At 62.1% G+C, this 55,446-nt stretch carries 53 protein-coding genes and 4 pseudogenes (2 of these 57 cut by a window edge); 31 read left to right on the forward strand and 26 right to left on the reverse strand.

Annotation, left to right across the window (positions count from 1 at the left end):
• Positions 1-177: the 5' end (the start) of a 30S ribosome-binding factor RbfA gene (gene rbfA, locus ACERZ8_RS07345; protein ID WP_407591578.1), read on the reverse strand. The gene continues 219 nt to the left of window position 1, outside the view; only the first 177 of its 396 coding nucleotides appear in the window; its start codon is at positions 175-177; the stop codon falls past the left edge of the window.
• An 88-nt stretch (positions 178-265) separates the two neighbouring features.
• Between rbfA and dapB the strand changes: the two genes are divergently transcribed.
• On the forward strand, positions 266-1,081 hold the full coding sequence (gene dapB / locus ACERZ8_RS07350; RefSeq protein ID WP_407591580.1) for a 4-hydroxy-tetrahydrodipicolinate reductase: 816 nt from the start codon (positions 266-268) through the stop codon (positions 1,079-1,081).
• Between the two features lie 94 nt (positions 1,082-1,175).
• Entirely contained in the window at positions 1,176-1,529 is a 354-nt protein-coding gene (locus ACERZ8_RS07355; protein WP_407591582.1) for a dihydrodipicolinate reductase, read from the forward strand.
• A gap of 15 nt (positions 1,530-1,544) precedes the next feature.
• Here ACERZ8_RS07355 and ACERZ8_RS07360 read toward each other — a convergent pair whose 3' ends face one another.
• Together ACERZ8_RS07360 and ACERZ8_RS07365 are read right to left on the reverse strand one after the other, a co-directional pair.
• Positions 1,545-2,153: a DJ-1/PfpI family protein gene (locus ACERZ8_RS07360; RefSeq protein ID WP_407591584.1), complete on the reverse strand. Its 609-nt coding sequence runs from the start codon at positions 2,151-2,153 to the stop codon at positions 1,545-1,547.
• Positions 2,154-2,208: 55 nt separating this feature from the next.
• Positions 2,209-2,391 carry a DUF1674 domain-containing protein gene (locus tag ACERZ8_RS07365; protein ID WP_407591585.1) on the reverse strand — a complete coding sequence of 61 codons (183 nt, stop codon included), beginning with the start codon at positions 2,389-2,391 and terminating at the stop codon, positions 2,209-2,211.
• A gap of 82 nt (positions 2,392-2,473) precedes the next feature.
• Here ACERZ8_RS07365 and ACERZ8_RS07370 point away from each other — a divergent pair, with 82 nt between their 5' ends.
• The 7 genes from ACERZ8_RS07370 (at position 2,474) to ACERZ8_RS07400 (ending at position 11,009) form a co-directional block, all read left to right on the forward strand.
• A complete protein-coding gene (locus ACERZ8_RS07370) occupies positions 2,474-3,745 on the forward strand; it encodes an RsmB/NOP family class I SAM-dependent RNA methyltransferase (protein WP_407591587.1) in 1,272 nt (423 codons plus the stop codon).
• A gap of 74 nt (positions 3,746-3,819) precedes the next feature.
• Positions 3,820-5,565 (forward strand): heparinase II/III family protein, encoded by a 1,746-nt coding sequence (locus ACERZ8_RS07375; protein WP_407591589.1) that lies wholly within the window; start codon positions 3,820-3,822, stop codon positions 5,563-5,565.
• 25 nt (positions 5,566-5,590) lie between these two features.
• The gene (purH, locus tag ACERZ8_RS07380; protein WP_407594203.1) at positions 5,591-7,174 is read left to right on the forward strand and encodes a bifunctional phosphoribosylaminoimidazolecarboxamide formyltransferase/IMP cyclohydrolase; all 1,584 of its coding nucleotides are present in this window, start codon (positions 5,591-5,593) and stop codon (positions 7,172-7,174) included.
• Between the two features lie 7 nt (positions 7,175-7,181).
• On the forward strand, positions 7,182-7,673 hold the full coding sequence (gene lspA, locus ACERZ8_RS07385; RefSeq protein ID WP_407591590.1) for a signal peptidase II: 492 nt from the start codon (positions 7,182-7,184) through the stop codon (positions 7,671-7,673).
• A 51-nt stretch (positions 7,674-7,724) separates the two neighbouring features.
• Positions 7,725-8,237, forward strand: coding sequence for a DUF3035 domain-containing protein (locus tag ACERZ8_RS07390; protein ID WP_407591592.1), 513 nt, complete (start codon positions 7,725-7,727; stop codon positions 8,235-8,237).
• Positions 8,238-8,334: 97 nt separating this feature from the next.
• Complete coding sequence (locus ACERZ8_RS07395; RefSeq protein ID WP_407591593.1) at positions 8,335-9,693, forward strand: M16 family metallopeptidase; 1,359 nt, start codon at positions 8,335-8,337, stop codon at positions 9,691-9,693.
• A complete protein-coding gene (locus tag ACERZ8_RS07400; RefSeq protein WP_407591595.1) occupies positions 9,690-11,009 on the forward strand; it encodes a M16 family metallopeptidase in 1,320 nt (439 codons plus the stop codon). The genes ACERZ8_RS07395 and ACERZ8_RS07400 overlap by 4 nt, the downstream gene beginning before the upstream one ends.
• Positions 11,010-11,108: 99 nt before the next feature.
• Here the strand turns inward: ACERZ8_RS07400 and ACERZ8_RS07405 are convergent, their stop codons facing one another.
• Together ACERZ8_RS07405 and deoC are read right to left on the reverse strand one after the other, a co-directional pair.
• Positions 11,109-13,451, reverse strand: coding sequence for an aldehyde dehydrogenase family protein (locus ACERZ8_RS07405; RefSeq protein ID WP_407591597.1), 2,343 nt, complete (start codon positions 13,449-13,451; stop codon positions 11,109-11,111).
• Positions 13,452-13,476: 25 nt separating this feature from the next.
• On the reverse strand, positions 13,477-14,478 hold the full coding sequence (deoC, locus tag ACERZ8_RS07410; RefSeq protein ID WP_407591599.1) for a deoxyribose-phosphate aldolase: 1,002 nt from the start codon (positions 14,476-14,478) through the stop codon (positions 13,477-13,479).
• Between the two features lie 173 nt (positions 14,479-14,651).
• Between deoC and ACERZ8_RS07415 the strand changes: the two genes are divergently transcribed.
• From ACERZ8_RS07415 to ACERZ8_RS07445, 7 genes are all read left to right on the forward strand, one after another.
• On the forward strand, positions 14,652-16,145 hold the full coding sequence (locus tag ACERZ8_RS07415; RefSeq protein ID WP_407591601.1) for a DUF4153 domain-containing protein: 1,494 nt from the start codon (positions 14,652-14,654) through the stop codon (positions 16,143-16,145).
• Positions 16,145-16,837, forward strand: a complete 693-nt coding sequence (locus tag ACERZ8_RS07420; RefSeq protein ID WP_407591602.1) for a response regulator transcription factor — start codon at positions 16,145-16,147, stop codon at positions 16,835-16,837. The genes ACERZ8_RS07415 and ACERZ8_RS07420 overlap by 1 nt, the downstream gene beginning before the upstream one ends.
• On the forward strand, positions 16,834-17,778 hold the full coding sequence (locus ACERZ8_RS07425) for an ATP-binding protein (RefSeq protein ID WP_407591604.1): 945 nt from the start codon (positions 16,834-16,836) through the stop codon (positions 17,776-17,778). Before ACERZ8_RS07420 ends, ACERZ8_RS07425 begins: the two co-directional genes overlap by 4 nt.
• Positions 17,779-17,893: 115 nt before the next feature.
• Positions 17,894-18,847, forward strand: a complete 954-nt coding sequence (locus tag ACERZ8_RS07430; protein ID WP_407591606.1) for a metal ABC transporter solute-binding protein, Zn/Mn family — start codon at positions 17,894-17,896, stop codon at positions 18,845-18,847.
• The gene (locus ACERZ8_RS07435) at positions 18,844-19,647 is read left to right on the forward strand and encodes a metal ABC transporter ATP-binding protein (protein WP_407591608.1); all 804 of its coding nucleotides are present in this window, start codon (positions 18,844-18,846) and stop codon (positions 19,645-19,647) included. Before ACERZ8_RS07430 ends, ACERZ8_RS07435 begins: the two co-directional genes overlap by 4 nt.
• Before the next feature lie 3 nt (positions 19,648-19,650).
• Complete coding sequence (locus ACERZ8_RS07440) at positions 19,651-20,853, forward strand: metal ABC transporter permease (RefSeq protein WP_407591610.1); 1,203 nt, start codon at positions 19,651-19,653, stop codon at positions 20,851-20,853.
• Positions 20,850-21,764: a metal ABC transporter permease gene (locus ACERZ8_RS07445; RefSeq protein ID WP_407591613.1), complete on the forward strand. Its 915-nt coding sequence runs from the start codon at positions 20,850-20,852 to the stop codon at positions 21,762-21,764. Before ACERZ8_RS07440 ends, ACERZ8_RS07445 begins: the two co-directional genes overlap by 4 nt.
• Before the next feature lie 69 nt (positions 21,765-21,833).
• Here ACERZ8_RS07445 and map read toward each other — a convergent pair.
• Together map and sfsA are read right to left on the reverse strand one after the other, a co-directional pair.
• A pseudogene (gene map / locus ACERZ8_RS07450) lies at positions 21,834-22,657 on the reverse strand (type I methionyl aminopeptidase).
• A 55-nt stretch (positions 22,658-22,712) separates the two neighbouring features.
• Positions 22,713-23,417: a DNA/RNA nuclease SfsA gene (gene sfsA / locus ACERZ8_RS07455; RefSeq protein WP_407591615.1), complete on the reverse strand. Its 705-nt coding sequence runs from the start codon at positions 23,415-23,417 to the stop codon at positions 22,713-22,715.
• A 48-nt stretch (positions 23,418-23,465) separates the two neighbouring features.
• Between sfsA and ACERZ8_RS07460 the strand changes: the two genes are divergently transcribed.
• Genes ACERZ8_RS07460 through ACERZ8_RS07475 form a run of 4 tightly spaced genes read left to right on the forward strand, consistent with a single transcriptional unit; the run spans position 23,466 to position 26,420 of the window.
• The gene (locus tag ACERZ8_RS07460; protein WP_407591617.1) at positions 23,466-24,188 is read left to right on the forward strand and encodes a competence/damage-inducible protein A; all 723 of its coding nucleotides are present in this window, start codon (positions 23,466-23,468) and stop codon (positions 24,186-24,188) included.
• On the forward strand, positions 24,185-24,916 hold the full coding sequence (locus ACERZ8_RS07465; RefSeq protein ID WP_407591619.1) for a GNAT family N-acetyltransferase: 732 nt from the start codon (positions 24,185-24,187) through the stop codon (positions 24,914-24,916). Before ACERZ8_RS07460 ends, ACERZ8_RS07465 begins: the two co-directional genes overlap by 4 nt.
• A complete protein-coding gene (locus ACERZ8_RS07470; protein ID WP_407591621.1) occupies positions 24,913-25,479 on the forward strand; it encodes a peroxidase-related enzyme in 567 nt (188 codons plus the stop codon). Before ACERZ8_RS07465 ends, ACERZ8_RS07470 begins: the two co-directional genes overlap by 4 nt.
• 2 nt (positions 25,480-25,481) lie before the next feature.
• The gene (locus ACERZ8_RS07475) at positions 25,482-26,420 is read left to right on the forward strand and encodes an OmpA family protein (RefSeq protein ID WP_407591623.1); all 939 of its coding nucleotides are present in this window, start codon (positions 25,482-25,484) and stop codon (positions 26,418-26,420) included.
• 5 nt (positions 26,421-26,425) lie between these two features.
• On the opposite strand, the gene ACERZ8_RS07480 is transcribed toward ACERZ8_RS07475, so the two are convergent.
• The 4 genes and pseudogenes from ACERZ8_RS07480 to ACERZ8_RS07495 form a co-directional block, all read right to left on the reverse strand.
• A complete protein-coding gene (locus tag ACERZ8_RS07480; RefSeq protein WP_407591625.1) occupies positions 26,426-26,764 on the reverse strand; it encodes a hypothetical protein in 339 nt (112 codons plus the stop codon).
• A gap of 160 nt (positions 26,765-26,924) precedes the next feature.
• Positions 26,925-27,831, reverse strand: a pseudogene (locus tag ACERZ8_RS07485) (LysR family transcriptional regulator).
• A gap of 164 nt (positions 27,832-27,995) precedes the next feature.
• Positions 27,996-28,769 carry an anti-sigma factor family protein gene (locus ACERZ8_RS07490; protein WP_407591627.1) on the reverse strand — a complete coding sequence of 258 codons (774 nt, stop codon included), beginning with the start codon at positions 28,767-28,769 and terminating at the stop codon, positions 27,996-27,998.
• Entirely contained in the window at positions 28,766-29,245 is a 480-nt protein-coding gene (locus ACERZ8_RS07495; protein WP_407591629.1) for an RNA polymerase sigma factor, read from the reverse strand. The genes ACERZ8_RS07490 and ACERZ8_RS07495 overlap by 4 nt, the downstream gene beginning before the upstream one ends.
• Before the next feature lie 95 nt (positions 29,246-29,340).
• On the opposite strand from ACERZ8_RS07495, the gene ACERZ8_RS07500 reads away from it, so the two are divergent.
• Positions 29,341-29,781 (forward strand): DUF4399 domain-containing protein, encoded by a 441-nt coding sequence (locus ACERZ8_RS07500; RefSeq protein ID WP_407591630.1) that lies wholly within the window; start codon positions 29,341-29,343, stop codon positions 29,779-29,781.
• A 53-nt stretch (positions 29,782-29,834) separates the two neighbouring features.
• Here ACERZ8_RS07500 and ACERZ8_RS07505 read toward each other — a convergent pair.
• Positions 29,835-31,861: pseudogene (locus tag ACERZ8_RS07505) on the reverse strand (FAD-dependent oxidoreductase).
• A 211-nt stretch (positions 31,862-32,072) separates the two neighbouring features.
• Between ACERZ8_RS07505 and ACERZ8_RS07510 the strand changes: the two are divergent.
• A complete protein-coding gene (locus tag ACERZ8_RS07510; protein WP_407591631.1) occupies positions 32,073-32,573 on the forward strand; it encodes an RNA pyrophosphohydrolase in 501 nt (166 codons plus the stop codon).
• An 83-nt stretch (positions 32,574-32,656) separates the two neighbouring features.
• Positions 32,657-33,136, forward strand: a complete 480-nt coding sequence (locus ACERZ8_RS07515) for a hypothetical protein (protein ID WP_407591632.1) — start codon at positions 32,657-32,659, stop codon at positions 33,134-33,136.
• Here the strand turns inward: ACERZ8_RS07515 and ACERZ8_RS07520 are convergent.
• From ACERZ8_RS07520 to ACERZ8_RS07535, 4 genes are all read right to left on the reverse strand, one after another.
• Positions 33,133-33,723, reverse strand: a complete 591-nt coding sequence (locus ACERZ8_RS07520; protein WP_407591633.1) for a GNAT family N-acetyltransferase — start codon at positions 33,721-33,723, stop codon at positions 33,133-33,135. The genes ACERZ8_RS07515 and ACERZ8_RS07520 overlap by 4 nt on opposite strands.
• The gene (locus tag ACERZ8_RS07525; RefSeq protein WP_407591634.1) at positions 33,724-34,713 is read right to left on the reverse strand and encodes an adenosine kinase; all 990 of its coding nucleotides are present in this window, start codon (positions 34,711-34,713) and stop codon (positions 33,724-33,726) included.
• Positions 34,710-35,354 (reverse strand): endonuclease III, encoded by a 645-nt coding sequence (gene nth / locus ACERZ8_RS07530; RefSeq protein WP_407591635.1) that lies wholly within the window; start codon positions 35,352-35,354, stop codon positions 34,710-34,712. Before nth ends, ACERZ8_RS07525 begins: the two co-directional genes overlap by 4 nt.
• A gap of 304 nt (positions 35,355-35,658) precedes the next feature.
• Positions 35,659-36,720 carry an NAD(P)-dependent oxidoreductase gene (locus ACERZ8_RS07535; protein ID WP_407591636.1) on the reverse strand — a complete coding sequence of 354 codons (1,062 nt, stop codon included), beginning with the start codon at positions 36,718-36,720 and terminating at the stop codon, positions 35,659-35,661.
• Positions 36,721-37,047: 327 nt separating this feature from the next.
• Between ACERZ8_RS07535 and ACERZ8_RS07540 the strand changes: the two are divergent.
• From ACERZ8_RS07540 to ACERZ8_RS07550, 3 genes and pseudogenes are all read left to right on the forward strand, one after another.
• Positions 37,048-37,908, forward strand: a pseudogene (locus tag ACERZ8_RS07540) (methylated-DNA--[protein]-cysteine S-methyltransferase).
• 161 nt (positions 37,909-38,069) lie between these two features.
• A complete protein-coding gene (locus ACERZ8_RS07545; protein WP_407594204.1) occupies positions 38,070-38,717 on the forward strand; it encodes an OmpA family protein in 648 nt (215 codons plus the stop codon).
• 105 nt (positions 38,718-38,822) lie between these two features.
• On the forward strand, positions 38,823-39,365 hold the full coding sequence (locus tag ACERZ8_RS07550) for an NADPH-dependent FMN reductase (protein ID WP_407591637.1): 543 nt from the start codon (positions 38,823-38,825) through the stop codon (positions 39,363-39,365).
• On the opposite strand, the gene ACERZ8_RS07555 is transcribed toward ACERZ8_RS07550, so the two are convergent.
• Positions 39,355-39,789, reverse strand: coding sequence for a VOC family protein (locus ACERZ8_RS07555; protein ID WP_407591638.1), 435 nt, complete (start codon positions 39,787-39,789; stop codon positions 39,355-39,357). The two genes, ACERZ8_RS07550 and ACERZ8_RS07555, sit on opposite strands and share 11 nt — an antisense overlap.
• Here ACERZ8_RS07555 and ACERZ8_RS07560 point away from each other — a divergent pair.
• On the forward strand, positions 39,788-40,585 hold the full coding sequence (locus ACERZ8_RS07560) for an FAS1-like dehydratase domain-containing protein (RefSeq protein ID WP_407591639.1): 798 nt from the start codon (positions 39,788-39,790) through the stop codon (positions 40,583-40,585). The genes ACERZ8_RS07555 and ACERZ8_RS07560 overlap by 2 nt on opposite strands.
• On the opposite strand, the gene ACERZ8_RS07565 is transcribed toward ACERZ8_RS07560, so the two are convergent.
• Complete coding sequence (locus tag ACERZ8_RS07565; RefSeq protein WP_407591640.1) at positions 40,582-41,619, reverse strand: NAD(P)/FAD-dependent oxidoreductase; 1,038 nt, start codon at positions 41,617-41,619, stop codon at positions 40,582-40,584. The two genes, ACERZ8_RS07560 and ACERZ8_RS07565, sit on opposite strands and share 4 nt — an antisense overlap.
• A 59-nt stretch (positions 41,620-41,678) precedes the next feature.
• Between ACERZ8_RS07565 and mnmD the strand changes: the two genes are divergently transcribed.
• Complete coding sequence (mnmD, locus tag ACERZ8_RS07570; protein ID WP_407591641.1) at positions 41,679-42,347, forward strand: tRNA (5-methylaminomethyl-2-thiouridine)(34)-methyltransferase MnmD; 669 nt, start codon at positions 41,679-41,681, stop codon at positions 42,345-42,347.
• Positions 42,344-43,213 carry a DMT family transporter gene (locus tag ACERZ8_RS07575; RefSeq protein WP_407591642.1) on the forward strand — a complete coding sequence of 290 codons (870 nt, stop codon included), beginning with the start codon at positions 42,344-42,346 and terminating at the stop codon, positions 43,211-43,213. Before mnmD ends, ACERZ8_RS07575 begins: the two co-directional genes overlap by 4 nt.
• On the opposite strand, the gene ACERZ8_RS07580 is transcribed toward ACERZ8_RS07575, so the two are convergent.
• Positions 43,187-45,148, reverse strand: coding sequence for a lytic transglycosylase domain-containing protein (locus tag ACERZ8_RS07580; RefSeq protein ID WP_407591643.1), 1,962 nt, complete (start codon positions 45,146-45,148; stop codon positions 43,187-43,189). The genes ACERZ8_RS07575 and ACERZ8_RS07580 overlap by 27 nt on opposite strands.
• 138 nt (positions 45,149-45,286) lie before the next feature.
• Between ACERZ8_RS07580 and dapA the strand changes: the two genes are divergently transcribed.
• Complete coding sequence (gene dapA, locus ACERZ8_RS07585; RefSeq protein ID WP_407591644.1) at positions 45,287-46,159, forward strand: 4-hydroxy-tetrahydrodipicolinate synthase; 873 nt, start codon at positions 45,287-45,289, stop codon at positions 46,157-46,159.
• Between the two features lie 29 nt (positions 46,160-46,188).
• On the opposite strand, the gene ACERZ8_RS07590 is transcribed toward dapA, so the two are convergent.
• Together ACERZ8_RS07590 and ACERZ8_RS07595 are read right to left on the reverse strand one after the other, a co-directional pair.
• Positions 46,189-47,061, reverse strand: coding sequence for a dimethyl sulfoxide reductase anchor subunit family protein (locus ACERZ8_RS07590; protein WP_407591645.1), 873 nt, complete (start codon positions 47,059-47,061; stop codon positions 46,189-46,191).
• Positions 47,061-47,837, reverse strand: coding sequence for a 4Fe-4S dicluster domain-containing protein (locus ACERZ8_RS07595; RefSeq protein WP_407591646.1), 777 nt, complete (start codon positions 47,835-47,837; stop codon positions 47,061-47,063). Before ACERZ8_RS07595 ends, ACERZ8_RS07590 begins: the two co-directional genes overlap by 1 nt.
• An 86-nt stretch (positions 47,838-47,923) precedes the next feature.
• Here ACERZ8_RS07595 and ACERZ8_RS07600 point away from each other — a divergent pair, with 86 nt between their 5' ends.
• Positions 47,924-48,568: a VPLPA-CTERM sorting domain-containing protein gene (locus ACERZ8_RS07600; RefSeq protein WP_407591647.1), complete on the forward strand. Its 645-nt coding sequence runs from the start codon at positions 47,924-47,926 to the stop codon at positions 48,566-48,568.
• Positions 48,569-48,627: 59 nt separating this feature from the next.
• On the opposite strand, the gene ACERZ8_RS07605 is transcribed toward ACERZ8_RS07600, so the two are convergent.
• From ACERZ8_RS07605 to pdxR, 5 genes are all read right to left on the reverse strand, one after another.
• On the reverse strand, positions 48,628-48,843 hold the full coding sequence (locus ACERZ8_RS07605) for a hypothetical protein (protein WP_407591648.1): 216 nt from the start codon (positions 48,841-48,843) through the stop codon (positions 48,628-48,630).
• A complete protein-coding gene (locus ACERZ8_RS07610) occupies positions 48,840-51,656 on the reverse strand; it encodes a molybdopterin oxidoreductase family protein (RefSeq protein WP_407591649.1) in 2,817 nt (938 codons plus the stop codon). The genes ACERZ8_RS07605 and ACERZ8_RS07610 overlap by 4 nt, the downstream gene beginning before the upstream one ends.
• Positions 51,653-52,666, reverse strand: coding sequence for a phosphate acetyltransferase (gene pta, locus ACERZ8_RS07615; protein WP_407591650.1), 1,014 nt, complete (start codon positions 52,664-52,666; stop codon positions 51,653-51,655). Before pta ends, ACERZ8_RS07610 begins: the two co-directional genes overlap by 4 nt.
• A 37-nt stretch (positions 52,667-52,703) precedes the next feature.
• Positions 52,704-54,485 carry a sulfoacetaldehyde acetyltransferase gene (gene xsc, locus ACERZ8_RS07620; RefSeq protein WP_407591651.1) on the reverse strand — a complete coding sequence of 594 codons (1,782 nt, stop codon included), beginning with the start codon at positions 54,483-54,485 and terminating at the stop codon, positions 52,704-52,706.
• Positions 54,486-54,603: 118 nt separating this feature from the next.
• A protein-coding gene (gene pdxR, locus ACERZ8_RS07625; RefSeq protein WP_407591652.1) for a MocR-like pyridoxine biosynthesis transcription factor PdxR crosses the window boundary here: on the reverse strand, positions 54,604-55,446 show its 3' portion. The gene runs 615 nt beyond the window's last position; 843 of the gene's 1,458 nt are visible here — the last part of the coding sequence; its start codon lies off the right edge, out of view; its stop codon occupies positions 54,604-54,606.

A 55,446-nucleotide genomic window follows, 5' to 3' on the forward strand; every position in this document is an offset into this window, starting at 1 on the left:
GATCTTGAGGTCGGGCGAAGTGCGCACCTCGCCAACAGTGATCGACATAGTGTTCAACTCGGGGTCGTGCACATCGCCGCGCGCCAGCACTTCGGCCAGCGTGCGCCGGATCAGTTCTGCCACACGAAGCTGGCGCTGTGACGGGCCACCGCCCTCGTGAAATCTGTTCTTTCCCATATCACCCATCTAAGGGGGCCGCGCCCCTTTGCCAAGCGGCCTCGGGCGCGCTAGGACAGCGGGAAATCGCCAAGTGAGGGCCAAAGCCATGTCAGAATTGCCGGGGATCGTGATTGCGGGGGCGTCAGGCCGTATGGGCCAGATGCTGATCCGCTCTGTTCAGGACAGCGACAAGATGCGTCTGGTGGGTGTGCTTGAGCGTGAAGGGCACGACTGGATTGGACGCGATGTGGGCGAGGCGATGGGCGGACAGCCCATTGGCGCGCTGGTCTGGGATGATCCGCTTGAGCCGATGTCGCAGGCCCGCGCTGTGATCGATTTCACCGCGCCCGAGGCGACCATCGCACTCAGCCACACCGCCGCACAGGCGCGCGCCGCACACATTATCGGCACCACCGGCATGACGGATGAACAGATCGCGCAGCTTGAACCGGCATCGCGCCATTGCGCCATCGTGCGGGCGGGCAACATGAGCCTTGGCGTCAACCTGCTGGTTCAGCTTACAAAACAGGTGGCCGCCGCCTTGGACGAGGATTTCGACATCGAGGTGATCGAATCCCACCACCACCACAAGGTCGACGCGCCCTCGGGCACTGCCCTGATGCTGGGTGAGGCGGCGGCCGAGGCGCGCGGGGTGACCCTATCTGATGTGCGCGACGCGGGCCGCGACGGGATCACAGGCGCACGGCGCAAGGGTGACATCGGGTTCACAGCCATTCGCGGCGGCGACATCGTGGGTGAACATGACGTGTTGTTTGCAGGCCCGGGCGAGCGGATCGTCCTGCGCCACATGGCAACGGACCGGGCGCTTTTCGCCAAAGGAGCGTTGAAGGCCGCGCTTTGGGCAATGGACAAATCGCCCGGGCAATATGACATGCTGGACGTGCTGGGGCTGAAATCCTGAAACGGCGTGTAAAAAATTTCCACGCAAAGTGAACCGAACCCGCTGTTCGTGCGTAAGCCTTTCAAGAATTTTCGTAGCCACGGGAAAAATGTCCATGCGTATGATCTTTGCAGCTGCCGTTGCGGCATTTGCCGCTGGCCCCGTCTGGGCCGAACTGGTCAAGGTGGATGAACAGGCGGAATTCGTTGAGCTGGTCAAGGGCAAGACACTGACGCGCCCAATGGTCAAAATAATGGTCTCCAGCGACGGCCAGATCGACGGGCGCGGTTCCCTCTGGGACATCGAAGGCTCGTGGTCATGGCAAGACGGCTATTTCTGCCGCGACCTGTTCTGGGGCGGCGATGCGCTGGGGTACAACTGTCAGGAAGTGCAGGCGAGCGCGGACGGGCAGATCAAATTCACCTCTGATAGGGGTGCAGGCGACAGCGCGATGTTTCGGTTGCGGTAGACCGACACCGGTCGATCAAACTAGCCCTGCCAGCTTGGCAAATGGATCGCGGCTGGCGTCCTGATGCCATTCGTATTCGGATCCAAGGGCCAGTCGTTCCGCCATTTCAATGCCAAACAGATCAGCCATCACGGCAAGGGCCATGTCCATGCCAGCGGATACGCCTGAGGAGGTAAAGAATTTGCCATCCTCGACCCAACGCGCCTCTTTGATCCACTCGACGCCCGGTGCCAGATGCACAGTCTGATTGAAATCAATCTTGTTGGTGGTCGCCTTGCGCCCGTCAAGAATTCCGGTCATGCCCAAAAGCACCGTGCCCGTGCAAACTGCCATAACCCGTTCCGCATTGGCTGAGGCTCGCCGCAGCCAGTCGACCATCTCTGGATCGTCCGCCAGCTTCAGCGCGGAGTCTCCGCCGGGAATGAGCAGAAGATCGTAGTCGTCCTTTTCAGCGATTGTCCGGTCGATCACGATGCGCTGACCATGGCAGCTCGGCACAGGGTCAGGCCCTTTGGCGACAGTGATAATCTCTGTCTCTTTGCCGTAACCACCCAGCATTTCGATGGGGCCGAAATAGTCCAGCGTCTCAAACTCTGGGAAAACCAGTGCGCCAAGCGTTCTCATTAATGTGGTCCTTTGTTGATGACGTTGGCAGGCTATGGGTAGTCGGCTGAGCGCATCAGAAATCGATGGCGATGCCCTTCTTCTCCCAATCGCCATAGCGCACAGGCTCGGGTCCGTCGCGCCCGCCCAACTCCTTGGGCAGGTCCAGCGCTTTGGCGTCTTTACGCCGCGCCTCTGCTTCTGCCAACGCGCGCTGGGCGGCGGGGGGCAGGTCGGTGTGATCGGGATCGTCGCTCATGGGGTTCCTCTTGGGCTATAGCGTTGATATACGCCCGATCCTGATCCCGGCAAGGCGGGTGAGACATTTCAAGGATCCCTCCATGAGCGACATTGGCCTGCCCGCGCGGCGAAGTGCGATCTATCTGCTCGATCAGATCATGGGCGAGGGCAAGCTGATGTCCGAAGTCATTGGTGCCGGTGCACTCGACCGCCTTGACCCTGCCGACCGCGCCCGTGCGCAACGCCTTGCGACCGAAACACTGCGCAGCATGGAGCGCGTGGACCGCCTGCTGCAACGCCATCTGCAGAAATATCCCGCAACCACCGTCCGCAACGCGCTGCGCATCGGCACGTATGAGCTGTGTCAGGGTGAGGCGGCGCATGGGGTCGTCAATGCGATGGTCACCATCATCTCGAAACACAAGCGCTACGGTCACCTCAAGGGCCTCGTGAATGCCGTGCTGCGCAAAGTGGCCGACAAAGGGGTCGAGCAATGGCCGACCTTGCGCATCCCGCGCCTGCCATCCTGGCTGCGCAAGCCTTTGGTGCAGGCATGGGGGGCAGAGGCAGTCGTGGGGATGGAGACTGCGTTTTTTGCCACCAGCCCGCTGGATCTGACGCCGAAATCGGACGGAGTGGCGGTGGCGAATGCCACGGGCGGTGTGCTGCTGCCGACAGGTTCGGTGCGACTGGCTGAGGCCGGGCAGGTGTCGGCAATGCCGGGATTCACCAGTGGCGATTGGTGGGTGCAGGATGCCGCCGCGGCCATACCTGCCCGTGTGCTTGATGCGCAACAGGGTGAGACCGTGCTTGATCTGTGTGCCGCACCGGGTGGCAAAACGATGCAATTGGCCGCCAGCGGGGCAACCGTGACAGCGGTCGATATCTCGCCCGGACGGATGGAGCGTGTGGCGCAAAACCTGATCCGCACGGGGTTGAGCGCAGACACTCTTGTTGCGGATGTGTTCGATGTGACAGGCCAATACGATGCAATTCTGCTCGATGCACCCTGCTCGGCCACGGGAACGATTCGCCGCCACCCCGATCTGCCATTTGCCAAGGACGGGTCGGAATTTGGCGCGTTGATCGCGTTGCAGGAGCGGATGATCGATCACGCGCTGACCTTGCTGAGACCCGGCGGGCGCATGGTGTTTTGCACCTGTTCCCTGCTGCCGGACGAAGGTGAGGTGCAAGTGGAAGAAGCGCTGGAACGCCATCCCGACGTAAGCGTAGAGCGTGCAGCGCTTAACCGCCCCGGAAACGATGCGGCATGGATTACGGAAGAGGGTGGGCTGCGTCTGCGCCCGGACCTATGGGCGGAACATGGCCACATGGACGGATTTTACATTGCGGCCTTGCGCAAATCTCCCTGAGGTTGCGTGACTCGAGGCACGGCGCAAGCTATGGTGTGCCAAAACGCGCATAAAGACGCATCGAGGCAGTGACTATGACCGATCCCTACGGGTTTTCCGCAAGAAAGGCCCGGTTCCTGAACCGTTGGCACGCGGCCAGATCGACCCGAACGGGTGCGGTCACCGCCTTTGTCTCTGCCCCCGAACCGCGCACCATCGGCAGCTTTGCCAAGGGGCGACAGTTGGTGGCAGGCAATTACTTGTTTGCCGGTGCTTTGGTCGAGGCACCAAACACCGAACTGTGGGATGTCACGGCCCCTGACCGCGCCTTCGAGGATGCTTTGCACGGGTTTGCGTGGCTTGATGATCTGGCCGCCGTTGGCGACGCCAAATGCCGCACCTACGGGCAACGCTGGCTGTGGGGCTGGATATCTCGCTATGGACGCGGGCGCGGACCGGGCTGGACACCTGACCTGACGGGCCGCCGCCTGATCCGCTGGATCAACCACGCCTTGTTTCTGTTGCGCGGACTGGACGGGCAAGAACCGGATGCCTTCTTCCTCTCTCTCGCTCAACAGACCCGGTTTCTGTCACGCCGTTGGCACGCCGCCGCCCCGGGACTGCCCCGGTTCGAAGCGCTGACAGGTCTGATCTATGCCGGTCTGTCATTGGAAGGGATGGAGGATCTGGCCCCGCCCGCCATTGCAGCCCTCGCACGGGAATGCGATCAGAAGATCGACGCCGAAGGCGGCATTCCCACCCGCAACCCCGAAGAGTTGCTGGACGTCTACACGCTGCTGACATGGGCCGCGGCCGCTCTTGAAGACGCCAGCAAAGCCGTGCCCGACGCCCATATGGCCGCGATTGAGCGGATCACGCCGACTCTGCGCACCTTGCGCCATTCCGACGGTGGTCTTGCCCGCTTTCATGGCGGCGGGCGTGGGCAGGAAGGGTGGCTGGATCATGCGCTGGCCGCATCCGGCGTGCGGACGAGGCAGGCCGACGGCTTGTCGATGGGCTATGCGCGCCTGAGTGCGGGGCGCACCAGTGTGATCATCGACGCTGCCAAACCGCCTGCGCCCGAGGCGAGCCACAACGCCCATGCCTCCACACTTGCCTTCGAGCTGACCTCGGGCCGTCGCCCGTTGATCGTGAATTGCGGCTCTGGCGCCAGCTTTGGCGCGAACTGGCGGCGGGCAGGGCGCGCGACGCCGTCCCATTCGGCGCTGACGCTGGATGGCTATTCCAGTGCCCGGCTCGGTGATGCCGACCGCGCCACATCCCGCGAAATCCTGATCGACGCGCCAGATCATGTCCCGATCGAGGTCAGCCAGGCCCCGGACGGCACGCGCTTTCAGGGAGGGCACAACGGATACAGTCGCACGCACGGTCTGACCCATGCCCGCCAGTTGGAGCTGACATTCGACGGGCGCGGCATGGCGGGTGAAGACATGTTGCTGGCGCTGGAGGAACACGAAAAGCGGCAGTTTGACCGTGTGATGGATGCCAAGACGCTTGGCGGTATCCCCTATGACATCCGTTTTCATCTGCACCCCGAGGTCGATGCCGAACTCGATATGGGCGGCTCGGCTGTGTCCATCGCGCTCAAAAGCGGGGAGATGTGGGTGTTTCGCCATGACGGGACACAGGAATTGTCCCTTGAACCAAGCGTTTACCTTGAGACGGGGCGTCTCAAGCCGCGCGCCAGCCAGCAAATACGGCTGTCGGGACGGGCAATGGGATATGCCACGCGCGTCCGCTGGTCCTTGTCCAAGGCGCAGGAAACTGCCATGGGCATCCGCGACCTGAACCGGGATGAACCGGTAGAGATGTACGACTGAAGGATGGCTGCCCCCGATGACCAACATGACTGACCTCGCCCCTGTGCGCCGCGCGCTGATTTCCGTGTCCGACAAGACCGGGCTGGAGGTGTTTGCCACCGCCCTCGCAGGTATGGGGATCGAATTGCTGAGCACGGGCGGCACGGCGCAAGCGCTGCGCGAGGCGGGTCTGGCGGTCAGGGATGTGGCGGATGTCACCGGGTTCCCTGAGATGATGGATGGCCGTGTCAAGACGCTTCATCCGGTGGTGCATGGCGGTTTGCTGGCGCTGCGTGACAATGACGATCACGTCGCCTCGATGGAGGAACACAGCATCGGGGCCATCGATCTGGTGGTGGTCAACCTCTATCCGTTCGAGGAAACCGTGGCCAAGGGCGCGGCATATGACGAAGTGATCGAGAACATCGATATCGGCGGTCCGGCGATGATCCGTTCGGCGGCCAAGAATCATGGTTTTGTCACCGTGGTGGTCGATGTCGAAGACTATGACGCCGTGATCGCGGAACTGGTCGGGCAGGAGGGGCAGACTTCCTATGCCCTGCGCCAGCGCCTTGCGCAGACCGCCTATGCCCGCACTGCCGCCTACGACACCGCCGTCAGCACATGGATGGCTGCGCAAGTTCGCGAGACACCGCGCCGCCGGACCTTTGGCGGTGCCTTGGCGCAGACGCTGCGATATGGTGAAAACCCGCATCAGGCCGCCGCATTCTACACCGACGGCTCGGCCCGTCCGGGCGTCGCAACTGCGACGCAGCATCAGGGCAAGGAACTGTCCTATAACAACATCAATGACACCGACGCGGCGTTCGAACTGGTGAGCGAATTCGCAGGTCAGGGCCCTGCCTGCGCCATCATCAAACATGCCAACCCGTGCGGCGTGGCAACGGGTGCTACGCTGGCCGAGGCTTATACGCGGGCCTTCGACTGCGACCGCACAAGTGCATTTGGCGGCATCATCGCGCTGAACCAGCCGCTTGATGGTGAAACGGCTGAGGCGATCAGCGGCATCTTTACCGAAGTGGTCATTGCGCCCGGGGCAGATCCCGACGCCATCGAAGCCTTTGCCCGGAAAAAGAACCTGCGCCTTCTCACGACAGACGGGTTGGCGGACCCTGCGGCGGCAGCGCTGGCGGTCAAACAGGTGTCGGGTGGCTTTCTGGTGCAGGACAAGGATGTGGGCCGAATCAGCCGCGATGACCTGAAAGTCGTCACCAAGCGCCAGCCGACCGATCAGGAACTGGCCGACATGCTCTTTGCATGGACGGTCGCCAAGCACGTGAAATCCAACGCCATCATCTACGTCAAGGACGGCGCAACCGTGGGCGTCGGTGCCGGACAGATGAGCCGCGTCGACAGCACTCGCATCGCGGCCCGCAAAGCGCAGGACATGGCCGAGGTCATGGGCCTGCCCGCGCCGCTGACCCAAGGGTCGGTTGTGGCCTCTGATGCGTTCTTTCCCTTTGCTGATGGCCTCATCACGGCAGCCGAGGCGGGGGCCACCGCCCTGATCCAGCCCGGCGGGTCGATGCGCGATGACGAAGTGATTGCCGCCGCTGACAAGGCAGGATTAGCCATGGTCTTTACCGGCATGCGCCATTTCCGGCATTAGGGGTCCCATGAAACTTCTCTGGATCTGTGCAGCACTGGCGTTCGGCCTCGACCAGTTGTCGAAATACCTGGTCATTCATGTTCTGGGCGTGTCGGCGTTCAGGCCCATGGACGTGCTGCCCCCGATCCTGAACTTTCGCTATGGCGAGAACCGGGGGATCAACTTTGGTCTGCTTGGTGACGGCACCAGCGTCTGGGTTCTGATCGGCATTGCCATTGTGATTTGTGGTGGTGTGCTGTGGTGGATGATCAAACACCCGCAACCGCAACTGGCGCGCGCCAGTGCGGGGCTGTTGATCGGTGGCGCTTTGGCCAACGTGTTTGACCGGCTGCTTTATGGTTTCGTTCTTGATTTCCTGAACATGTCCTGCTGTGGCATCGACAACCCGTTCGTATTCAACGTCGCGGATATTTTCATCTTTGCCGGGGCCATCGGCCTTGTCTTCTTTGGTCAGGAAAGCGCATCTGCCAAAAAGAAGGCGTCCAAAAAGGGCACGTGACAAGCGGGCTCAAGCTGCGATAATGCGGCTCAAGTTGAGGAGAGTTCTCTCATGCGTCTGATCGTCTGTGCCCTGATTGCCGTTACCGTCCTTGCCGCGTGCGAGAACAAAGGGCTGCGCCAGATCCAGTCGCGTGGCGAAGGACCGGATGAATTCATCATTGTGCCCGCCAAACCGCTTGAACAACCCGAAAGCTTTTCGGCCCTTCCCGAACCCACCCCCGGTGGCTTCAATCGCACCGATCAGCGCCCGCTCGAAGACAGCGTGGCAGCACTTGGTGGACAGCGCACATCACCCAACGCTCCGGTCCCCGGCAGTGACGCGGCCCTTGTGAACCACACCAGCCGCTTCGGGCGCGAAGCCAACATTCGTGCGACGCTGGCCGCAGCAGATGCGCAGTTCCGCAAACGGCAGTCCCGCCTGACGCAAATCCGGATCTTTCAGGAAGATTCCTATGCGCAGGCTTATCGCCGCGAAGCGATCAGACCAGCCCGCGTTGCCGAACAGTTCCGCCGCGCAGGCATTCCGACCCCGACAGCGCCGCCCGCCGGGCGTCGGCGCTGATCAACGGGCGTTGATCCTCACAAAGACGCCAGTGCCGCTTGAAGGTGGCACCCGGCGTCGTATCTGTTAGCCCAACCGCTCCTTATCAGGATTTGTCATGACCCGTCTGCGCGCCGTTTTTGCCGTCTTTGCCCTGTCACTTACCGTCTTGCCCGCCGCGTTGCGCGCCGATCAGGACGCGGTGACCACTTTTGAACTCGACAACGGCATGCAGGTGGTGGTGGTCGAGGACAACCGAGCACCCGTTGTCCAGCACATGGTCTGGTACCGCGCGGGGTCTGCGGACGAACCGGTCGGCTCCTCAGGCGTGGCCCACTTTCTGGAACACCTGCTGTTCAAGGCAACCGACACGCTGGCCGATGGCGAGTTGTCCGCCACGGTGGCCGCCAATGGCGGGCGGGATAATGCGTTCACCAGCTATGACTACACCGCCTATTTCCAGCGCGTCGCGGCCGACCGGCTTGAGTTGATGATGCGGATGGAAGCGGACCGGATGCGCAACATCCGCTTTACCGAACAGAATGTTGCGACCGAGCGTCGTGTGATCATCGAGGAACGCAACCAACGCACCGAGAACAACCCGCGCGCCCTGTTTGGCGAGCAGATGAATGCGGCCCAGTACCTCAACCACCGCTACGGCGTGCCGATCATCGGCTGGATGCACGAGATGGAGAGTCTCGACAAGGCAGACGCGCTGGGGTTCTACAACACCTACTACTATCCCAATAACGCCATCCTTGTGGTGTCGGGTGATGTCGATCCTGACGAGGTCAAACAGCTGGCCGAGACGTATTACGGGGTGATCCCGGCCAATCCCGATCTGCCCGAGCGTATCCGCTCCGAAGAGCCACCCCAGACCGCCGAACGCCGCGTGATCTTTCGCGATGCGCGGGTCGCACAGGAATATGTGAGCCGGTCCTACCTTGCCCCCGAACGCGATCCCGGTGATCAGGAAGCCGCCGCCGCGCTGACCCTTCTGGCCGAAGTGCTGGGCGGTGGGCAAACCAGCTACATGACGGAAAAGCTGCAGTTTGAGGAACAGAAAGCCGTCTGGTCCGGGGCCTTTTATCGTGGCGCCACGCTGGATGATACGACTTTTGACGTGGTGATCGTCCCGGTGCCGGGGCTGAGCCTGCAAGAGGCCGAAGATGCGATGGACGCGGTACTGGCGCAATTCCTGATCGACGGCGTGGACCCCGAACAGCTTGAGCGCATCAAGTATCAACTGCGCGCCAGCGAGATTTACCAGCGCGACGATGTGGACCGCATCGCACGCCGTTATGGGGCTGCGATGTCCGTCGGTCTGAGTGTCGAAGATATTCAGGAATGGCCTGATATCCTGCAGGCAGTCACCGCCGATGACATCATGGATGCCGCGCGCCTTGTCCTTAATCGCGACGCGTCGGTGACCGGCTGGCTGACACGGCCCGTCACACCGCAGGAGGTAAGCCAATGACCCGTTTTCTGATGGCTTTGGTCCTTGCCCTTGTCGCCACCTTGCCAGCCCGGGCCGAGGTCAAGATCGAGGAAGTCGTAAGCCCCGGTGGCATTACCGCATGGTTGGTGCGCGAACCGTCGATCCCTTTTCTGGCGCTTGAGCTGCGGTTTCGCGGGGGTGCGTCCTTGGACGCTCCGGGCAAGCGTGGGGCGATCAACCTGATGACCGGCTTGCTTGAAGAAGGGGCGGGCGACCTTGATGCGCGCGCCTTTGCCCGCGCACAGGAAAGCCTCGCGGCATCGTTTGGATATGACATCGGTGACGATGCCTTGTCCGTCTCGGCCAAGTTCCTGAGCGAGAACCGGGATGAGGCTGTCGAGTTGCTGCGCAAATCCATCATCGCACCCAGCTTTGATCCCGACGCCCTTGAACGTGTGCGCGAGCAGGTGCTGACGGGCCTTCGCTCTGACGCCAAGGATCCGGACGAGATTGCGCGCCGTACATTTGATGCCATGGCCTATGGCGATCACCCCTATGCGACCCCTTATGAAGGCACCATCGAAAGCGTGACGGCCTTGTCGCGCAAAGACATGCTTGAGGCGCATCGCGGCGTGTTCGCCAAGGATCGCCTCTATGTCGGTGTTGCCGGGGATATCACGCCCGAAGAGCTGGGCCCGCTTTTGGACGCGTTGCTGGGTGCCTTGCCAGAGGAAGGCGCGCCCATGCCGACAGAGGCCCCGATCCTGATTGAGGGCGGCACGACCGTTGTTCAATTCGAGACACCCCAGTCGGTTGCCATCTTTGGCCAGCGTGGCATTGCGCAAGACGATCCCGACTTCTTTGCCGCGAATGTTCTCAATCAGGTGCTTGGCGCGGGGGGCTTTGAAAGCCGCCTGATGACCGAAGTGCGTGAAAAGCGTGGACTGACATATGGAGTCTATTCCTATCTCGTGCCGCAGGATTACGCCGAAACCGTGCAGGGGCAGGTCGCATCCGCCAATGACCGCATCGCCGAGGCGGTGTCGGTGATCCGCGATGAGTGGGCGCGCGCCGCAAGCGAGGGCATCACCCAAGCTGAACTGGACGCCGCCAAGACCTATATCACCGGCGCCTACCCGCTGCGCTTTGACGGCAATGGACCCATCGCGCGCATCATGGTTGGCATGCAGATGCTGGGCCTGCCCATCGATTACATCGCCACCCGCAACGACAAGGTCGAGGCGGTGACACTGGAGGACGTACAACGTGTGGCCAGTGAATTGCTGGACCCGGAAGGTTTGCATTTCGTCGTTGTGGGCCAGCCAGAGGGCTTGGAAAGCTCTGTCGCCAATTGAGCGCTTGCGCACGCGTGAAGTTTTGCACCCGCGCGCCGCGCGGGTGCGTTGTTTGGGGCTTTACCCCAAACCCCAGGATTTTCCTAAATCAGAGAAGCCCTATTCGCCGTAAGGCACCCAGATGGTTTTGACCTCGGTTGCGGCTTGCAAAAAGGCGCGTCCTTCGCCCTGCGCGCCCATCCAGTCGCGGGTGTGGCCGTTGTTCACCCAAGTCCGTTTGAGGTTGCCCGATGCGCCCTGTTCGATCTCTTTGGACAGATCAGTCCCCGAGAAGGACCACACGGCATCGACGTTCAGGTGTTTGGACATGTGCGGCGCAAGCTCGGTGTGATTGCCGGTCAGGATGTTGACCACACCCCCCGGCACATCGGAGGTTTCCAGCACTTGATAGAAATCCGTGGCTGCCAGTGGAAACGGCTGCGACGCCGCAAGTACGATCCGGTTTCCCATCGCGATTGCGGGGGCCATGAGCGAGACGAGGCCAAGCAGCGGTGCGTCGTCCGGGCACAGCGCGGCGACGATGCCTGTGGGCTCGTTCATGGCCAGCGCGATGCCACGCAGGGGAACGCCCTTGGCCGCGCCGTCAAATTTGTCAGCCCATGCGGCATAGGTAAAGAGGCGTTGGATCGATGCTTCGACCTCTTTTTGGCCCGATCTGCCGCCCTGCATCGTGTCGAGCCGTTTGGCGAATTCCTCCGCGCGTGCCGACAGGTTTTCGGCGATGAAGTACAGGATCTGCGCGCGCAAATGACCTGTGGTCTTGCCCCAGCCTGCCGCAGACTGTGCCGCTTCGACCGCGTTGCGCACGTCCTTGCGATTGGCGAGGCTGGACTGGCCCAGAAGTGCGCCGCTCTTTCCATAGACATTCCGGGAATAGCCGCCATCCGGGCGCGCCTGTTTGCCGCCGATATAGAGCTTGGCCGTGCGGTCGAGCGGATTGGACGGTTCATCCTTGCCCGTGAAAGGCGCGATGGGTTTGTGCGGTTTGGGCGTGCCTTTGGGTTTGGTGTAGGCCAACAGCCCCTCCCAGCCGCCCTCGCGCCCAAACCCGCTTTCGCGCACGCCGCCAAACCCAGCGGCGGCGTCAAAGAGGTTCGTGGCGTTGACCCAGACAACGCCTGCGGCCAGCTTAGGGGCGATGTCGAGCGCGAGGTTGACGTTCTCGCTCCACAGAGTTGCAGCCAGCCCGTAGCGCGTGTTGTTGGCCAGTTCGACCGCTTCGGAAGGTGTGCGGAACGTTGTCGATACAAGCACGGGGCCAAAGATTTCTTCCTGCATCAGCGTATCGGCACTGTTGAGGCCGGTGATGAGGGTGGGCGGGTAATAGCACCCGGTGGCGGGCAGGGCGGTTTGCGCCTGATAGGTCGCTCCGCTGGTGTTGTCGGCGACCATTTTGGTGATCGTATCCAGCTGGATCGGGTCTACCACCGCGCCCACGTCGATGGATTTGTCCAGCGGGTCGCCGATCCGCAACTTGTCCATGCGCGCGCGCAGCTTGGCATAGAAGGTGTCGGCCACAGGTTCCTGCACCAACAGGCGCGATCCGGCACAGCACACCTGCCCCTGGTTGAACCAGATGGCATCCACGAGGCCCTCGACAGCGGAATCAAGATCAGCGTCGTCGAACACGATGTAGGGGGATTTGCCGCCCAGTTCGAGGGTCAGCGCCTTGCCGGTGCCTGCGGTGGCCTCGCGGATGCGGCGGCCCACGGCGGTCGATCCGGTGAAGGCGATCTTGTCCACGTCCGCGTTCACGATCATCTCGCCCACCGCTCCGTCGCCGGTCACGATGTTGACGACCCCCTTGGGCACGCCCGCCTGGCGGCAGATGTCGGCGAACAGCAGAGCAGTGAGAGAGGTGTATTCGGCGGGCTTCAGCACCACCGTGTTGCCCATGGCCAGCGCGGGCGCGATCTTCCAGGCCAGCATGAGCAGCGGGAAATTCCACGGCACGATCTGGCCGCAGACGCCAAGGGGGGCACGGTCGGGCAGTTCTGCCTCCATCAACTGCGCCATGCCGGCGTGATAGTAGAAATGGCGCTGTGCGAGAGGGATGTCGATGTCGCGGCTTTCGCGGATCGGTTTGCCGTTGTCGAGGGTTTCGAGGACTGCAAACAGGCGGCTGTGTTTCTGCAAGGCGCGCGCGATGGCATAGAGCACGCGGGCGCGGGCATGGCCGCCTGATTTTGCCCATTTCGGCTGGGCCGCTCGGGCGGCTTTGACCGCGGCGTCGATGTCGGATTGCCTGGCTTGGCTAAGATCGGCCAGCGTTTCGCCTGTCGCGGGGTTGCGCGACTGGAAGTCCTTTGTCGGGGTGGTGAAGTCACCGTTGATGAAGTGGCCAAAGCTGGCCCCCTGATCGACGATCCACGCCAGCGCGTCGCCTGCCGCCTCGGGGGCAAGGCCGTATTCCATGGTTTCGAAGATGTCTTTGACGGTCATGGTGTCGTCCCTTGCGTGGTTCCGTTCACCCGATGGCGTGGCGGTATCCGGCGGAATAAGCGCCGGTGAGGTGGTGTTCGAGTTGCCGTTCGATATCGCCCAACAGAGACGAGGCGCCGAAGCGGAAGAGGTCGGGTTGCAACCAGCGATCCCCAAGCTCCTCTTTGATCAAGGACAGGTAAACCAGCGCATCCTTGGCCTTGGAAATCCCGCCCGCAGGTTTGTACCCCACCCGGTATCCCGTCGCCTCGAAATAGTCGCGGATCGCGCGGATCATCACGAGGGACACCGGCAGGGTCGCGTTCACGCTTTCCTTGCCGGTCGAGGTTTTGATGAAGTCCGCGCCTGCCATCATGCAAACAAGTGACGCGCGCGCGACGTTGCGCAATGTTCCCAGCTCGCCCGTGGCGAGGATCGCCTTGACGTGGGCTGTGCCGCAGGCCGCGCGCATCTGCGCCATTTCGTCATAAAGAGCCTGCCAATTGCCTTCCAGCACATGCCGGCGCGAGATCACGATGTCGATCTCTTCTGCCCCTGCGGCGACGCTTTCGGTGATTTCCTGAAGGCGGAGGTGGAGCGGGGACAGGCCCGCCGGAAACCCGGTAGACACGGCGGCCACGGGGATACCAGTGCCTTGCAGGGCGGTGACCGCTGCCGGGATCATCTCGTGATAGACGCAGACTGCACCGGTCGTCAGGCCCTCCATCCCGAGCGCCTCCAGCATTTCGACCCGAACCGGCTGGCGCGCCTTGGCACACAGCCGTTGGACGCGGCGCACGGTGTCGTCGCCAGACAAGGTTGTAAGGTCAATCAGGCTGATCGCTTTCAACAGCCACGCCGCCTGATGATCCTTTTTGATCGAGCGCCGCCCGGGCAGCGTCGCGCAGCGCCGTTCGATGGCCGAGGTATTGGCCTGCACGCGCCGCACCCAGTCCATATCCAGCGCCATCCCCGGATTGCGCGGTTCTGCCACCTGCGGCAGTTGGGTCGTGGTCTGGGTCGGTGAATGTGTTGTCGTCTCGTGCATCTGGGGATCCTTTCGGACGGGTGCAGACCAATGACGTGGCATGGCTTGTCGCGTTTGGCAAGCGGTGCCGCTGCGCAAATCCCTGCACATCTTCTGCACAAACGGGGTGCGCTGGCCTGCACAGACACCTGTCAGCCTGGGCTTCAAACAAGGCCAGCGCAAAGGGACAGGCAATGACGAAACGGGTTTTTGGCGGTGTGCCGCTTTCGATGCAGCAGGATGGGTGGTGGCTGGACGCACCCAAGGAACGGGCACAGCCCAGACAGGATGCGCGCCGCCGCGATGGGATCAAGGCAGGGTTGCTGATCGCGCTGATCGCGTGCGGTGACATGCTGATCTGGCACGTGGTGCCGGGTGTCAGTTTTGCGGTGCTCGCGCTGATCATCGTCTGGGCCGGGCTGGCACTGGCGTGGCCCCGGATCAGCATGCGCGCGCGCATCGGTATTGCGGCTGGTACAGTCATGGCCGTTCTGCCATTGATCGAGGTTGTCCAGCCCCTGTCCGTACTGATCGCCGTCTTTGGACTGTCGGTGCTGTGTGCCGCCCTTGCAGGGCTTGCGCGCGGCGATGTCCTGCGCGGTGCATTTCGGCTGTGGTGGATCGCGCCGCTTCAGACCGGAGCGGATGCCGTTGGTGTGGCGCAGCATGTCGGGCGCATGCGCAGCGGGGCAATTGACATACGCACGCTTATGCTCGGTTGGGCGCTGCCCTTCGGCGCGACCGCCCTCTTTGCGCTGCTTTTCGTGGGGGCAAACCCGGTTCTGGATCGTGCACTGTCGCAACTGACGGCATGGGAGGTGCCGACCCCGAACATGTGGCGTTTGTGGTTCTGGCTGCTCCTTGGGGCGCTGATCTGGCCCCTTCTGGTGGCCAGCGCCATGCGTGAACGGCTGCGCGCCCGCGTTGCCGCCCGGGCCACGGTCGCACGTCAGGGGATCGTGAACGCAGGCTCTGTGGCGCGCTCACTCGTCGCGTTCAATGCGCTGTTTGCGGTGCAGACAGTGATGGATATCCTGTTTCTCTATGGAAATGTCGGCCTGCCCGAGGGTATCAGCCCGGCAACCTACGCCCATCGTGGCGCTTATCCGCTTCTGATCACCGCCCTGCTGGCAGGTCTGTTCGCGGTTCTGGCCCGTCCGCATCTGGCCGGGCGGCCGGTCCTGCGCTGGCTGATGCTGTTGTGGCTGGCACAGACACTTGCGCTGGTGGGTGCGTCGCTGTTCCGGTTGGAGGCGTATGTCGATGAATATGGCCTGACACGTTTGCGCATGGCCGCCTATATCTGGATGGGGCTTGTGGCCGCTGGGCTGGGCATCGTGGTCTGGCAGATATGGCGTGACAAGCCTGCCGCATGGATGTTGCTGCGCAGTGGCATATTGGGGGCCGGTGTCCTGTATATTTGCGCATTCTTCAGTTTTGACGGGGCCATTGCGCGACATAACCTCAGCCATCATGAAAAGCCTGATATCTTCATGCTGTGCAACCTGTCCGAAGACGTGATCCCGGCGATGGCAGCACGCTACGGGCCGACTTGGACGACACAGTGCGGGTCGTCTTATCGCGTGCCGCGCTTGTCCCACCCGGACGACTGGCGCGAATGGGGCTTTCGTAACTGGCGGGTGCGCCGTAGCCTTGCGGCAATGACCACAGATGCGACTGCACCGTAATGACCCAAGGACAATTGCTGATCGTCGATGACGACCCGCACATCCGATCCGTGTTGCGCATCGCATTGCAACAGGGCGGCTACGGGGTGAGCGAGGCGGGCGATGGTGCCGAGGGGTTGACCAAAGCGCGATCCGGCAGGTTCGATCTGATCGTGCTGGACATCGGCTTGCCTGAAATGGACGGTTTGGCGGTGTGTCGCAGCTTGCGTGCCACGCACGCGACTCCGGTTCTGTTCCTGACTGCGCGGCAGGACGAGATTGACCGCGTGCTTGGGTTCGAACTGGGTGCCGATGATTATGTGACCAAGCCGTTCTCGCCCCGCGAACTGGTGGCGCGCATCGGGGCGATCCTGAAACGTGCGCGCCCCGCGCCATCTGGGGCAGCCGCCCTCACGCGCGGCATTCTGAGTGTCGATGCGACGGCCCATATGTGCCGCGTGAACGGTGCGCCCGTCACCCTGACAGCCCGCGAGATGGACATACTGGCTCACCTCATGGCCCACCCCGACCGCATTTCGGCACGTCCCGCGCTGACGGATGCAGTCTATGGCCATCATGCCGGTGTCAGTGATCGCACGCTTGACAGTCACCTGCGCAACCTGCGGGCCAAACTGGCCGACGCCGGGTGCCCGGATGCCATTGAAACGGTGCATGGCGTCGGTATCCGGATGGGCCAATGTACAGGCGCGTGAAACCGGTTTCAGACAAGTGGCGGCCGCCGCTGGCGCTGGTGATCGGTGGGACGTTGGCTGTGGTTCTCGTGTTGCCGCTGTTCGGCATCACCTACCTGCGCCTGTGGGGCAATATTCTGGGCTGGGGCGAGGCCGCGTGGCTGATCGGCTGGCTGGCCGTCGTGGCGACATGTGTGCTTGGGTTTTTGTTGTGGCGGTTGGTGCTGCGCCCGATCTATGCGCTGACAGGCTATGCCCGCGCGATGAAGGCAGGGCAGGCGACCCCACCTCCGGTCCATTTCGGCACGCCCGAACTGGGCGCCCTGGGCGCAAGCGTTATGGCGATGGGCGACAGCCTGAACAGCCGGGCCGAGGGGATGAAAGCCTATGCGGATCACGTGGCCCACGAGTTGACCTCGCCCCTGACGGCGATTCGAGGGGCGGCGGAGCTGTTGCAGGCCGGAGCCAGCGGGGACGATGCGCAAACTCTGAGCAAGACGATCCAAGAGGCGACAGCGCGGATGCAGACCCTGCTGGATGACCTTGGGCATCACGCCATGGCGGCCAGCAGTGCAGGGGCGGGCTCAAGCAGACTCAGCGACGTGGCTTCTGCGCTTGATACACGCATCGAGGTTGAGGTGGCGCAAGACGGTGACATTCCTTTGCTGGGTGCGGATCTGGCGACCATCCTGACGCAATTGGCGCGCAACGCGGCAGAACACGGGGCAACGCGGCTGACGCTGAGCGTGACCGCCGGTACCCTGCATATCGCCGATAATGGCCCCGGGATCAGTGCAGGCAACAGGGACCGCGTGTTCGATCCGTTCTTTACCACGCGGCGCGATCAGGGCGGCACGGGCATGGGTCTGAGCATCGTGCGCAGCCTTGTGCAGGCGCGTGGCGGGCAGATTTCTCTGCTGGATGACGGCCCCGGCGCCGTTTTTTTGATCGATTTCGACTGAAAGCCCAAAATCACGGCGCTGTTATTGCGAGTCATTCGCATTCTCATTGACTTTCTGCGAATGACTCGCATATACAAGTACGTCCATAAATTTCACGTTCAGCAGCGAGGGTCGCATGTCCGTTTCACGTCGTTCAGTTCTGGCCGGGATCGCCGCAATGGCGGCCTCACCGTCTTTTGCAGCCTCAAAGCTGAACGTGGTGGCGAGCACGGGCATGATCGCCGATCTGGTGCGTCGTATCGGTGGCTCAGGCGTTGATGTGCGCGCGCTGATGGGGCCGGGCGTTGATCCACACGCCTATCGGCAGACCCGCAGCGACATTGTCGACATGACCCGCTCGGATACAGTCTTCTGGCACGGGCTGTACCTTGAGGCGCAGATGGAAGAGTTTCTACTCGACCTCGCCCGCAAGCGCCCGGTGCATGCGGTTGCTGAAACACTTGATACTGATCTGCTGATCGCAAGCGAGGATTACGAGGATCGCTTTGATCCCCATGTCTGGATGGATCCGGACGTCTGGGTGCAATGTGCCCCTGCGGTCGTCCGTGCGCTCACCACCCTGCGGCCAAAGGGCAAAGAGATGTTCGAGGCCAATGCAAGCGCCTTTGTCGCCGAGGCCGAGGCGCTGTCGATCTACAGCCGCGAGGTGCTGGCCCAAGTGCGTCCAGAGGCACGTATTTTGCTGACCGCCCATGATGCCTTCGGGTATTTCGGTGCCGCTTATGATTTCGAGGTTCTGGGCATTCAGGGCATCTCCACCGAAAGCGAGGCGGGGCTGAACCGCATCAGCACGCTGGTAGACACGCTGGTCAAGCGCCAGTTGCCCGCGGTCTTCGTGGAAACCTCGGTCTCTGATCGCAACATTCGTGCGCTGATCGAAGGGGCGGCTGCGCAAGGCCACACCGTCAGCATAGGCGGTTCGCTGTTCTCGGACGCGATGGGGCCGGAAGGCACTTACGAGGGCACGTGGCTGGGCATGATTGATCACAATGTTACCACCATCGCCCGCGCGCTTGGCGCTGATGTTCCCGCAACCGGGCGGCTGGGCCGTCTGAAAGGTGCCGCATGACCATTCAACTCGTCACAGACCAGACCAAAGCCAAGGCCGAAGCCACGCGGGTCGCAAGCCCCCTTGCCGTGCGCGGTATGACCGTGTCCTACGGCCAGACGCCTGCGATCTTTTCGGTGGACATGACAGTGCGTGCGGGGGCCATGACGGCCATTGTCGGGCCCAATGGCGCGGGCAAATCGACGCTGCTCAAGGCGGCGTTGCAGGTGATCAAGCCGCTTGCCGGGACAGTCACCGTTTTCGGTCAACCGCTGGAGCGGATGCGCGACCGCATCGCCTATGTGCCGCAGCGCGCCAGCGTGGATTGGGATTTCCCAACCCGCGTTATCGACGTCGTGCTGATGGGAATGTACCGCCAGCTGGGACTGCTGGGTCGCGTGCGGGCCAAACATCGCGCGCAGGCCATGGAGGCGCTGGTGCGTGTCGGTATGACCGACTTTGCCACCCGCCAGATCGGCCAGCTGTCCGGTGGGCAGCAGCAGCGCGTGTTCCTTGCACGTGCCCTTGCGCAACATGCCGATGTCTATGTGCTGGACGAACCCTTTGCAGGGGTGGATGCGGCCACTGAAAAAGCGATCATCGCCGTGCTGAAAGAGTTGCGCGATACCGGGCGCACCGTTCTGGCGGTGCACCACGATCTGGCCACTGTGCCGGACTATTTCGACGACGTGGTGCTGCTGAACACTCAGGTGATCGCAGCAGGCCCGGTCGAAACGACATTCACCGAAGACAATCTGCAAGCCGCCTATGGGGGTCGCCTGACAACCGCACGCGTCGATCCAGAAAGCATCGCAGGCTAGGTCATGCTTGCCGACGCGCTGTTCCTGCAGCTTGGCTATAACGCGACATTGGTGACGCTGGGCGCGGCCTTGCTGGGCATTGCGGCAGGCGTCGCTGGCACCTTCCTTTTCTTGCGCAAACGGGCACTGGTCAGTGACGCGATCAGCCATGCGACCTTGCCCGGTGTTGGCCTCGCCTTTGTCCTTATGGTGGCGATGGGCGGTGATGGGCGCTGGCTGCCCGGTCTGCTGCTGGGGGCAGGGGTATCGGCGGCGATTGGGCTGCTCTGTGTCCAATGGCTGACCACCCGCACGCGGCTGGGCGAAGATGCGGCCATCGGTGCGATCCTGTCTGTCTTCTTTGGCCTCGGCATCGTCATCCTGACCGTGATCCAGACCATGACCGCAGCGCAGCAGGCGGGGCTCGAAGGGTTCTTGCTGGGCTCGACTGCGGGCATGTTGCGCGGCGATGCCATCCTGCTGGCCGTCTCCGCCGCCGCCGTGCTTGTGCTGGTGCTTACGCTGCGCCGCCCGCTGGAACTGGCCGCCTTTGATCCGGGATATGCCGAGGCGACGGGGTGGTCGCTTGGGCGCATTGATCTGGCGATGATGGGCATCGTTTTGGTCGTGACTGTCGTGGGCCTCAAGGTTGTCGGGCTGATCCTGATTGTCGCACTGCTGATCGTGCCAGCCGTCACCGCACGGTTCTGGACGGACCGGGCGGGCAATGTCGTGATCATCGCTGGCGTGGTGGGCGGCGTGTCGGGCTATGTCGGGGCGGCGACCTCGGCCATTGCACCGGCCCTGCCGACTGGGCCGATTGTGGTGCTTGTCGGTTTTTCGCTGTTTCTGATGTCTTTGCTGTTTTCGCCGGGGCGCGGTGTGCTGGCGACTGTCCTGATGCATCGCCGCTATCAACGGCGCGTGCACATGCGTCAGGGTTTGCTTGCGCTGGCCCAGGGCCAACCGATTTTCGAAGCGCTCACCCGGCGTCTGATGCACCGCGATGGCCTGATCCTGCCGGACGGGGTTGCCACGCCTGAAGGGCAGGCGGCGGCGTCCAAGGCTCTGCTGGATGAAACGCGCTGGTCGCTGGTGCGGGCCGACAACAGCTTTGCCGCTGCTGCCACACGCTATGACGGCCTGACCCCGATCGAGGACGTGCTGACCCCGGATCAGCTTCGCGATGTGGACCAGCGAATTGCCGCCCCAAAGGCGGTGACGTGATGGGGGCCGAGTTCGTTGCCCTGTCGCTGACCCCGATGCTGATCGGTATCTGCGTGGCCGTGGCTTGCGCTTTGCCGGGGAACTTTCTGCTGCTGCGCCGTCAGGCGTTGATCGGGGATGCGATCAGCCACGTGGTCCTGCCGGGCATCGTTGTCGCGTTTCTGGTGACGGGCATGGTCGCGACCGGCCCGATGCTGCTGGGGGCCGCCAGCGCAGCGATCATCGCCGTGATCGCGATCGAGGCGATCCGCCGGATGGGTCGGATCGAATCCGGGGCGGCGATGGGCGTCGTATTCACGGCGATGTTCGCGGGCGGCGTCCTGCTTTTGGAACGCTCCGACACGTCCAGCGTACATCTGGACGTGGAACACGCGCTTTATGGCAATCTGGAAAGCCTGATATGGCTGGACGCAAGTGGCTGGGCGTCTCTGCTTGACCCTGCCGCACTTGCGGGCCTGCCGGTCGAGCTGCCGCGCATGGTGCTGGCCCTGCTGGTGGTCGCCGCGTTCGTCTTTTTGTTCTGGCGACCCCTTGCACTGTCCACCTTTGACGAAGGGTTCGCCCGTGGTCTTGGCGTGCGCACCAACCCGCTGGGGTTGGCGCTGGTCATCGTGTCGGCCATCGCGGCGGTGGCGGCCTTTGATGCGGTGGGATCAATCATCGTGATTGCGATGTTCATCTGCCCCCCGGCAGCGGCGCGGATGATGACAAACCGATTGGGGCATCAGGTGGCATGGTCGGCAGGGTTTGCTGCACTGGCCGCCATTCTGGGATACGTTCTGGCAGGCTACGGGCCGCTGTGGATTGGGGCATCCGCATCGGTCAGTGCGGCAGGCATGATCGCGACTGTGTCGGGGATCATTCTGGCTCTGGCTGCCGTGGCTGGCCCGCACCGCACGCGCGGCAGTTGAGGGTGTGGCGGATCAAGATCCGCCTTACTTGTCGCTGTAAGGCGCAGGTGTCCTGCGCCCGTCGGCCCGTCAGCCGAAGGTTGGGTGGAACTTGCCTGCAGGCGAGGGGTGAAAATCTCGACCCCATCCTGCGTGACACCGACCGAGTGTTCGAACTGCGCCGAGAGCGATTTGTCACGGGTGACTGCCGTCCAGTCATCCGCCAGCGTCTTGGTCTCAGGACGCCCGAGGTTCACCATCGGTTCGATGGTAAAGATCATGCCGGGCTCCAGTATCGCCCCGGTGCCGGGCCGGCCATAGTGCAGCACGTTTGGCGGGGCGTGAAACACACGGCCCAGCCCATGCCCGCAGAAATCACGCACCACGGACATGCGGTGGCTTTCCACATAGGTCTGGATGGTGTGGCCAATGTCGCCAAAGGTGTTGCCGGGTTTGACCGCCTCGATCCCCAGCATCAGGGCGTCATGGGTCACTTGAATGAGCCGCTCTGCCTTGCGGGGCAGCTTGCCCGCCACATACATGCGGCTCGTGTCGCCGAACCAGCCATCCACGATTACGGTGACGTCAATGTTGAGGATGTCGCCGTCTTTCAGCACCTTGTCGCCTGGAATGCCGTGGCAGACGACGTGGTTCACGCTGATGCAGCTGGCGTGCTTGTATCCCTTATAGCCGATGGTGGCCGATTTCGCGCCCGCCGCGTCGACCATTTCGGTGATCACGCGGTCGATCTCGCCGGTGGTCTGACCGGGATAAACCAGCTCGACCATGGCATCCAGAACCTCGGCTGCAAGCTGTCCAGCCGCCCGCATACCGGCAAAGTCGGCGTTGTCGTAAATGCGAATGCCGTCCTTGGTCAGACGGGCGCGGCTTGCGTGATTCACTGTGTGCTCCATTGGCTCTCACTTGATCCTTTTCATACTGCACTGCGGCGACGAGGGCCAGCAATTGTCAGATTTGGATCTCCAAAGGGTCGGCGACGATGATGCGTTCAGGCGTGATGTAAGTGCCGAGGCATATCGTTTCCACCCCCGCTGCGGCCGCGCTAGCATAGCACGCCGCGTATGCCGGGTCGATGTTACTTGCCAGGGCAAAGCGCGTACAGTCCGTGCGTTGCACAAGGTAAAGCATGATGGCGCGGTGCCCGGCGCGCACCATGTCCGCCAGCGCATCCAGATGTTTGGCTCCGCGCGCCGTGACCGAGTCCGGGAATTCGGCAAGGTCGGGCGTGCGGCACAGGGTGACCGATTTCACCTCAACATAAGCGTCGGGCAGGTCTGTGCCCTGCAACAGGAAATCAATCCGGCTGTTTTCGCCGTATTTCTGTTCTGGGCACACCGTTGTGTAGGCCTCAAGCCCGGGAACCGCGCGCGCCTCAAATGCCGCGCGCAAGGCGCGGTTTGGCACGGATGTATCGACGCCCGTGAAATGACCATTGGCATGTTCGACCAGCCGCCATCCGAATTTCAGCTTTTTCTTCGGATCGTCATTGGGTTCGAGCCAAATGCGCATACCCGGTTCGGCCAAACCCATCATCGAGCCTGGATTGGCGCAGTGAGCGACAATTTCGCGCCCGTCTTCCAGCCTGCAGTCGGCCAGAAAGCGTTTGTAGCGCCGGATCAGTGTGGCGGGGACAAGTTCGGTTTGAAAGCGCATGGACGCAGCCCTATACCGTGACAGGTTCATGCTCAAGGAGGCGCCCTCATGCCCAATCCCACCGCTGCCATGCTGGTGATCGGCGACGAAATCCTGTCGGGGCGCACGCGCGACGCCAACATGCACTTTCTTGCCGGACAGTTGACGGACGCAGGCATCGATCTGAAGGAAGTCCGCGTCGTCAGCGATGACCGTGACGCGATTGTTGCGGCGGTGCAGTCGCTGTCTGCGGCGCATGATACGGTGTTCACCTCGGGTGGTATCGGCCCGACCCATGATGACATTACAGCGGATTGTATCGCTGCGGCCTTTGACACGCCCATCGACATTCGTGAAGACGCGCGCGCCCTGTTGGCGGCGCACTATGCCAAGACCGGGTCGGACCTGAACGCCGCCCGCCTGCGCATGGCACGTATCCCTGACGGCGCAACCCTGATCGACAACCCGGTGTCGGTTGCGCCAGGGTTCAGTATAAAAAACGTTCACGTCATGGCGGGCGTGCCGTCAGTCTTTCAGGCGATGGTTGCGTCGATCCTGCCGACCCTCACGGGTGGCGCGCCTTTGGTATCCAAGACCTTGCGCATTGAGCGTGGTGAGGGTGATATCGCAGGTCCACTCGGCGAGTTGGCCAACACGTATCCCGACCTTAGCATTGGGTCTTACCCGTATCAGAAGGACGGCAAGTTCGGGGCCAACATCGTGATCCGGGGCACGGACGTCGCGATGGTCGATACGGCTCTTGCCGCTCTTGAAACCCGGTTTCCGGGATGATCGACGCGCAGGCCCTTTACCGTGCGATTGACGGGACGTGGCCTGCCGCTGTCAAAACCCGTGTGGACCATTGGACGATCCGGGACGGACAGGGGGGTGGCAAACGCGTGAGCGCGGCGACCTGTGATGGTGAACAGATTGGTGATGTTGAGGTTGCCGAGGCCGCAATGCAGGCAATTGGTCAGACGCCGTTGTTCATGGTGCGCCAAGGTGAGGACGCGCTTGATGCGGCTCTCGAAGCGCGCGGCTACCAGATTGTTGATCCGACAAATGGCTACGCCACGCCCGTGTCCATGCTGACTGATGTGCCCATCCCGCCCGTCACTGCCTTTGCCATCTGGGAACCGTTGGCGATCATGGAAGATATTTGGGCCAAAGGCGGGATCGGTCCTGAACGTCTGGCTGTGATGGCACGCGCCGAACAGAAAACGGCCATTCTGGCGCGGTGGAATGAGAAACCCGCCGGTGTCGCCTTTGTCGCGATCCATGACGGTGTGGCGATGGTGCATGCCGTCGAAGTGCTGGAACACCAGCGCCGTCAGGGTGTGGCACAGTGGATCATGCGGTGCGCAGCCTTTTGGGCGCAGGATAACGGCGCGCATACGCTGGCTGTGCTGACAACAGCGGCCAACGGAGCCGCCAACGCGCTTTATCAACAGTTGGGCTTTGCCGCCCTTGGCGGCTATCATTACCGCATCAGCCCGACGAAAGGGACACAGACCAAATGACTGACACGCCCACAGCCCTTGATCTGCCGATGGTCGACCCATTGCCGGAGCAGACCCAGAAGTATTTCGATATCTGTCAGGACAAACTGGGCATGGTGCCCAACGTGCTGAAAGCGCACGCGTTCGACATCGACAAGTTGAATGCGTTCACGACGCTTTATAATGACCTGATGCTGGCCGATAGCGGGCTCAGCAAGTTGGAGCGGGAAATGGTGGCTGTTGTCGTCAGCGCCACCAATCGCTGCTTTTACTGTCTGACGGCGCATGGTGCCGCAGTGCGTCAATTGTCAGGCGATCCGGCTTTGGGTGAAGCATTGGTGATGAACTGGCGCGTGGCGCAGGTCACGCCGCGCCAGCGCGCGATGTTGGAATTCGCGGAAATGGTGACCCTCACCTCGGCTCGGATCGAAGAGAGCGATCGCGCGGAATTGCGTGAACACGGTCTGAGCGAGCGTGACATCTGGGATCTGATCAACGTCGCGGCCTTTTTTAACATGTCCAACCGGGTCGCAAGCGCGACGGCCATGCAGCCGAACCCGGAATACCACGCGCAGGCCCGCTAGGCATGTCGCGCGCCGGGCGCTGTCTGCTGGTATTGTTGTGCAGCATTGCCTGGCCCGTGCAGGCGCTGGAACTGACGCTGCCCGTCAATGCAAGCGAGACGGCGTCGCGTGACCAAACGCTGGCCCAGCAGGCTGTGCCGACGGCGTCCTTCACGGATGGCGCAGTACCCGCCCGCATCTTCGAAGGACCAGTGATCCAACGTGCCTACCGCATAGCGTCTTCGGGCCTTACGCCGCTGCAAATCCTCGCCCCGTTACGCGCGCAAATCGAGGCGGCAGGGTACGAAATCTTGCTGGATTGTGACGAGGATCGGTGCGGCGGGTTTGACTTTCGATTTGGTATCGACGTGCTGCCTGCGCCCAACATGTATGTGAATATCCGCGCTTACCACTTTCTGAGCGCGGTGGCCCCGGATGACACGGCTGCCGTCACTCTGCTTGCCAGTGCGGCGGCGGGTGCCGGATATGTGCAGATTGTGCAGGTTGGGGCGGCGACAGTTGGGGAACCTCAGTCCGTGCAGGGGGATGATGACCAGCCGCCCACGGCGACCCAGCCTACCACCGACCTGACTGCCAAGTTACTCGCGAATGGCCACGCCGTTCTCCAGACGCTGGATTTTGCAGTCGGCACAACCACGCTCAGTGCTGCTGAAAGCCCCGAATTGGCGGCCATTGCCGCGACATTGCGGGCGCGTCCCGGATTGCGCATCGCGGTGGTGGGGCACACGGACACCGTTGGCGGACTTGACGCCAACATCGCGGTTTCGCGCGCGCGGGCGCAATCGGTGCGCCGCGCGCTGATCAACGACTATGGTGTGCCAGCGGATCGGATCGAGGCGAATGGCATGGGCTATCTCGCTCCTGTTGCGACCAACCTGACGGCAGAAGGGCGCGAGGCCAACCGCCGGGTCGAAGTGGTGATTGTCAGCGAGGACAACTAGCCCCGTCAGCGCATTGGTACGCTCAGCAGGGTCCAGTGCCGCGCATGGGCCACCACACGCGCGCCTTGTGCCGCGCGATCTGCGATGGCGCCTGTTTCATGTTTAGGGCATCCGATCAACGTGGCGCTGTCATCCAAAAATTCGCGGGTCAGATCGTTTTCGCCAACAACCACGCAGACATCATCGGGTCCCGGAAAGGGACGCACGGCCACCAAACCGGACTCGCTTGGGTCAGTATAGCGCGACGTGGTCGGTTCGGGACCATAGCCAAGGTCGAGTGCTGGTTCCGGTGCGCAGGCATACAGACTGAAAGCGCCCAGAAACACAGCCAGATTGAACTTCATAGCGACCTCTCAAATTCGATATATCCGCCAAAGTGCATTTTCACTTGGACACTTGTAAAGCGACTTGCCCCAAATCCGCTGAACTGCGCTAACACGAAAAAATGCCCCGATGTTTGCACACCGGGGCAGGTAACCGACTGATCGGTCAGGGGAGAAAAACTTACCAGTCCGCCGGGCCTTTGTCGGCGAAGGCGTGAACCAGAAAATCAATGAATGCGCGCACCTTGGGCTGGGTGAACCGGCCCGGGGGGTACACGGCGTAAATACCTTGGGTTTCAAGTGGTAGATCAGGAATGGCGTCTTCGATCAGGCCCTTTTCCATCGCATCTGCGTAAAGAAAGCTGGGCAGATATGCGATGCCAAGGCCGGACACAGCCGCGTTCAGCAGTGATTGTCCGTCGTTAACGCTGAGCCAGCCTGCGGTGCGGACCTGACGTTTTTCACCCGAGGGTGCTGTCAGTTTCCACATATTGCCCGAGGACTGGTTGGAATAGTGAAGCAGCTTGTGTTCGTTCAGATCGTCGATCTTTTCGGGGCGGCCGTATTGTTCAAAATATTTCGGGCTCGCGATCATGCGTTTGGTGGTTTCGGTCAGCTTGCGGGCGCGCAGGGTGCTGTCTTCCAGCTCTCCAATGCGCACGGCCATGTCGAACCCTTCGGAAATCAGTTCCACATAGCGGTTGTTGAGGACCATGTTGACCGTGATGTCCGGAAAATCGGCAAGGAATTCGGACAGGCGCGGCGACAGGTGATTGACCCCGAAATCCGTCGCAACCGAGATGCGCAACAGACCCGAGGGGGCGGATTGCATCGAGGTGACCAGCGAGATCCGCTTCACCTGCATCGTTCAGCACGCGGCGGGCACGGTCGTAATAGGCCAATCCGATCTCTGTCGGCGACACGCGGCGTGTCGTGCGGTTCAGCAGACGCGCACCTAGACGGGCCTCAAGCGATGATACGTGTTTCGAGACGGCGGACTTGGAAATCCCCATCTTCTTGGCGGCGTCGGTAAACCCGCCCTGGTCCACGACCATCGCGAATGCTTCCATCTCGGTAAGGCGGTCCATGCCCGGCCCTTTCTGCTCTCTTGCTTCAAGGCAGAGGTATCGGGGCCAATCACGGCACAAACAGGGCAGGGATGGGATAATATCGGGGTATTTGTGGAATCGTCTTTAAGGTGGAAACGGTGGAAATCGCGCCCCGGGGCATGATGAAACGATCAAAACGCGCCTCAGGTCGCGATATCCTGTGACCATTGCTGAAAGGTTTCGGCCTCGCGCTGCAGGGGTTCACCTTCTTGCCCGCCGATCAGCAAGAAGCCGTAGCCGGGCGTGTTCCAGCGCGCCACGTCCAATCCTTCGGCCGCACCCATGTTCAGCCCCTGGGCGTCAGGACCCGCAGGGATGATGCAAAGCGCCACGGGCGTTCCATCGTCGCGCAAATACGAAATCTGCACCAGCGGCTTGCCGTTGAAGCCCAGCAACTGCGCACGCTTGAAGGTCAGCCCTTCGGTCTGTGGCAAGGCCGCCAGATCGATACCGATGCCTTCGGACACCGCGGCAAGTTGCACAGCCGCCTCTTGCGCGCTTGGGCTTACGTCTTCGAGCGTGGCCGTGGTGTAGAGCGTCTGATAGCTGGCGACGAAGCTGACCCAGCCGCGCGGTGCTGGTTCGGGTGTGCCAAAGCCGGTGAACAGCGCAACTGCCAGCCCGGCGGCGATCCCGGTGCCAAAGGTGCCAAGCCCCCACGCCCAGCTGAGCCGCGCATTGGTGTTGGCAGGTTCAGGCAGGACGGGTGCAAGTGCAGGCATGGGCGGCGCGCTGGCCAGCAATTCGTCATAAGCACCGGCGATGGCTGCCATCGGCACTTCAAGCCCGGCCATCCGTTCGGCCAGTGCCTCATCGGTTTCCAGCGCGGCTGAGATTGCAGCCTCAAGGGCATCATCCGCCTCTCCATCCAGAAAGGCTGTCAGATCTTCGTCACTGAAGGTACGCGCAGCACTCATCCCCGGCCTCCCGCCGGGTCGGCCATAAGTGCGTTCAGTTTCTTGCGTGCGCCAGCCAGTCGGCTCATCACGGTGCCCACGGGGATCTCCATTATCTCTGCAGCTTCTTTGTAGCTGAACCCCTCCACGTAGACGAGCAGGACGGACTGTCGCTGTGCCTCGGGAAGGGCATTCACATGGGATAACACCTCGCGCGCCAGAATATTCACTTCTGTTCCCGGTGCATTGTCAGCAAGGTCGATTTCCTCAACCGGCATGAGGCCCTGACCGGTGCGGACCTTGCGCGAACGCAACTCATTCAGCCACACGCGCTGGCACATCCGGAACATCCAGCGGTCTAGATGCGTGCCGACTTCGAACTGATCGGCCTTGTCGAGCGCACGCAGGCATGTCGTTTGCGCCAGATCATCGCCCCAGTCCCGGCGGCCCGTTAGCGCAACCGCATAGCGCCACAGGCGCGGATATATCGCGCCCATGCCGTCACGCACGGAATTTTGAGCAGATGTGGAAATGAAATTGATCCTAAAGCGCTACGTTTCGTTTCATCTGTATTAACGGGAGGAAAGACTCAATGAAACCATTTGTGATCGCTCTAAGCGCGACTTTGCTAATGGGCACGGCTGCGTTGTCGCAAGACACGCCCGCGCCCGAGGATGCGAAGGTCTATTTTGTGAACCTTGCGGATGGCGATACGGTGACATCCCCTGTGACGATCATCTTCGGTCTGGAGAATATGGGCGTTGCACCGGCAGGCACGGAAAAGGAAAACACAGGCCATCATCACCTGCTGCTGAACCGCCCGCCACTAGGTGAGGGAGAGGAGGGCGCCGAAGAGCTGGAATACGGGCTGCCCGCAGATGACAACCACATCCACTTTGGCGGCGGGCAGACGCAAGTGACGCTGGATCTGCCAGCCGGGCAGCACACGATGCAGTTGGTGATGGGCGATTTGAACCACGTCCCCCATGCCACACCAGTCACAAGCGACGTGATTACCATCACGGTGGAATAGGCCTCATGCGCAGGCTTGGATTGGTTTGAGCCTGCGTATGTCACAGGGTTTGCCTACAGCGTTGCCGCCAGACGTGTGCCCTGATCAATGGCCCGTTTGGCGTCCAGTTCTGCGGCCACATCTGCGCCGCCGATGATGTGATGTGAAATCCCCGCCTCCCCGAGGGCGTCGGCCAGGTTGCGGTCAGGCACTTGCCCTGCGCACATGACGATGTCGTCAACCTCGATCACAGTCGGGTTTTCGCGCGCCTCACCAAAGGACACGTGCAAGCCGGTGTCGTCGATCCGCTCGTAATTCACGCCGCCAACGAACTGTACATTCTTCATGTTCAGCGCGGCACGGTGAATCCAACCCGTTGTCTTGCCCAGCCGTTTGCCATGCTTCTCAGACTTGCGTTGCAGCAGGGTGATGTCGCGCGCCGGTGCCTCGGGCTTGGGACCTTCTGGGGCGAGGCCGCCGCGATGTTCGGCAGGATCGCTCACGCCCCATTCCACCATCCATTCCGGCAGGTTCTCGGTCGGGCTTTCGCCTTCATGCACCAGAAACTCGGACACATCAAAACCAATGCCACCTGCACCGACAACGGCCACCCGTTTGCCGGGGTTGGCCCGTTTCTTCAGCACGTCAATATAGGAGTGCACGTGGGCGCTGTCCTGACCCGGGATGCCGGGGTCGCGGGGCAGCACGCCCGTGGCGATGATTACTTCGTCAAACTCGCGCAAGGAGTCGACAGTCGCCTCGGTGTTCAGGCGCACATCGATGCCCAGTTCATCCATCATCGTGCGGTACCAGTCGACGAGGCCCCAGAACTCTTCCTTGCCGGGCACCTGTTTGGCCATGTTGAGCTGGCCACCGATCTCGTCCGCGCGGTCGATCAGGGTGACACTGTGCCCGCGTTCGGCGGCAGTCATCGCGGCGGACAGACCCGCAGGGCCCGCGCCCACGACGGCAATGGATTTGGTCGCCGCTGCGGGTTCGATCACCAGCTCCGTCTCTGAACACGCGCGCGGGTTCACAAGGCACGAACTCAGCTTGCCCGAGAATGTGTGATCAAGGCAGGCCTGGTTGCACGCGATGCAGGGCGCGATCTGATCGGCTTTGCCATCCATCGCCTTCTTCACGAAATGCGCATCCGCCAGCATTGGGCGCGCCATCGACACCATGTCGGCGCAGCCTGTGGCCAGCACGTCTTCGCCAACTTCGGGCGTGTTGATGCGGTTCGACGTGATGACGGGGATGCTGACCTGCCCCATCAGCTTTTTCGTCACCCACGCGAAGGCCGCGCGCGGCACCGAGGTCGCAATGGTCGGGATACGCGCCTCGTGCCAGCCGATGCCGGTGTTGATGATGGTCGCGCCCGCTTTTTCGATTTCCTTGGCCAGTTGCACAACCTCATCAAAGGTGGACCCATTGGGCACAAGGTCGATCATCGACAGGCGGTAGATGATGATGAAATCGCTGCCGACCTCTTCGCGCGTGCGGCGAACCACTTCGATCGGCAAACGCATGCGGTTCTCGTAAGACCCGCCCCAGCGGTCGGTCCGTTTGTTGGTGTGAGTGACAAGGAACTGGTTGAGGAAGTAGCCCTCGCTCCCCATGATCTCGACCCCGTCATAGCCCGCTTGCTTGGCACGACCCGCCGTGGCAACAATATCGCTGATCTGCTTTTCGATACCGTCTTCGTCCAGCTCTGCCGGGGAAATGGAGATATGGGCGATTTGACAGGGGACGGGGCCACGCACATCGGCCCATAGGCATAGCGCCCGGCATGCAGGATCTGCATCGCGATCTTGCCACCCGCATCGTGCACCCGCTTGGTCACGATGGAATGGTTTTCAACATCCGCGTCTGTGGTCATCATCGCGGCACCCGGCAGAACAGACCCTTCCAGGTTCGGCCCGATCCCGCCCGTGACCATCAGCCCCACTTCGCCCCGCGCGCGTTCGGCGTAAAACTCGGCGACGCGGTTCCAGTCCTTGGTTTCCTCAAGACCGGTGTGCATTGATCCCATCAGCACGCGGTTTTTCAGCGTGGTAAAGCCAAGATCGAGGGGGGCGAGAAGGTGTGGGTACGCGGTCATTTTTGTCCTCCCGAACGTATTTATTGTTGGTCTTATCTATAGGGTGCGCGATGTCACGTGCAATGCGGCGTCATAGGGTGGGTGAAATGGTCGAGGTCAGGCGGACAACGGCGGGCGCTTTCGCGGCGCGCGGATTCCATGTTATCGCCCATGAAACAGTCGAGCGATCCGGGCAGATATTGTCCCGCGCCGAGATGGAAAAGGCACTGACATGACACCCGAAGATATCGCCAAGCTCCCCTACCGCCGCAATGTCGGGGTGATGGTCGTCAATGCCCAAGGGGATGTCTGGGTCGGCCAGCGTAATGACCGCTACAAGGATGCTTGGCAAATGCCGCAGGGCGGAATCGATAAGGGCGAAGATGCACGCGCCGCAGCCCTTCGCGAACTTGAGGAAGAAACCGGTATCACGCCCGATCTGGTCGAGGTGGTCGCAGAATCCACCGATTGGATACCTTACGAGTTACCCCATGATCTGATCCCGAAGCTGTGGAAGGGCAAGTATCGCGGCCAGAAACAGAAGTGGTTCCTGCTGCGGTTCAAAGGTGCGGATGCGCAGGTGAATATCGACACGGATGATCCGGAATTTTCTGCCTGGCGCTGGATGGCACCGGCTGATTTGCCCGATGCAATCGTGCCGTTCAAACGGGACGTCTATGTCGCTGTGCTGGATGCGTTTGCCGATCACCTTCAGGGCGATTTGAGCGGCTGATATTGCATAACAACGGCTGCAACATCACATTTGCAGGTGGTTGAACGGGCCTGATCCCGTTCCGGGGTGAAGGAAGGTGAAGCATGCGGTTTCTGGTTCTTGCGTTGATGGTTTTGCCTTTGCCTGCCTTTGCCCTGTCCTGCATGCCGCACCGAGTCAGCGACGCCTACCTGCAGGCCGCCAATGCCGAAGAAGGGTATGTGCCCGTCCTTGGCGAGTTGAATTTTGACCCCGCCATGGTGCCAAAGGTCGATTGGGAAAAACAGACCGAAGTGCCCGGCAAAACGCTGATCCCGGCCACGTTCAAGGGCGACGCCCTTGGCCCGCGCGGCGTGCCACAGGCGTTTGAGACGGACGTGGTTCTGGAAGTGGAATGCGCAGGTCCGTGGTGCCCAAAACCGGAACCGGGCCCGGTTCTCGCCTTTCTGCGCAAGACGTCACACAGTTACGTGCTGAACACGAATGCCTGCGGTGGGTTTCTGTTCGGCGCGCCGAACGACGAACAGATCATGGAACTCCGCGATTGCCTTTTGGGGCGCAAATGCGAGTCGTCCTTGCGCTAGGGATCGATGATCGGCACATGCGGTGCAAGGCGGCGGTCATAGCCGTGGTGGAGCCGTGGATCATCCGCGATCTCGATCTTTTGCAACACCGGCCTGAACCCTGAACGCTGATAAAACGCCAGCGCCTGCTGGCTGTCGATGGTGCAGGTGTGCACGTGAAAACGCTTGATCGGTTTGTCAAAGGCGCACTGCATTGCCCGGTCCATCAGATAGGCGCCGGCGCCCTTGCCAATCAGCTTTGAAGTCAGGCCAAAATAGGTCAGTTCGCACGCGCCATCTTCCCGAAAATCCAGCTCAAGCAGGGCCTCTGACTGCCCCTCGTGCATCAGGGTGAAATGCCGGGTGTCCGGATCGTCCAGAATCTGCGCCAGATCGGCGTCGGACAACAGTGTACGTCCATACCACAACCAGTCTTCGCCCACGCGCCGGAACAAATCGCGGTAGGTGGCGACATCCGGTGTGATTTCGACAAAGGTCAGCCCGTCCGGCAGCGTCGCACCGCGCAGCTGGGGCGCACGCATCTCAAGCTGCGTAATCACCACAGCCACTTTGCCGGGCGGGACTGCGTGATAGCCGTCGCTCAGCATCTATTCCAGACCGGCGGCGGCAAACTGCTGCCGCATGTCCACCTGCGGGCGGGGGCCGATATGGCTGATCACCTCGGCGGCACATAGATTGCCCATTCGTCCGCACGTGGCCAGATCGCGCCCGGTGGCCAGCCCATAGATGAACCCGGCGGCAAATTGGTCGCCCGCGCCCGTGGCATCGACAGGCGTCACCGTCTCGACCGGGATGTCATGGCGTTCGCCGCGGCCCATGATCGTCACGCCATCGCCAGACCGGGTGCACACCATCAGATCGATCATGTCCATCGTCTTGGCCATCGCGCCCTCAAGGTCGTCGGTTTCGTACAAGGACATGATCTCGTGTTCGTTGCCGATCACATAGTCCAGTTCGTTCCCGATCATGTCGAGGAAATCGGCGCGGTGGCGATCTACGCAGAACGGGTCGGAAATGGCGATGCCTGCTTTGCCCCCCGATTTGCGGGTCAGGCGCGATGCCTGCCGGAACGCTTCCTTGCCCTTGTCTTTGTCAAAGAGGTAGCCCTCGAGAAACATGATCTGCGCGTTCGTGGCCACATCATCGGGCACGTCATCAGGGCCAAGTTCGGTCGAAATGCCCAGATAGGTGTTCATCGACCTCTCCCCGTCGGGTGACACAAAGATCATCGAACGGGACGTGGGCAATTCCCCGCCCGCGACAGGGGCGTTGACGAAATCGGTGCCACTGTTTTGCATGGATTCGGCATAAAACCGCCCCAGAGCGTCGTCATGCACGCGGCCGATAAAGGCGGTCGGCAGACCCAGCGCACCCACGCCCGCGATGGTATTGGCCACGGCCCCGCCCGGGGTTTGCAGCCGGTCATTCATCGCCGCATAGAGAAGCTCACCCCGGTCCTGTTCGATCAGTTGCATGATCCCCTTTTCGATCCCCATCAGGTCAAGAAAGGAATCGTCGGCATGGGCAATCACATCGACAACGGCGTTGCCGATGCCGGCGAGCGTGTATTTGGTCATTCGGTTTTATCCTCAAAGGGGCAGAGATCGCGGATCAGGCAGGCCCCGCATTTGGGCTTGCGCGCCACGCATGTATAGCGGCCATGCAGGATCATCCAGTGATGGGCGTGCAGCTGGAAATCGGCCGGAATGTTGTCTTCGATGGCCCGCTCGACCGCATCCACGGTCTTGCCCGGCGCGATGCCGGTGCGGTTGCCGAGGCGAAAGATATGGGTGTCGACCGCCTGTGCGGGGTGGTGCCACCACATGTTCAACACCACATTGGCCGTCTTGCGCCCCACGCCGGGCAGGGATTGCAATGCGGCGCGGGAATTGGGGACCTCGCCGCCGTAATGATCCACCAGTATCTGGCTCAGCTTCATCACGTTCTTGGCCTTCTGGCGAAACAGGCCGATGGTCTTGATGTGCTCGGTCAGTCCTTCGATCCCGAGGTCGAGCATCTTTTGCGGCGTGTCGGCGATCTGGAACAGGGCCCTTGTGGCCTTGTTCACGCCCGCATCCGTGGCTTGTGCCGACAGGGCGACGGCGACGGCGAGAGTGTAGACATTCACGTGCTCCAGCTCGCCCTTGGGTTCGGGGTCAGCGGTCTGGAACCGGGAAAAGATCGCGCGGATCGTGTGATAATCGAGTTGCTTGGCCATGGGCCGAGGTATGGGCAAATTTGGGCGGGCGGGCAAGGTGTGGATGTGACCCCTTGTCTTGTCTGAGACGGAAGGTCGGCTGGCAGGTGTCCCACGCTGGGACATCTTCCGTGGTCAGTAATTTCAATGGCTTACAGAGGCGGTTTAGGAATCTGTTAACACTTTCCACTTGGATCGGGCTGAAGGATGCATGTGCCCGCTGCGTCCCGGACAGGTGAATTTCCGGGCGGAACACGTGGCAAACGCAGACCACGCGCCCGCAGCGCCATTGCCGCGCAAATCCGATCCGCGTTGCGGTGCCGGGCTAGGTCGCGTCCAGTTTCCCTGACTTTTCTATGGCGCGTTGCGCGGCGATGAGACCTTCGACGCGGCTTGGGTTGGCGGGCACCAACTGACGCCTCGTGTCGCCATTCAGTACCGATTTCACATCATGCAGTATCATCCGACCGATCAGTTGACGGCCACGAGGCACCGCGGCGGCGCGATGGGGTGACAGGATGACGTTTGGGGCGGTCCTGATCGGATGGTCCTTATCGGCAGGTTCGCTTGGAAACACATCCGTGGCGAAGGTTATCCGCCCTGCTGATGCGGCTTGAACGGCCACATCGAAATCCAGCACATGCGCCCGGCTTATGAGGATCAGCGCCGATCCGGTTTGCATGGCGTCGATCTGTTTGGCCCCGATCATGTGGCGGTTGTCGGCATCCGGCACCGCAGCGACAATGATTGCGCGGCACTGTTTGAAAATGTCGTCCAGACCCAACGGCGACACGTCCTGGGGAAAGGTAGTCAACCAAGGATCATAGGCCGAGATCTTTGGCGCAAATGGACGCAAGAGGGCGTGCATCTCGCGTGCAATATTGCCGTAACCGATGAAACCGATCTGCTGGCGGTAAACTGTGAAATCAGTCTCTTCCCGATCATCGAGCCAGGATTCCCCGCCCTGACGAAACGCCTCGTGTTCCGCCACCAGTCCGCGCGATGCGGAAAGCAGCATGGCAAGGCCCATCTCGGCAACGGCTTCGCGAAATCCCGGTGCGCAGGACAGCACGTCGATGCCGCGTTCGAAACAGGCGGCATAGTCGATCCCGTCGTTGAAGGCACCGGACACTTCGATGACGGCGCGCAGGTTTGGCGCAGATTGAATGTCTGCCTGCGTCACCCGGGGCCGCGCGGCCACCAGAAACGTCGCCTCTTTCAACAGCGCAGAGACGCGTTCGATGTCCATGGGCTGATCCTGCCCACCCTCGATCCGGCATATTGAAGACAGTTCATCGTAGGTGTCGGGATCAAATAGTTCTTCGACTGTCCGGAAATACTGATCGAGTATCAGCAATGGTTTGGTCACGAGGCAGTCTCCAAACATGGCAATGGTTTCAATATGACTTCGATGTCATGCAGGAGAATACATGGCTTGGGCACGAAGTTAAAACAGGGCGCATCGGCTCGATCTCCGGCGCTTCACCCAAGGCCGAGCGCACCCCGGAACAAAGTGGCCTGCCCGAAATTTACATCTTACTGTGTGTTCAGAAGGTTGCATCGCGGCCTGTCACCAACCGGTGGAATTGCCGGAACCGCGTGGCATTGGCGAATTCGTCATCGCACGTGGTTTTCATACAGCGGGCACATCACCCCGGTATATCCCGCAGGAAACGGGTCGCTTGGCCTGCCTGCTTCGCCTATCTTTGAGGGCATGGAACACACAACGATCTCCGAGGCCGATACCGGCTACCACTTCAACGTCATGCGCCGCGCGATTGATCTGATCGACGGGGCCGAGGATACGCTGAGCCTTGATGCGCTTGCGGGTGAAATGGGCATGAGCCCGGCGCATTTTCAGCGTATCTTTTCCCGCTGGGTCGGGGTGTCGCCCAAGCGGTATCAGCAATATCTGACGCTGGGCCATGCCAAGGCGCTGCTTGAGAGCCGGTTTTCCACCCTTGAGACGGCCCATGCCAGCGGCCTGAGCGGGTCGGGGCGGCTGCATGATCTGTTCCTGCGCTGGGAGGCGATGAGCCCGGGCGATTATGCCAAGGGCGGTGCGGGTCTGACGATCTTTTGGGGATGGTTTGACAGCCCCTTTGGCCTCGCGCTGGTGATGGGCACAGACAAGGGTATTTGTGGCCTCGGGTTTGCCGCCGAGATGGGCGAAGACTGGGCCATGCAGGATCTGGTGCGCCGCTGGCCCAAGGCCGATTTTGTCGAAGACCCGATGCGGTTGCGCCCCTGGGTGCTGGCGGCCTTCGGGGCCGAGGATGCGGAGTTGAAAGAAGCGCCGCTGTACCTGATCGGTGCCCCGTTTCAGATCAAGGTCTGGGAGGCGCTCTTACAGATTCCAAGCGGTCACGTGACCACCTATTCCGAGATTGCGGGCAGTATCGGCAATCCGCGTGCGGTGCGCGCCGTGGGCACTGCGGTGGGCCGCAACCCGGTCAGTTGGCTGATCCCGTGCCACCGGGCCTTGCGGAAATCGGGGGTCTTGGAGGCTATCACTGGGGCTTGCCGGTCAAGCGCGCCTTGCTGGCCTACGAGATCTGCGCGCGCCGAGGCCTGAAACGACGCTATAGGTGCGCATTTGCACCAAATAAGGGTGCGCAAGATGCCGCTTATGTGAATTTCCCCCTGTTTTACGGGAACACAGCATGCCTATCTTGGGTTTCACAAGGTGCCCTGCCCGAACGGGGCCATTTTTGAAGGCAGTAGGATAGACAAATGATGAGACTTCCCTTTTCCGCAGCGCTTGGCGCCGTTCTTGTGCTGGCGGCCTGTGATTCCGCAACATTCAGCCCTGACAATCCCAACCAGAACCGCAATCAGGGTGCCGCGATTGGCGCAGCGTCGGGCGCTGTGCTGGGCGCGTTGATCAAGGACGACAACCGCGGCGATGGTGCATTGGTCGGGGCCCTTGTCGGGGGCGCCGTGGGTGCCGGCATCGGTTACAACCTTGATCAGCAAGAGGCCGAGTTGCGCCGCGATCTGGACAGCGGTGTCACGATCACCAACACCGGCGACCGCCTGATCGTGTCCTTCCCGCAGGCGATCCTGTTCGCCTCTGGCAGCTTTACCGTGCGCCCGGGTCTGAACAATGACATGGCGGCCCTTGCCAACAGCCTGCAGCGCTATCCGCAGTCCACGATCCAGATCGTCGGGCACACGGATTCTGACGGCGACGCGGCCTCCAACCAGCAGCTGAGCGAGCGGCGCGCCAATGCCGTGGCTGACGTGTTGCTGAACCAGGGTGTGCCGTTCAACCGCGTGCGCACCTTCGGGCGTGGCGAGAGCCAGCCCATCGCGACGAACTTTACCCCCGAGGGCAAGGCCCAGAACCGCCGGGTCGAGATCGTCATTCTGCCCAACGCATAAGCACCGACATTGCGTCGATCTTGCAGAGGCCCGTGATATCGTCGCGGGCCTCTTGCTTTGCGCAGGTCGGGCGTCATGTTCCTGTCGAGCAACAGGAGACAGAACATGACGACACCGACACTGCTGGGGATTTCCGGATCACTGCGCAAGGGTTCGAGCAACCGCAAACTGCTGCGCGAGGCCGCGCGCCTGTTTGGCCCCTGCACCTATGTCGAGGCCGATTTGCAGATGCCCCTTTATGACGGTGATCTGGAAGAGGCAGAGGGCGTTGTTGAGCCTGCAGTGACCCTGTCGCGCCAGATCGCGGATGCCGATGCGGTGTTGATTTCGACTCCGGAATACAACAAGGGCCCATCGGGTGCCTTGAAAAACGCGCTGGATTGGGTCAGCCGGACAGACGGCAACCCGTGGGCCGGCAAGCCTGTTGCGGTCATGTCCTCTGCCGCGGGTCGCGCCGGTGGAGAGCGCGCACAGTTGATCCTGCGCACCTATATGGTGCCCTTCCGCCCCCGCCTGTTGATGGGTCCGGAGATGCATCTGGCGGCTGCGGGTTCCCAGTTTGATGATGCGGACCAACTGACGGGCGAGATGTATATCAAGGACCTCACGGCCCTCATGGAGAACCTGAAGGCCGAGATCAGGGTCTAGGCGTGCTCACCTCGATCAGGTTGCCGTCCGGGTCACGCAGGTAGAGCGACAGGATCGGCCCTTGCGCCCCGCTGCGCGGCACGGGGCCTTCTTCGATGGTTACGTTGTGTGCCGACAGGTGGTCTTGCCAGACCGCCAGCGGCGTGTCGGAGAGAAAACACAAATCCGCACTGCCGGGTGTCGGCGCATCAGCTTTGGGATCGAATTCGGCCCCTGCCTTGTGCAGGTTGATCTTGGACGTCCCGAAAGCCACGGCATGCCGCGTGCTGCCATCGGCCACCTTGAACGGTGTGTGCGTCATGCCCAGCACCTTGGTGTAGAATGCGACGGCCACGTCGATGTCCGCCACGGTCAGTACAAGATGGTCAAGGCTGGTCAGTTTGGGCTGTTCCATCGTGCATTCCTTGGCCATGATCAGACCCATGCAGGATGACCTTTCCCCGCCCGTTCGTCAAAGCGATGTGCTGGACCCGGCGCGCGCGCAGGCCATGCAGATGGCGCTGGGGCAGGCTGCGACTTTGCAGGCGGGGGATGCGCTGCCGCCGTTCTTTCACCAGCTTTATTTCTGGAGTCCGGTGCCTGCCAGCGAGTTGGGCCGTGACGGGCATCCGAAGGTGGGGGGTCTGATCCCCGACATGGGCCTGCCGCGCCGCATGTGGGCCGGGGGACGTCTGCGTTTTGAACAACCGTTGCGATTGGGGGCTGAGGCCACGCGCGTATCGGTCTGCGAGGCGGCGACGCGCAAAGATGGGCGGACTGGCCCGCTTGCCTTTGTCACCCTGCGCCACGAGCTGTGGCAGGGCGATGTGCTGTGCCTTACCGAATGGCAGGATCTGGTCTACCGCTCTGATCCGGACCCGAATGCGCCGCACCCGGCACCCCCTGTGGCGGCGACGGATGAGGACAAGGCGGAGGCCGTGCATTTCGATGCCACGCTGTTGTTTCGCTATTCGGCGCTGACATTCAACGGGCACCGCATTCATTATGATCAGCCCTATGCCCGCGAGGTCGAAGGGTATGACGGGCTTGTTGTCCATGGCCCACTGCTGGCCCAGCATCTGATGCTGATGGCGCAGCGCAGTCTTGGGCCGCTGACAGAGTTCACATTCCGCGCGACCGCCCCGCTGATGCACCACGAGGCGGCAACGCTGTGTCGCAAGGGGCGTGACATGTGGGTGCGCGGGCCGGATGGGCGGCAGTGCATGGTGGCCCGCGCCTAGAACGAGGCGGCAACCTCGAACCCCGGCGGGATGGTGTCGCGCCCATCAAGGATCAGGTCAGCCATGGTATGTGCGACCTTTGGGGCCATGCCGAACCCGATCTTGAACCCGCCATTGGCGATGAAGTGCCCGGGCCTGTCAGGCCATGCGCCCAGCATTGGTGCGCGGCTGCGGCTGCGCGGACGCAGGCCCGCCCACCGCGCAAGGACAGGCGCGTCGCGCAAGGTAGGGACGGCGGCGCGGGCGCGGGCGATGATGTCGTCAAGCTGTACATCGGTGCTGGTCGGGTCGTCATATTCACGCTCGGTCGTGGACCCGATGGCGGTCGTTCCGTCGGCATGTGGGATGATGTGCAGCGTATCTGCGAACAGTTGCGGGGCCTCCGGGGCCGAGAATTCGAGTAAGGCGGCCTGCCCCTTGATGCCCGCCCCCACGAGACGGGAGTGCGTGTCGTTGAGGGTGTCCAGCCCGGCAACCCCCGTGGCGTGCACGGTGATTGATGTGTCCGGTGCGTCGGCCAGCACCTCAACGCCCTTTGCCGCGAGCGCTGCGGCCAATGCCGCGCAGGCCTGACGCGGGTGAATGCGGGCGCTGAGTGTATCGTGGATTTCGAACCCTGTCGGGCTGTTGGCGCTCCACCTTTGGTCCTGCACCTTGCGGACGTTCCATGTGGCCGCATCGCCCCACAGCGCCTTGGCGGTGTCCGCCCGCTGACGGGCAAGGGCGAGGGCGGCTTCATCTGCAATGGGCTGCAGGCGACCGGTGCGTGCGTAGCCGGGCGACTGACCGCCCGCAGCCTCAACCTCTTGCCAGAACACTTCGGCCATCAGCAGGCTTTCCAGTTGGAATTGCTTTTTGGGGTTCCAGTTTTCCGGCACATGCGGGGCCAGCGCGCCGACGATGCCACCACTGGCACCCGCCGCCAGCCCATGCGGGTCGATCACCTGCACCCTGGCACCGCGCCGGGTCAGAACCCACGCGATCGACAGGCCGAAAATACCCGCGCCGCGTATCGTGATCTTGTCCGTTGCCAAGCCCATATCCTTCCGCCAATGTCGCGCAGCGCTTTGCGTTTCACTTACAAGGACAGACGATGCAGGACCAGCGGGCAGAACTGGAATGGCGCGATGGTGCGGTACCGGTGTCGCTGCGGTTTGATGACCCGTATTTCAGCCTTGAGAACGGTCTGGCCGAGACCCGGCATGTGTTTCTGGGCGGCAACGACCTGCCCGCGCGGTTTCGCGACGGGTTTGCGATTGCCGAACTCGGGTTTGGTACCGGGCTGAATTTCCTGACCACGTGGGCGGCTTGGCGCGCGGCTGGCATGACGGGCAGGTTTCATTTCACCAGTTTTGAGGCCTATCCGATGGACCGCGCTGACATGGCCGCCGCCCTTTCCGCTTTTCCCGAACTTGCACCGCTGGCCGAGGCATTGATCGACCGGCTGGGCAGTGATGGGTGCGCGCAGTTCGACGATGCAACGCTGACCGTCATCATGGGTGATGTGCGCCAGACCCTGCCTGACTGGAAGGGTCGCGCGGATGCATGGTTTCTGGATGGGTTTTCGCCCGCAAAAAACCCCGAGATGTGGGGGGCGGACCTGATGGTCGAGGTGGCGCGCCATACTGCCGCCCGCGGCACGGTTGCGACCTATACGGCGGCAGGGTTTGTCCGCCGGGGGTTGGAAGCAGCAGGCTTTGACGTGTCGCGCGTGCCCGGGTTCGGGCGCAAACGTCACATGACCCGCGCCATTTTGCGATGAGTGCGGGCAATAACACGCGCCTTGGCATCACGCTGATGATTGCCACTTCGGTTGTCTTTGCCGCGCAGGACGGCGTGTCGCGTCATCTGGCGGCGGAGTACAACGTCTACATGGTCGTGATGATCCGGTACTGGTTCTTTGCGGCCTTCGTCATCGCCGTCGCGTCCCGCAGGGCGGGTGGGATCATCGCGGCGGCGCGCACATCGCGTCCGGTGATCCAGATGACACGCGGGGCGCTGCTGGCGGCGGAAATCTGCGTTATGGTCACAGGGTTCACCATCCTGGGGCTGGTCGAAAGCCACGCGGTCTTTGCCGCCTATCCGCTGCTGGTGGCCGCCCTTTCGGGCCCCATTCTGGGCGAGCGTGTCGGGTGGCGGCGCTGGGTGGCCATCGGGGTCGGTTTTATCGGTGTGCTGTTTATCCTCAAGCCCGGGCTGGGTGTGTTCAATCCGGCGGCCATCATCCCGCTGATCGCGGCGATCATGTTTGCCACCTACGGCCTGCTGACCCGTTACGTGGCGCGGGACGACACCACCGCCACCAGCTTTTTCTGGACCGGCACGGTGGGGGCCGTGGGGATGACGGCCGTGGGTCTGTGGTTTTGGGAGCCGATGAGCAACACGGACTGGATGTGGATGGGCACGCTGTGCATCACCGGATCGCTGGGCCACTGGCTGCTGATCCGCTGTTACGAAGTCGCCGAGGCGAGCGCCGTTCAGCCGTTTGCCTATTTTCAGATGGTGTTTGCGGCAGGCGTCGGTATCGCCGTCTTTGGCGAAGCCTTGGAGGTCAATGTCGCGGTGGGTGCGCTGATTGTCGTGGCGGCGGGTCTGTTCACCCTATGGCGTGAACGGCAGCAGGGTTGAGCCGGTCAGTTCCGCGCTGAACGGGATCGGCAGGGCATCGCGGCCCAGACGCGCGCGGTAGATCGGCAGGCTTTCAGCGACCCGCATCACGTAGTTACGGGTTTCGCGGAACGGGATGTGTTCGATCCAGTCGATCATGTCGAAATCGTCCGACCCATTGCGCGGATCGCCATACAGCGTCATCCAGCGGATCGGTCGGCTGGGCCCGGCATTGTAGGCGGCGGACATCAGCACCACGTTGCCGCCAAACCGCCCCGCCAACTGGCTGAGGAAGGTCGCACCCAGTTCGGCATTGTACACCGGATCGGAGATCAGCCTGCCCGTGCTGTGATCCGCGCTGCGCCCGAGGGATGCTGCCACTTCCTTGGCCGTGGCGGGCATGATCTGCATGAGGCCGCGCGCCCCGACGCCGGATTGAACGGCAGGATCAAATTCGCTTTCGCGCCGGGCGATGGACAGGTTCATTTCCGGGGCCATGGGCAAATCCGCCTTAGCCAGCGGATGGAGGGGGTAGTAGGGCGCGTGCAGGGTGATGCCGCGCTGGGCCACGCGCTTGGCGATCATCACGGCAAGGTGGGGTTGATCCATGTCTATGGCGGCTTGGCCCAACTGCCCGGCGTCTTCACGCTCAAGGCTTTCGGCGAGGTGCGTCCAGAAGCGTTCGGCCACGCTGAGGTCGCCCGAGGCTTGCAGGAGCATCCCGGCCTCGAACAGATCACGCTCTGCAAGCGCTGAGTCGCGCCAGTCGGGAAAGGATTCTGATCCGTCCAGATCCGGGTCTGTCGGCAGGGCGGCGCGTTCGGCGGCCAGCAATCCATAAAACGACGTCTGGTATTGAGCGCCTTCGGTATAGGCGGCGAGAGCCTCGGTTTCCTGCCCCATTGCTTCATGCGCCCGCCCGATCCAGTACCCGGCCCGCCCGCGCGAAATCGGGGACCGTGTCGCGTCGCGGTGGGCCTGAAAATGCCCCAGCGCCAGTTCTGGATCGTCCAGTTTGCGCAGGGCGATATACCCCGAAAGCCATTCCAGATCGGCGAAACTGGACCCCGATGTCAGGAAATGCTGAGAGGCCAGTTGATAGGCGCGCATGGCGTCGCCGTCCCGCATTTCATCGCGGGCCATGGCGCGGCGGCGGTTGGCCCATGCCTCGGGTCGCCCCAACGTCTCTGCCGAGGCTGACCGTTCCAGCAGCAACGCCTTGGCATCGGCCCACCGCCCCTTGCGGATGCGCCATTCAAAGCGGTCATGGGCAAGTCCGGGGTCATTCTGAAGCGCCTCTGGCACGGCCTCGATCCGTGCATCGACATTGCCTGCGCGGGCCTGCAGGGCGATGCGCGCTCGGGCCAGCGCAACCTGACCCTCGGGCAACAGGTCGAACATGTTTTGCGCATTATCCCGCGCCCCGTCCCAAAGCATTGCAGCCACCCGTGCGCTATGATGCGGGGCCAGAAGATCGCGGTAGAGCGAGACGTAAAGCGCCTGTGTCGGTGCGCGCATCGGCAGGGTGCGCCACGCCATGACCACGCTGGCCTGCGCCTCGCCATCATTGCCCGCCTCGATCTGTGCGGCGGCGTAATCCAGAACGCCGGTGGCAGTTTGCGGCGGCGAAGCGCTGTAAAACGCGCGAATGGCCTCTGCCCCGGCGGCCGCGACGGCGGGTTCAGAGCGGCGGCGCAGATAGTCCTCGCCGGGCCAGTCCGGGCGGCGATCCAGAAAGGCGATGATGTCGGTGTAACTGCCGCGTCCGGCGCGCAGGCGGTGCCATTCTATAACGTCTGCGGCGACGGGGCCGTCGCGTGCGGCGAGTGTTGCGGCCACGTTCCAGTCGCCGTTCCGCATCGCCTCCATCGCCCAGCCCAAGGGGCGCGGACGCTCGGCCCAAGCGGACACAACCATCAGGAAAAGCGCGATCAGGGCGGCGGCAAAACGGCTCATCTCTTGCAATTCCCGTGTGTGCATGGCTAGAGGCACATAGCTTATCCCGGCACGGTGACGTTTCAACTGAACTTTCCGGGATCGGCGATAAATCATCCCAGGCCCTCTGCCTGCCACACGTAAAAAAGGAGCGTGAGAATGTTAAAAGGTTCTATACCTGCCCTCGTCACGCCGTTTCGTAACGGCGCTTTGGATCTGGAAACCCTCAAGAAGCTGGTCGAGTGGCATATCGAACAGGGCAGTCATGGGCTGGCCCCCGTAGGCACCACAGGTGAAAGCCCGACGCTGAGCCACGAAGAGCATGAGACCGTCATTGAAACAGTTGTGAAAACTGTTGCGGGCCGCATTCCGGTGATTGCCGGGGCCGGGTCCAACAACACCGCCGAAGCGGTCCGTTTTGTGCAGTTTGCCAAGAAAGTGGGCGCGGACGCCGCACTTGTCGTGACCCCTTATTACAACAAGCCGACCCAGCGCGGGTTGATCGCGCATTACGAGGCGCTGCACGACTGCGCCGACATCCCGATTGTGATCTACAACATCCCGCCGCGGTCTGTGATCGACATGACCCCGGCCACAATGGGTGAGTTGGCCAAACTGCCGCGCATCATCGGGGTCAAGGACGCAACGGGCGATCTGGCGCGTGTCAGTTTTCAGCGGATGTCGTGTGGCAAGGATTTCATCCAGCTTTCGGGCGAGGATGCCACCGCGCACGGGTTCAACGCCCAGGGCGGCACCGGCTGCATCACCGTCACGGGCAACGTGGCGCCCAAACTGCTCAGCCAGATGCAGGAGGCTTGCCTTGCCGGGGACTATGCCACGGCGCTGGATATTCAGGACAAGGTGATGCCGTTGCACAAGGCAGTGTTCACCGAACCCGGGCTGGCCGGTGTCAAATACGCGATGTCCCGTCTGGACCTGTGTTCAGACGAGGTGCGCCTGCCGCTGACCACGCTGACGGATGAGACCAAGGCGCTGGTCGATGATGGGTTGCGTCACGCCGGTTTGATGTAAGGCTGGTGGGCATTCTGCCCACCATTGCTTCAGCGTTTGCCGTAGTAGAGGCCGACCACATGTTCGGCCTCTGCAAAGAACAGCCAGCGGGAGGCCAGAGCGCCTGCTACGTGGCTTGCCACGGCCAGCGCGATAAGCCCATGCGAGAACGGCGGCAGCAACAGCAGGATCGGCACCCCCGCCATCAGCACGATCGAGATGATCCGCACCTTCTGGCTGTGCTTGCGCCCCACGGTGAAGGCAAATTCCTTGAGCAGATAATTGGTGCCGGTATGGGGCGGTTCGAACGCGCGCACGTCACCGCGTGGCCCCAGCCCGGTGGCCGTCGCCAGCGTCGTGCCCGAACGTGCCAAAGCGCCGTCGCCCTGCGCCCAAAGGATGATCTGGGCCACCCCTGCGATGAGAAGCAGGATGATCGCCCACGGTTCCTGCCCGGACAGCAGCGCCCCGGCGGCCAGCGAATAGCTGAGGAACATCACGGGCGTCAGCGGTGAATTCCAGCGCGGTATGGTCTTGAGCTGGGTGTAGATCATTGACGTCGTGAACACGGTCAGCACCGAAAACACCGACCCGATCAGGCCCAGCAGGGTCCATCGTTGGTCAAAGAACACAAGGCCAAGCCCGTAGAGACCCATGGTGATCAGGGCGATGACGGCGCACCACCCTTCGCGGCTGAGCCATGACGAGCGCCATTGCGTGAACGCCTTGAGGGCGCGTTCGGGGTGGCCAAGGTGGAAGGTGGACGAGATCAGCCCGCCCACTGCTGCAAGATAGGCGATGACGAAGAACGCAAAGGCGGTCCAGCCGGTGACAGCCGGAAAGCCGAGCCCAAGAAAGGTCAGTAGGCCGAAGCCAATGCCGCTGAACACGGTGAAGAATATGACGGACGGAGCGGGATGCATCAGATCTTCTCCAGCGTTTTGTCGAGCCAGCCGAGAAAGCCTTTGGCCTCTTGCGCCACGGGTTCGAGGTAGGGGGCGAGGATGTCGATATCGCCTGCAGGTGCGGACAGCGTGTCCTTGGGGCGTGGCGGCAGGTATTTGTTCACCGGTTTGGTGCCCTGTTCCGGCATCAGGTTCATGCCGCCGCGTTCGGCCGTCAGCTTGGACACGTTGCTGTCGGGATCGGCAAAGTCGCCGAAATGGCGCGCGCCTGCAGGGCAGGTCCGCACGCAGGCGGGTTCGCGGTCAATCTCGGGCAGGTTTTCGTTGTAGATGCGGTCGACGCAGAGCGTGCATTTTTTCATCACCTTTTCGACCGCGTCCATTTCGCGGGCACCGTAAGGGCAGGCCCATGCGCACAAGCCGCAACCGATGCAGTCGGATTCGTTGACCAGCACGATGCCGTCCTCGACCCGTTTGTAGCTGGCGCCCGTGGGGCACACGGTCACGCAGGGCGCGTCGTCGCAATGCAGGCAGGATTTGGGGAAATGGATCAGTTGCGCCTCGGGCGCGGGCTGTTCGCTGGTCGGCTTGGGCTGCACCTCGTAACTGTGCACGCGGTTGAGGAACGTGCCGGATGGGTTGGCCCCATAGGCATCCGTGTCCGACAGGGCGGCCCCGTAGTTTTCGGTATTCCAGCCCTTGCACGAAATCACGCAGGCATGACAGCCGACACAGGTGTCGAGGTCGATCACCAGTCCGAGCTTTTTCTGGGTGGAGGTGGGGAGTGTCGTCATGTGCTGATGTCCTTCACCTTGCGCGATTGGTGAGTCGCGAAATTCGTGCTACGGTTGCGCTGTTGTAAATCGAAAGGATTGTTTGAATGTATTTGAAAGCAGTTGCCGTTTGTGCGGCTTTGACCCTTGCAGGCGCTGGCGCACAGGCCATGACCCTCACCGAAAATTTCAACGACGGGACGCTGAACGGTTTTGGCGTGATCAACGGTGGTGCGGGCAGTGTCATCAACGGTGGACCTGGTGGTGCCAGCGATCCGTATTTGTCGGTCGTCGATACGGCGAGCGGTTTTATGGCCGTGACCTTTGGTCCGGAATGGGTCGGTGATCTGAGCGCCTTTGATGGTGCTGCGTTTTCCGTTGACTACATCCAGACGGCACAGGCCGCTGGCGGTTACATCGAAAGTTTTGGTCAACTGCTGTTGACAGGCGCGGGCCGCACGATTGGTGCCGATGTGATCCTGAATGATCCGACGGCCACGTGGCAGTCCGCTTCGGCCACCCTCACCGCGTCGCTGTTCGGTGTGAGCCAGTCGATCTGGGAAGACGTTCTGGCCGATGTGACAGAGTTCGCCATCCGCGCCGAAAGCTGGAGCAATCCAAGCGAGACGGTCGGGTTTGACAATTTCTCGCTGGTTGGTACGGCGCCGCCTGCCGTACCCCTGCCTGCCGGTGGTGTCTTGTTGCTGACGGGACTGGGCGCGCTGGGTCTGTGGCGTCGTCGCCGGACCTGAGGCACACATCCGGGGCGGCATCACAGCCGTCCCGTTCCAGTTGAGGGGCCGATGGGCGATCATGCGTCCATGGTCCGCATCAAATCCGAACTGACCGGTGCCGTGGCAGGCGCAAAGCGCACAGCAATCGCGCCCGCGATGATGCTGTCGCCGGGGGCCATCCCGATGGGCTGCGTCTTGTCCTTGTCCCAGTTCGCGATGAACCAGATGAACAGGCCAACCGCAATGCCGACAAAGGCCAGAATGGCCAACAGGGTGCGCTGGATTCCCGTCACTTGCCCACCTTCCACACCAGATCGCCCGGGTCCTTGCCGACGGGGGATTCGATCGCGGGCAGGCTGGGTTGGCTTTCTGCCGGAGCCTCTGCCTTTTCAACCCGCACCTTGAGGTCGAACCAAGCGGCCTGACCCGTGATCGGGTCGGAATTTGCCCACCGCAGCCCGTCGCCCTTGGGCGGCAGCAATTCGTGGATCAGGTGGTTGAGCAGGAACCCCTTGGTCGCCTCGGGCGCGTTTTCATCCAGAGCCCAGGCGCCTTTGCGCTTGCCGATGGCGTTCCACGTCCAGACTGTGTTTTCGTTGAGCGCCGCCATTTCCAGCACCGGAACGGTGATTTCCCCATGCGGCGACGTCACGCGGGCCCAGTCGCCGTCAGCGAGGTTGTTTTCACGCATCAGCCTGGTTGGCAGATACAGCGGATTGTGCCCGTGCAACTGGCGCAGCCACGCGTTTTGTGACCCCCAGGAGTGGTACATCGCCATCGGGCGCTGGGTCAGCGCGGTGATCGGATAGTCGTCGACCTTGTTTTCAGGGGCCGGATCGTACCAGATCGGCAGCGGGTCCATCGTGTCCTTGATCCGCTGGCGCAGATGGTCGGGTGGCTGGCGATCGCCGTGACCTTCGGCGGCCAGTTGGAAGCGACGCAGCGGTTCGACATAGAGGGAGAACAGGTAGGGCTGTGGGCTGTCATACAGGCCCATTTCGACGGCCCAGTCCTGATAGGCGGCGTTCCAGGGTTTGTAGTAATTCGCCCCGTCCGGAATGTGTTCGACGAAGAAGCCGCCGTTCTTGATATAGCTGTCAAGTTGCCCTTCGTTCACGCCGCCGCGCCCTGATGTCAGCCCCTTGTCGCCCATGCGCCAGCCTGCAAGCGGGCCAATGCCGGGGCGGCGTTCGTGGTTGACGATGTAGTCTGCGTAATCGGCGTATTTCTGGCTGCCGTCTTCGTTGGTGAAGGCGGGCAGGTTCAGCTTGGCCCCCAACTCGCACAGCACGGATTGGAACCCGCGCACATCGCGGTCGGGTTCAATCACCGGCCAGCGGATCGCGTCGGCGGCGGCATCGGCCTCGCAGATCGGGCGGTCGAGCAGTGAGATACAGTCGTGGCGTTCCAGATAGGTCGTGTCGGGCAGGATCAGGTCGGCATAGGCGACCATCTCGGAACTGTAGGCATCGGAATAGATAATCCGTGGGATCACGTATTCGCCGCTTTCGTCCTTGTCCGTCAGCATCTTCATTACGCCGCCGGTGTTCATGGAGGAGTTCCACGACATGTTGGCCATGTACATGAACAGCGTGTCGATCTTGTAGGGGTCGCCCGCATAGGCGTTCGAGATCACCATGTGCATCAGCCCGTGGCTGGACATCGGGTTTTCCCAGGTGAACGCCTTGTCGATGCGCGCGGGCGTGCCGTCTTCTTTCAGCGCCAGATCGTCGGGGCCGTGGGTAAAGCCGAGGTGCGGGCCGTTGAGCGGCGCGCCCTTGGTGACGCCCACGTGGGGTTTCGGGTGCGCGGTCGCAGGTTTGGGGTAGGGCGGTTTGAAGCGGAAACCGCCGGGCACTTCGACGCTGCCCAGCAGGATTTGCAGAACGTGCAGGGCGCGGCAGGTCTGGAACCCGTTGGCATGGGCCGAAACCCCGCGCATCGAGTGGAAGGAGACCGGGCGGCCCTGCATTTTCTTGTGCGTCTCACCGCGAAAGTCGGTCCATTCCTGGTCCAGCTCGAACGCCTCGTCAAAGGCGACGCGCGCAATTTCGGCGGCCAGTGTGCGGATGCGTTTGGCCGAGATGCCAACACGTTCGGCCACTGTTTCGGGGGCATATTCGTCGGTCAGATACCGTTCGGCCATGTGCTGCATGACGGTCCGGTGGCTGATGCCCGCCTTGCGGTGCGTGGCTACCAGATCGGGTTTCACGCCTTTCTGGTCAAACGGCGTCAGCTTGCCGGTCTTGCGGTCCATCACCAGTTCTTTGCCGTTCTCATCGCGCAGCAGCAGACCGAACTCAGGCGACTTTTCGTCACCATTCACGAGGCAGGGCGCGTTGGTGAACTGGGCGAGGTAATTCAGGTCGATCTTGCCCGCTTTCATCAGGCAATGGACGAGGGACAGGATGAACAGCCCGTCGGTACCGGGGGTGATGCCCACCCAATCGTCGGCCACGGCGTTATAGCCTGTGCGGATCGGGTTCACCCCGATCACACGCGCGCCGCGCGCCTTGATCTTGCCGATGCCCATCTTGATCGGGTTGCTGTCGTGATCCTCTGCGACGCCAAACAGCATGAACAGCTTGGTGTGGTCCCAGTCGGGCTGGCCGAATTCCCAGAACGCGCCGCCCATCGTGTAGATGCCCGCCGCCGCCATGTTGACCGAACAGAATCCGCCATGCGCGGCGTAGTTGGGGGTGCCATAACTTTGTGCCCAGAGCGAGGTGAAGGATTGGGACTGGTCACGGCCTGTGAAAAACGCCAGCTTTTCCGGGTTTTCCTTGCGCACAGGTTCCAGCCAGTCGGTTGCGATCTGCAACGCTTCGTCCCAGCTGATTTCCTCAAACGCGCCGGACCCGCGCGGGCCAACCCGTTTCAGCGGGGCCTTGAGGCGCGAGGGGGCGTTGATCTGCATGATGCCGGCGCTGCCCTTGGCACACAGCACGCCCTTGTTCACCGGGTGATCGCGGTTGCCCTCGATATAGGCGACCTTGCCCGACTTGAGATGCACGTTGATGCCACAGCGGCAGGCGCACATGTAACACGTGGTTTTGCGGACCTCGTCAGACACCTTGGGCGACAGATCAAGTTTGGGCTGGGTCATGTGCGCTCCTTGAGGGCTGCGGCTTGCAGGGCGGTGACGGCGATCATGTGGACCACATCATCGGCAGTGCACCCACGTGACAGGTCATTGGCGGGCTTGGCAAGGCCTTGCAGCACGGGGCCGATTGCCATACACCCGCCGATCCGCTGCGCAATCTTGTAGCCGATGTTGCCTGCATCGAGATTGGGAAAGACCATGACGTTGGCGTGGCCTGCCACATCCGACCCTTTGGCCTTGCTGGACCCGACGCTTGGGACAAAGGCGGCGTCGAACTGCAATTCGCCGTCGGCCGCAATATCGGGGTGGTTGGCGCGCAAATGTTCCAACGCATCCGTGACCTTGGTCACGGCGTCATGGCGCGCGCTGCCCTTTGTGGAAAAGGACAAAAGCGCTACCTTGGGGGTCTCGGCCATAAGCGCCCGGCAGGATGCGGCGGATTGCGCGGCGATGGCGGACAGTTCGGTGGCGGACGGGTCGATCACCAACCCGCAGTCGGAAAAGATCATGGCCCCGCGCCCGGACGGGTGCCCCTTGGGCAGCGCCATCAGGAAAAAGCTGGAGACCAGGGGCGCGTCGGCTGCCTTGCCGATCACTTGAAGTGCCGCGCGCACCGTGTCCGATGTTGTGGCGACGGCTCCGCCGACGGTGCCATCGGCGTGGCCCAGACGTACGAGCATCGCAGCAAAGACAAGAGGGTCACGTGCCTGCTTTTCCGCAACCTCGTGGGTGACGCCCTTGTGCTGGCGGAGTTCAAAATAGGTGCGTGCGACATGATCTGTATGGGGGGAAATGGCCGGATCTGCGATTTGCAGCGCGCGGGACGGTGCGGCACCAATGGCGGTCAATTCTCGGGTGACTGTGTGCGTGTCGCCGACCAGCGTGATCCGGCCAAGGCCCGCCGCGACCGCCTGAACGGCGGCGGAGACAATGCGCGGATCGAACCCCTCGCTCAGCACGATATGCGCAGGATGGGCCGCTGCGCGCGACTGGAGATCGTCCAGCACGCTCATGCGGCCCATCCATTTGGTTTGCTCGGATCCACGAAGGCTATGCGCCCACTTGCTGACGCATGTCGTCCTTGCTGATCCCGGCCACGGCGACAGGTTTCTTCATCGCGTCGCGGCGGAACGGATCACCCAGTTCCTGGTTGATCATCGCCTCGATCAGCGTGGTGACACCGTTTTCCATCTGGTCCTTGATCGCCTGCGCCAATGCCTCGGTCAGTTCGTCCTGGGTGCGGGCGACAACGCCTTTCAGACCACACGCCTTGGCGATCCCGGCATAGGAGACATCCTCGTCCAGCTCGGTGCCGACAAAGTTGTCGTCAAACCACAGGGTCGAGTTCCGCTTTTCCGCGCCCCACTGGTAGTTGCGGAAGACGATTTGCGTGATGGCGGGCCAGTCGCCACGGCCGATGGCCGTCAACTCGTTCACCGAGATCCCGAATGCACCGTCGCCGGCAAATCCGACAACCGGTGTGTCTGGCTTGCCGATTTTCGCACCCACGATGGACGGCAGGCCATAGCCACAAGGGCCGAACAGGCCGGGGGCCAAATACTTGCGGCTTTCGTTGAACGAAGGATAGGCGTTGCCGATGGCGCAGTTGTTGCCGATGTCGGACGAGATGATCGCCTCGACAGGCAGCGATTTCTGGATCGCGCGCCATGCCATGCGGGGGGACATCCAGTCAGGCTTGGCCGCGCGGGCCCGCACGTTCCAGTCGGTGCCGGGATCGTCCTGTTCCTCGTTCATCGAGGTCAGTTCCTGCGCCCATGCCGATTTGGTTGTCGCGATGGTGTTCTTGCGGTCCGACCGGTTGGTGTCGCCTGCGTCATCGGCAAGGCGTTCCGTGATGCCTTTGGCGACCTTGGCCGCATCGCCCACGATGCCCACGGTGACCTTTTTGGTCAGGCCGATGCGGTCGGGGTTGATGTCGACCTGAATGATCTTGGCGTCTGTGGGCCAGTAATCAATGCCGTAGCCCGGCAATGTCGAGAACGGGTTGAGGCGTGTGCCAAGGCACAGCACGACGTCGGCCTGCGCAATCAACTGCATCCCCGCCTTTGAGCCGTTGTAGCCCAAGGGACCAGCAAACAGCGGGTGGTTCCCGGGGAAGGCGTCGTTGTGCTGGTAGCCGACGCAGACAGGCGCATCCAGCTTCTCGGCCAGAACGCGCGACGCTTCGATACCGCCGACGGACAGGACAGCGCCCGCGCCGTTCAGGATCACGGGGAATTTGGCAGAGGACAGCAGGTCGGCGGCGTTTTGCACGGCCTGCTCACCACCTTGCGGCAGTTCGAAGTCCACGATGGCGGGCAGGTCGACATCGATTACCTGGGTCCAGAAGTCACGCGGGATGTTGATCTGGGCGGGACCGGAGGCGCGCTTGGCCTGCATGATCACGCGGTTCAGGGTTTCGGCGATGCGCGAGGGATCGCGGACTTCTTCCTGATAGGCCACGCAGTCGGCAAACAGGTGCATCTGCTCCATCTCCTGGAAACCGCCCTGACCGATGGTCTTGTTGGCGGCCTGCGGGGTGACCAGCAGCAGCGGCGTGTGGTTCCAGTAGGCGGTTTTGACGGCGGTGACGAAGTTGGTGATGCCGGGGCCGTTCTGCGCGATCATCATGCACATCTTGCCAGTGGCGCGGGTAAAGCCGTCTGCCATCATGCCACCCGAAGTTTCGTGGGCGCAGTCCCAGAACTTGATACCCGCGTCGGGGAAGATGTCGGAAATCGGCATCATGGCAGAGCCGATGATTCCGAAAGCATTATCGATCCCATGCATCTGCAGCGTTTTAACAAAGGCTTCTTCGGTGGTCATTTTCATGACGGCGCTCTCCCAAATGAAAAGGGGGCGTCAGAATCGCCCCGGGTGTGTTGCAGTTACGGTAGTCGGCGACGACAAGAGGCGTTAGGGCCAGTTGAAATCGCCGTTTAGGTCCAGACTAGGATTCGACAGCTTTTGCGATGCGGGCGATCCCTTCGGTGATGCGGTCAGACTGGATCGAGGAATAACCCAGGCGGTAATAGTTGCGCGGCGTGTCCTGTCCCGAAAAGAACGCGTTGCCCGGTTCGATCAACACACTGGCCTCTTGCAGGTCGAGCGCGAGCTGGCGTGCGTCCTTGTGTGCGGGTGCGCGCATCCAGAAGGACGACCCTCCAAAACCGCCCAGTCCCGCGATTTCGAGCCCGTGCGCGTCTATGGCTGCCTGCATGGCGGTGCGGCGGCGGTGCAGGGCTGCGCCCATCTTGCGGATTTGTGCATCATAGTGCCCCATCGACAGGAAATAGGCCGCAGTCCGCTGGATGTGTCCCGGCGGATGGCGCAGCACAGAGGCGCGCAAGGCACGCGCCTCGCGGATGAACGGTTCTGAACCCACGAGAAAGCCCAGACGCAGCCCGGGAAACAGGGATTTGGAAAAGCTGCCCACGTAGATCACGCGCCCGTCCACATCCATCGATTTGAGCGCGGGCGAGGGGCGTTCCAGAAAGGACATTTCGAACTCGTAATCATCCTCGATCACAAGCGCATCAAGGGCGCGCGCGCGGTCCAGCAGGTCCTGCCTGCGCTCCATCGGCATGGTCGATGTGGTCGGGCACTGATGGCTGGGTGTGGCAAAGATCACGTCGACCTGCGGTGGGATTGCATCGGGCGGCAACCCCTTCTGATCCACCCTGACCGGGGCCATATGGCACCGGGATTGCGTAAGAATTTCGCGCAAGGCCGGATAGCAGGGATCTTCGAACGCGGCAGTACGACGCTGGGTCAGCAGCACCTGCGCTGTAAG

The sequence above is a fragment of the Tateyamaria armeniaca genome, from assembly GCF_045797845.1.
GTDB lineage: Bacteria > Pseudomonadota > Alphaproteobacteria > Rhodobacterales > Rhodobacteraceae > Tateyamaria > Tateyamaria armeniaca.

What these genes read in the sequence shown, in the direction of transcription:
- purH (WP_407594203.1), top strand. Translation starts at nt 5,591, where the DNA reads ATGACTGACCTCGCCCCTGTGCGCCGCGCGCTGATTTCCGTGTCCGAC.
- ACERZ8_RS07515 (WP_407591632.1), top strand. Translation starts at nt 32,657, where the DNA reads ATGCGGTTTCTGGTTCTTGCGTTGATGGTTTTGCCTTTGCCTGCCTTT.
- ACERZ8_RS07435 (WP_407591608.1), top strand. Translation starts at nt 18,844, where the DNA reads ATGACCATTCAACTCGTCACAGACCAGACCAAAGCCAAGGCCGAAGCC.
- ACERZ8_RS07465 (WP_407591619.1), top strand. Translation starts at nt 24,185, where the DNA reads ATGATCGACGCGCAGGCCCTTTACCGTGCGATTGACGGGACGTGGCCT.
- ACERZ8_RS07390 (WP_407591592.1), top strand. Translation starts at nt 7,725, where the DNA reads ATGCGTCTGATCGTCTGTGCCCTGATTGCCGTTACCGTCCTTGCCGCG.
- ACERZ8_RS07500 (WP_407591630.1), top strand. Translation starts at nt 29,341, where the DNA reads ATGAAACCATTTGTGATCGCTCTAAGCGCGACTTTGCTAATGGGCACG.
- ACERZ8_RS07575 (WP_407591642.1), top strand. Translation starts at nt 42,344, where the DNA reads ATGAGTGCGGGCAATAACACGCGCCTTGGCATCACGCTGATGATTGCC.
- nth (WP_407591635.1), bottom strand. Translation starts at nt 35,354, where the DNA reads ATGGCCAAGCAACTCGATTATCACACGATCCGCGCGATCTTTTCCCGG.
- ACERZ8_RS07460 (WP_407591617.1), top strand. Translation starts at nt 23,466, where the DNA reads ATGCCCAATCCCACCGCTGCCATGCTGGTGATCGGCGACGAAATCCTG.
- deoC (WP_407591599.1), bottom strand. Translation starts at nt 14,478, where the DNA reads ATGCACGAGACGACAACACATTCACCGACCCAGACCACGACCCAACTG.
- ACERZ8_RS07550 (WP_407591637.1), top strand. Translation starts at nt 38,823, where the DNA reads ATGACGACACCGACACTGCTGGGGATTTCCGGATCACTGCGCAAGGGT.
- ACERZ8_RS07610 (WP_407591649.1), bottom strand. Translation starts at nt 51,656, where the DNA reads ATGACCCAGCCCAAACTTGATCTGTCGCCCAAGGTGTCTGACGAGGTC.
- ACERZ8_RS07545 (WP_407594204.1), top strand. Translation starts at nt 38,070, where the DNA reads ATGAGACTTCCCTTTTCCGCAGCGCTTGGCGCCGTTCTTGTGCTGGCG.
- ACERZ8_RS07365 (WP_407591585.1), bottom strand. Translation starts at nt 2,391, where the DNA reads ATGAGCGACGATCCCGATCACACCGACCTGCCCCCCGCCGCCCAGCGC.
- ACERZ8_RS07415 (WP_407591601.1), top strand. Translation starts at nt 14,652, where the DNA reads ATGACGAAACGGGTTTTTGGCGGTGTGCCGCTTTCGATGCAGCAGGAT.
- ACERZ8_RS07560 (WP_407591639.1), top strand. Translation starts at nt 39,788, where the DNA reads ATGCAGGATGACCTTTCCCCGCCCGTTCGTCAAAGCGATGTGCTGGAC.
- ACERZ8_RS07510 (WP_407591631.1), top strand. Translation starts at nt 32,073, where the DNA reads ATGACACCCGAAGATATCGCCAAGCTCCCCTACCGCCGCAATGTCGGG.
- ACERZ8_RS07470 (WP_407591621.1), top strand. Translation starts at nt 24,913, where the DNA reads ATGACTGACACGCCCACAGCCCTTGATCTGCCGATGGTCGACCCATTG.
- ACERZ8_RS07375 (WP_407591589.1), top strand. Translation starts at nt 3,820, where the DNA reads ATGACCGATCCCTACGGGTTTTCCGCAAGAAAGGCCCGGTTCCTGAAC.
- ACERZ8_RS07520 (WP_407591633.1), bottom strand. Translation starts at nt 33,723, where the DNA reads ATGCTGAGCGACGGCTATCACGCAGTCCCGCCCGGCAAAGTGGCTGTG.
- ACERZ8_RS07475 (WP_407591623.1), top strand. Translation starts at nt 25,482, where the DNA reads ATGTCGCGCGCCGGGCGCTGTCTGCTGGTATTGTTGTGCAGCATTGCC.
- ACERZ8_RS07495 (WP_407591629.1), bottom strand. Translation starts at nt 29,245, where the DNA reads ATGGGCGCGATATATCCGCGCCTGTGGCGCTATGCGGTTGCGCTAACG.
- lspA (WP_407591590.1), top strand. Translation starts at nt 7,182, where the DNA reads ATGAAACTTCTCTGGATCTGTGCAGCACTGGCGTTCGGCCTCGACCAG.
- pta (WP_407591650.1), bottom strand. Translation starts at nt 52,666, where the DNA reads ATGAGCGTGCTGGACGATCTCCAGTCGCGCGCAGCGGCCCATCCTGCG.
- ACERZ8_RS07400 (WP_407591595.1), top strand. Translation starts at nt 9,690, where the DNA reads ATGACCCGTTTTCTGATGGCTTTGGTCCTTGCCCTTGTCGCCACCTTG.
- ACERZ8_RS07525 (WP_407591634.1), bottom strand. Translation starts at nt 34,713, where the DNA reads ATGACCAAATACACGCTCGCCGGCATCGGCAACGCCGTTGTCGATGTG.
- ACERZ8_RS07480 (WP_407591625.1), bottom strand. Translation starts at nt 26,764, where the DNA reads ATGAAGTTCAATCTGGCTGTGTTTCTGGGCGCTTTCAGTCTGTATGCC.
- dapA (WP_407591644.1), top strand. Translation starts at nt 45,287, where the DNA reads ATGTTAAAAGGTTCTATACCTGCCCTCGTCACGCCGTTTCGTAACGGC.
- ACERZ8_RS07355 (WP_407591582.1), top strand. Translation starts at nt 1,176, where the DNA reads ATGCGTATGATCTTTGCAGCTGCCGTTGCGGCATTTGCCGCTGGCCCC.
- ACERZ8_RS07405 (WP_407591597.1), bottom strand. Translation starts at nt 13,451, where the DNA reads ATGACCGTCAAAGACATCTTCGAAACCATGGAATACGGCCTTGCCCCC.
- ACERZ8_RS07395 (WP_407591593.1), top strand. Translation starts at nt 8,335, where the DNA reads ATGACCCGTCTGCGCGCCGTTTTTGCCGTCTTTGCCCTGTCACTTACC.
- ACERZ8_RS07595 (WP_407591646.1), bottom strand. Translation starts at nt 47,837, where the DNA reads ATGACGACACTCCCCACCTCCACCCAGAAAAAGCTCGGACTGGTGATC.
- ACERZ8_RS07600 (WP_407591647.1), top strand. Translation starts at nt 47,924, where the DNA reads ATGTATTTGAAAGCAGTTGCCGTTTGTGCGGCTTTGACCCTTGCAGGC.
- ACERZ8_RS07360 (WP_407591584.1), bottom strand. Translation starts at nt 2,153, where the DNA reads ATGAGAACGCTTGGCGCACTGGTTTTCCCAGAGTTTGAGACGCTGGAC.
- ACERZ8_RS07430 (WP_407591606.1), top strand. Translation starts at nt 17,894, where the DNA reads ATGTCCGTTTCACGTCGTTCAGTTCTGGCCGGGATCGCCGCAATGGCG.
- dapB (WP_407591580.1), top strand. Translation starts at nt 266, where the DNA reads ATGTCAGAATTGCCGGGGATCGTGATTGCGGGGGCGTCAGGCCGTATG.
- ACERZ8_RS07580 (WP_407591643.1), bottom strand. Translation starts at nt 45,148, where the DNA reads ATGAGCCGTTTTGCCGCCGCCCTGATCGCGCTTTTCCTGATGGTTGTG.
- ACERZ8_RS07440 (WP_407591610.1), top strand. Translation starts at nt 19,651, where the DNA reads ATGCTTGCCGACGCGCTGTTCCTGCAGCTTGGCTATAACGCGACATTG.
- sfsA (WP_407591615.1), bottom strand. Translation starts at nt 23,417, where the DNA reads ATGCGCTTTCAAACCGAACTTGTCCCCGCCACACTGATCCGGCGCTAC.
- ACERZ8_RS07590 (WP_407591645.1), bottom strand. Translation starts at nt 47,061, where the DNA reads ATGCATCCCGCTCCGTCCGTCATATTCTTCACCGTGTTCAGCGGCATT.
- ACERZ8_RS07490 (WP_407591627.1), bottom strand. Translation starts at nt 28,769, where the DNA reads ATGAGTGCTGCGCGTACCTTCAGTGACGAAGATCTGACAGCCTTTCTG.
- xsc (WP_407591651.1), bottom strand. Translation starts at nt 54,485, where the DNA reads ATGAAAATGACCACCGAAGAAGCCTTTGTTAAAACGCTGCAGATGCAT.
- ACERZ8_RS07555 (WP_407591638.1), bottom strand. Translation starts at nt 39,789, where the DNA reads ATGGGTCTGATCATGGCCAAGGAATGCACGATGGAACAGCCCAAACTG.
- ACERZ8_RS07535 (WP_407591636.1), bottom strand. Translation starts at nt 36,720, where the DNA reads ATGTTTGGAGACTGCCTCGTGACCAAACCATTGCTGATACTCGATCAG.
- ACERZ8_RS07370 (WP_407591587.1), top strand. Translation starts at nt 2,474, where the DNA reads ATGAGCGACATTGGCCTGCCCGCGCGGCGAAGTGCGATCTATCTGCTC.
- ACERZ8_RS07420 (WP_407591602.1), top strand. Translation starts at nt 16,145, where the DNA reads ATGACCCAAGGACAATTGCTGATCGTCGATGACGACCCGCACATCCGA.
- mnmD (WP_407591641.1), top strand. Translation starts at nt 41,679, where the DNA reads ATGCAGGACCAGCGGGCAGAACTGGAATGGCGCGATGGTGCGGTACCG.